The organism is Chroococcidiopsis sp. CCNUC1 (genome assembly GCF_023546805.1).
Taxonomy (GTDB): Bacteria; Cyanobacteriota; Cyanobacteriia; order Cyanobacteriales; family Chroococcidiopsidaceae; genus Chroococcidiopsis; species Chroococcidiopsis thermalis.
In genome coordinates this window covers 2133717-2191387 of record NZ_CP097480.1, presented here as the reverse complement: position 1 = coordinate 2191387, position 57671 = coordinate 2133717, and the positions used below count along the sequence as shown (strand labels likewise).

Here is a 57671-nt window from a genome sequence, read left to right as displayed (position 1 = left end):
AGACGAGGTAGAACAAAGAAAGAAATCGGGCGAACGGGCGAGTACTCCAGAGTTAATCAAATCTGTGGAGTATCAGTTTAGTTATCCCCAAGGCGATCGCCAAGTCACTTTACCGACGAATTATCAAGTCTATCGCCAAGTGGTCAAAGCTTACCCCACGCGCACGCCCTTAAAACTGACTTTGGGAGTCACCGATAAATCAGTAGAAAAAGCAGAACCCGTGAATCAGTGACCAGTTATCAGTGACTAGTGACTAGTGGCTGGTGGCTAGCTATTAGCAAATGACCAATGACCAATTAACAAATTATGTTTTTACCACCTGGATTTGAACAGCGTTCTGTGATGACCTCATTAGGCAGAATGGTTTACTATACTGATGCTGGAGAGCCTTGGCTGAAAGATGGAGCTGATAATGCTGAGAAACCAACTTTAGTCTTTTTACATGGTTTTGGTGGCGGATCTTCAGCTTACGAATGGTCGAAGGTTTATCCAGCTTTTGCTGCGGAGTATCGCATTATCGCGCCCGATTTAATTGGCTGGGGGCGATCGGAGCATCCAGCACGGAACTATCGCGTTGAAGATTATTTAACAACGATCGCGGAATTTTTAGAACAGACTTGTCAGGGTGCGGTAACAGTTATTGCTTCCTCTCTGACAGCAGCGATGGTTGTTAGGGTAGCGATCGCTCGTCCAGAATTATTTCAATCTTTAATCTTGACTACACCTGCCGGACTATCTGATTTTGGCGAAAACTATTCCCGTAGTTTCTTTGCTCAAATCGTCAGCGTTCCCATTCTCGATCGCTTGCTCTACAGCACGGGGGTTGCTACGAGTAACGGGATTCGTAGTTTCTTAGAACAGCGGCAGTTTGCCCAACCCAACCGTATTTATGAAGAAATAGTTGCTGCTTACCTCGAATCTGCGACTCAACCAAACGCTGAGTACGCCGCCTTATCTTTTGTCCGTGGCGACTTGTGCTTCGACTTATCTCTCTATATTCCCCAACTGACCGTTCCTACAGCTATCATTTGGGGACAAAAATCTGAATTCACTTCCCCAGAAATCGGACAGCGATTTGCCCAGATCAATCCTCAAGCCATTAAGATTTTTCAAAAATTACCAGAAGTCGGCTTGACACCACAGCTAGAACTTCCAGCCGTGACAATCGGACTGATTCGGCAATTTTTACCTTCCTTAACTAGCTCTGTAGCTGCTGTTGTATAAACTCTTTACGGAGGCAAATTCTTGCGTCTCCACTCTCAATTCCGAATTCCGAATTCCGTAGCTTGCTTCCCCGCAGGGGTATTCCGAATTCTCATTCATCCTTTTTCTGGAAATCTTAGAGCGATGACACCACCAGTAAAATCATAGTTAAAGCCTTCTAGCTGAGCAGGAATGCCAATTTTAAGTTTGCTGTTACCAATAACTGGACCATTTTTGGTTAATTGAGCGTTGCCTTCTAAAGTGACGACCATATCCATAATGTATTGATTTTCGCGTGGATCGGGCAAAACTTTCACGGAGCCATCAGGTTGAGGTACGAGGGTGGTTCTCGGTAGTTGTTTAACAGCTTTCACGCCTACCTGACCGTAAGGCTGATTGCGGATAATGATGTTGGTTTTTCCACCTGGCTTTAGTCCCTGCTCAAATAGCTGTTGCGGATCGCGCACGCTCAAACCCCGCACGATCACGTCAATTTCTACAGGTTTGGTAGTCACGCCAATTTGCGCTCCAGAAGTGCCAGGGAAGAAAAAGATCCCCACCACTACCAAGAAGATGACTAAGGCTGCTCCGATGTCGAGGAGACTGACTTTACCAAATAAACGCCCTTGGGAATCTAAAATTTTCATACTTAAGGGAAGAGACGAGGGAACAAGGGAAACAAGTCAAAAGTCAAAAGTCAAAAGTCAAAATTAACTGGTTGCTGGTCGCTAGTCAATGAAAGGGTAGCACGATTCTACTGCGATGAGAGATATTTTACGATTTGAATAGACAAGAATCGGGGAGACTATATTTCTTCCCCTTATCCCCCTTGTCCCCCTTGTCCCCCTTGTCCCCCTTGTCCCCCTTATCGCCTTTCTCATTCCCCTATATGGCAACCAAAAGCTTTTTTGCCCGTCTATCACTACAGCAAGTTTAAAAATTTTTCAGTCTTTCAAACAACAATTCCCGGCGATGTTCAACCTATTCTTTTCGTTCTCTCGTCGCATCCAGCGTCGCTGGCTTTATCCGCTCATATCACTATCAGTAGTCATCGGCTTACTGATTGGTTCGGCTGGGTTGGCAAAAGCCATTTCCTGGTTCGATCTCATTCAACAGGGAGCGCAAATCATCCAACTGTCTGATGTTTCTGAGGAAGAGGAAGTCGAGTTAGGCAAGCAAATTAACCAACAGATGGTTGGGAAAGAATTCCGCCTCTATCGCAATCCGAGCGTCAATCGTTATGTTGAACGGGTAGGAGAACGGGTAGCGGCTGAAAGCGATCGCCCTAATCTTCCTTACCAGTTTCAAATTGTAGACAATAACAGCGTCAATGCCTTTGCTACGGCTGGGGGTTTTGTCTATGTCACTACTGAATTGCTGCGTACTGCCGATAACGAAGCAGAATTAGCTAGCGTACTAGGTCACGAAATCGGTCACATTACTAATCGTCACTTAATTAAGCAAATGCGTAGCACGGCGATCGCGGGAGGACTGGCAACTGCGGCTGGCTTAAACCGTAACCGAGCTGTGGCGATTGGTGTCGATCTGGCTTTACGCCGTCCTAACAGTCGTAAAGATGAGTACGAAGCAGATACGACAGGGTTAGAAATGTTAGGACAAGCTGGCTACGATCGAGAAGCAATGGTTTCGTTTATGGAGAAATTATTAAAGAAAGGTGGTTCCACACCTGCTGTTTTGAGTACTCATCCAGCCACTCAGAGCCGTATTGCCAGATTAAGAGAAGCGATCGACTCTCAAGCAGCAGATGAGGGCGATGGGTTAGATAGCGCCGCTTACAGAGCTAGAATTCGCCCGCTTTTACGTTAATTTTTATTTGTAGAGACGTTCGGTAGAGTGTCTCTACAATCGCGCTAACACCTGGGCAGGATTAATGCGAATCGCGGCTTCTGACAGAGGCAATGTCCGAACTAGCTTATCGTAGACATCGACTTGATAAACAATCTGATTATTGATATCAACTGCTGTGAGCCAACCGCTTCTGGGATGATAAGCACCAGTATCGATATCCAACCAACCTTGTCCTTGGGCAAGTTCTCCAGGGCGTACTCCTGGTAGGGTAAACGTGATTGTATGACCGACAATAATGAGTTTGTTTTCAAAGAAGGGCTGCTTCATGCTGTGGAATTCCTGCCGCACCCAACAAAATTGCTCGACTGACTGCTCTTCCAAGGGAAGCCTGGGATCGAGTCCAGCATGAGCTAACCAAATATCGCCTAAGTCGAGGTGAGTAGGCAAGGTTTGCAGCCATTCGATATGATCGCGAGGAATAGTGGCTGTTTTGTAACTGCTTAAAGTCTCATATCCGCCGCTATAAAGCCAAGCTTGGCGAATTTGATTGGAAGCGCGTTTAGTTAACACATCTAGCAGCATTTGTTCGTGATTGCCAAGCAAGCAATAGTAAGGACTTTGCTTGACAAAATCAACGACTTGTGCACTTTGCGGTCCGCGATCGATTAAGTCTCCCAAGAAATAAACTTCATCGGCTGCGCCAGGGGCGATCGCCTCAAGCAAAATCATCAGTCCGTCATAGTGACCGTGCACATCACCGATAATAATGCGACGTTGGTGCGCTGCGCTCATAGAAGTTTTGGGTTAACAATAATACCGCTTGTTGATTCCAGCCTATCTGTACTCAAGGAGATATTGGTTAAAGAATGGATGAAGAATGTTTGGAAGATATTAATCTTTCATTTTAATTATGGCTTAAGCCAAAAAAATCAGCTCTAGTGAAATTGAGTAAGTATGAATGTAGCCGATTTAACAGTTGCCAAAATTAACGCTCTAGTCGTCCCAACCACCGAGGAGTGGGTAGAACAAGCAATCGCTAACTTGGATACCATCTTATTGGATCATTCCCAATGCGAACGCAAAGCAGCTGGGGTAGCTCTAAATTTAATATTTCGTTACCCTTCGAGCCAAAAATTAGTCCGATCGCTAACAGCGATCGCTCGGGAAGAACTGGAACACTTCGAGCAGGTGAACCAATGGTTGGAACGGCGAGGAATTCCTCTAGCACCCTTAGCACCACCTCCTTACGGCGCGGGGTTAAAGGCGCAAATTCGTGCCAAAGAGCCAGAACGGATGTTGGATTCTTTGCTCGTCTCTGGTTTGATTGAAGCTCGCAGTCACGAACGGTTAGGACTTTTAGCCACGCATTGCCCAGAACCAGAGCTAGCTAAATTTTATCGCGGTTTGATGGCTTCGGAAGCGAGGCACTTTGGAACTTATTGGGTTTTAGCTGATACTTATTTCGATCGCGCTGCGTTTACCCAAAGGCTAGAAGAATTAGCAGTGGTAGAAAGTCAGTTATTATCAACATTACATCCTCAACCGAGGATTCATAGTTAGTTGGTCATTGGTCATTGGTCACGAGTAAGTAGCGAGTAGTGAGTAGTGTTTTGACTTTCGACTTTTGAATTTTGACTTTCCCATTACCCATTACCAGTTATGCAAGCTATTTACAAAGATTTTCTCATTCGAGATTGGAGCCAAAGCGATCGCAATCTGGTGGCAGCGGTTATTGGTTCTGTGTTGGCAGAATATAGTTTGGATTGGGAACCTCTAGGTGCTGACCGAGATGTGTTGGAGGTCGAAAATTATTATTTAGCCACCGGTGGAGAGTTTTGGGTAGTAGAATCCCAGGGTCAAGTAGTGGGAACGGCTGGTTACTATCCTTTCCATCGTGGCGAGACAGCTGTAGAAATTAGAAAAATGTATCTTCTATCCCAAGCTAGAAAGTTGGGTTTGGGGAGATTTTTATTACAAGAGTTAGAAAAAGCGATCGCAGCGAAGGGATTTCAGCAAATTTGGATTGAAACTGCCAGCGTTCTTGTAGAAGCGATTAAATTATACGAAAGCAGCGGCTATCAACCTGCAACAGGGGTAGAAACAGCACGCTGCGATCGCATTTATGTCAAAAATTTGTAGAGACGTTACACGTAACGTCTCTACAAAAACTAAATCAGCGGTCGATGTTCATTCTGGTCACTGGTCACTGGTCACTGGTCACTGTTAAAAAGCATCCTGCAATTCGTAGAAGTCGGGGGAGACGTAATCTTTACGTAAGGGAAAACCAACCCAATCTTCAGGCATGAGCAGCCGTTTCAAATTTGGATGTCCTTCATAGACGATGCCAAACATATCGTACGATTCTCGTTCTTGCCAGTCTACGGCTTTCCAAATCCAGTAAACCGAAGGTATGCGGGGGTCTTCTCTAGGCAGAAAAACTTTAATCCGCACTTCCTCTGGTCTGTCAGCATTATCGCTCAGCTTGATTAAATGATACATGCTGACTAAATCTTGTCCTGGACCAGAATCGTAGCCGCACTGACACTGGAGATAGTTAAAACCGTAAGCATATAGTGCTGTGGCGATCGGCAAGAGAAAATTGCGATCGACTTTAATAATCTCCACTCCCAAGTGGTCTGGCTCCATAACTTCGTGATCGAAGCCGTTTTCCTTCAACCACTTGGAAGTCTTTCCCGCTTCGACAATTTTTGTTTCTTCGGCAGGTACGGGTTTAGTCTCTTCTTTTGTTTCTTCTTCAGCCACGGTTCACTTCCTCTTTTTTGGCAACAGATTGCAGGGCTGGTGGTATGGGCATACCAATTGCCTCTGTCAGCTCCTTCGGTGGCGCTTGCCGTGTAGCAACCTGTAGATATTTACCATCGCTGATAGGTGGTACAACCTTCATGCTATGGGTCGTGCTGTAGTAGCGGTGAGTTTGCTTGATTGGAGTCCGCTCCTGCATCGACTCGTTCGCAATTTTCTTGCGTAACTTGATGATGGCATCGATGATAGCTTCGGGACGAGGAGGGCAACCAGGTAAGTAAACATCGACGGGAATCAATTTATCGACACCCCGCACGGCGGTTGGCGAATCCACGCTGAACATACCACCAGTGATAGTGCAAGCTCCCATAGCAATGACGTACTTGGGGTTTGGCATTTGTTCGTAGAGCCGCACCAACTGCGGAGCCATCTTCATCGTGATCGTGCCAGCTGTGATGATTAAGTCAGCTTGACGGGGGCTAGAACGGGGGATGAGTCCGAAGCGATCGAAGTCAAATCGCGAGCCAATTAAAGCAGCAAATTCGATAAAGCAGCACGCCGTACCAAACAATAGAGGCCACAAACTAGAGAGTCTAGACCAGTTATAGAGATCGTCAACCGTGGTGAGAATGACGTTTTCAGATAGTTCTTGAGTAACTGAAGGGCGCTCGATTGGGTTAATGATGCGTTCTTTTTGTCCGGCTGGATCGATATTTAAGACCATTCCAAAGCTCCTTTACGCCATGCATATACAAGGGCAACAACTAAGATTGCAATGAAAATGAGGGCTTCAATAAAAGCCAACAGACCGAGGCTGTGGAATGCAACTGCCCAAGGATAGAGAAATACTGTTTCTACATCAAAGACCACGAAGACCAGTGCAAACATATAGTAGCGGATATTGAACTGAATCCAGGCTCCGCCTATGGGTTCCATGCCTGATTCGTATGTCGTCCGGCGTTCTGGGCTGCGTCCGCTCGGTCGGAGGAGCTTAGATGCAGAAAGGGCAAGCGCTGGAACTAAACTACAGATTAAGAGGAAGCCTAGTAAATACTCGTAGCCGCTAAGAACAAACACGATGGATAATTACCGTTGCTAGAGTCAATAATTTTGTTATCTGTCTTTACATATTATATATATTTGGGTTTCACGCACTAGCAAAACCTAACCCTTGGCATCATTCGATTCAGTTCTGCTTCTGATTGAGAAAATCTATGCATGAGTTAGGGATGAGGAGCGAGGAGCGAGGAGTGAGGAAAATTCGGAATTTGTTAAGAGAGAGTGGTGCATGTTAATCAGTCACTGGTCACTGGTCACTGGTCACTGATAACTGCTCCCTTACCCCTTGTAGAAGAAGTCATTTCGCGTCATAATTTTTAACATGATTTTAAGTTTTGCGCCTCTACTTTCTCATTTGCCTTACTATGAGCGAACCAGCTATTGATACCCAAGCGCTAGACCGATATGAATGTCGGGCTTGCGGCTATGTGTACGAACCCGATCGCGGCGATGATAAGCACGATATTGCCCCTGGCATACCATTTGCAGAACTATCTTCTACTTGGCGATGTCCAGTTTGTGGAGCGCGTAAAAACGCATTTGCCAACATTGGTCCAGTGGGACAAGCCTCTGGCTTTAAGGAAAATCTCGGCTACGGGCTTGGCGTAAATCAGCTCACTCCAGGTCAGAAGAACATTTTGATCTTTGGTGCTTTAGCATTAGCCGTCTTGTTTTTTCTCAGCCTATATGGGTTACAGTGAACCTGCTGTCAGGCAAGCTTGGTGCAGACGGCGATCGCCTAACCATATATCTGTATGCTGACAAGTAGATAGGCTTTCATTCGACCTATCGGCATACTGAAATATTCTTACAATACATTCAATTTGTTTAAGTAGAGCACGTAAAATCAGCATGTTTTCACCGTTAAAATTTTGGCAAAAGATTGTTGTCCTCGTAGCAGTCGTCTTGCTGTGCGTCGGCTGTAGTAGCGTTCCCTCTACTAGTTACAATCCTTGGGAGGTAGTTACTTTACCAACGGATGTTAACTTGCAAGATGTTGGCTTTACGGACGATACCCAACATGGCTGGTTAGTGGGGAATAAATCTGCTTTATTTGAAACTAAGGATGGTGGCAAAACCTGGCAGCAGAAGAGTTTGGATTTAGGTGACAAAAACTTTATTCTGTCTTCCGTGAGTTTTTCCGGTCAAGAAGGATGGATTGTTGGCGAACCATCTTTACTGCTACATACAAATGATGGTGGCGAAACTTGGTCGCGGATTCTCTTAAGTGAAAAGCTACCAGGCAACCCAAACACAATCGTGGCGCTGGGGCAACAGTCAGCGGAGATGACTACAGATGTAGGCGCAATTTACCGCACTACTGACGGTGGTAAAAACTGGAAAGCAATGGTACAGGAAGCCGTAGGCGTGCTGCGAAACGTGGCGCGTTCTGAAGATGGTAAGTACATTGCTGTTTCTGCTAAGGGGAATTTCTATTCAACCTGGGAACCAGGTCAAACGGCATGGCAAGGTCATAACCGGAATAGTTCCCGTCGCCTGCAAAATATGGGATTTGGTAAAGACGGGCGTGTATGGATGCTGGCACGAGGCGGTCAGGTGCAATTTACTAAGGCAGATAATACAGAAGAATGGGAAGAAGTACAAAATCCAGAGTTATCTACTAGTTGGGGATTGTTAGATTTGGCTTACCGGACACCTGAAGAAATTTGGGTGACTGGTGGTAGCGGTAATCTACTTTGCAGTCCAGATGGCGGAAAAACTTGGCAAAAAGACCGAGGCGTAGAATCAGTCCCCTCGAATCTTTACAAGATCGTCTTTCTCTCTCCAGAGAAAGGATTTATTATCGGTCAGCGCGGAATTTTGCTGCGTTATCAAGGTCAAGCAGAATCAGCTTAATGAATTTGGGGAGTCGGGAAGAAAGAGACAAGGGAGACAAGAGAGACAAGGGAGACAAGGAAGAAACTCTAGCCACTAGCGCCTAGCTACTGATAGCTGTCTACTGTCAACCAATTATCAAATGTTCGCAGCCATTCTTGACTCCCGACTAATCGCTAACTACTGGTCAAGGTTTCGTATGATAATGAGTAAGAAAGTAATGGTTCTTAATGGAGGAAGGTAAATGTCAGGAACGACAGGCGAGCGTCCGTTTTCGGATATTATTACCAGCGTGCGTTACTGGGTGATTCACAGTATTACGATTCCAGCTTTGTTTATCGCTGGCTGGTTATTTGTTAGTACTGGTCTTGCCTATGATGTATTTGGAACACCCCGACCAAACGAATACTATCCCCAAGAACGGCAAGAGTTGCCAATCGTGAGCGATCGCTTTGAAAGCAGAAAACAGATCGAGGAATTTATAGGAAAGTAGTTTGAAATGAATACCAATCAAGTCAATCAACCAATTCAATATCCAATTTTTACCGTCCGCTGGCTAGCCGTTCACACCTTAGCTGTACCGACAGTATTTTTCTTAGGTGCGATCGCTTCTATGCAGTTTATTCAGCGATAGGAGAAGTTTATGCCATTAGAGAGATCGAAAAACCCTAATAACCAGCCTGTAGAATTAAACCGGACTTCCCTATACTTGGGTTTGCTGCTAATATTCGTGCTGGGCATTTTGTTTTCTAGTTATTTCTTCAACTAACTAGATTCAAGGCTGTTGTCTTTAATTTATCTAACCGTGTAATTTAGGTAGGAGAAAAAGCTGTGTCTGGAAGTGGAAGAATACCCCTTTGGGTTGTAGCAACTATTGCTGGTTTGGGCGTGATTGTTGTTGTTGGAACATTCTTTTACGGTTCTTACACTCATTTAGGTTCCTCGTTGTAAGAACTTTTGCAAAAGTCAAAAGGCAAAAGCCAAAAGTCAAAAATTATGACGTTCCTATTGGAGACTTTTGACAGACCTTGAACGATCGCCCTAATTCTGCAATGCTGTACTAGCTAGCTGAAGTTCTTGGGATCGAGTATATCGTTATCGACAATAATGCTAAAAAAACCGCTTATCCAGTTTAGGTAAGCGGTTTTTAATTAGGGATTAGGAAACAGGGCTGAGTTAACAGAGTTATAGCGTGGAAAGATGAGGACATGAAAGCAGCTTGTCTTCTTTACATGAAAGGTATTTTCCTTCTGCCCTCAGCATAACTGCCTTCTGCCATAGTCCCGAACTCTCTAGATCCCTGAGGGGTCTTCACGCTCGATGTAGAGAAACAACAAAGCCATTGCTACGGAAGGAAATACTAGAACCGTCAGCGGAACTAGGATTGATGGTAAAAACGATGCTGAAAACATATTGCTAGATTCCTTATGAATATAAGACTACAACCAAAAACGAATTTACTGCAATTTGCGATCGCTGCGGCATTTTCTAAAAATTTTTAACAATAGTGAAGTAGGATTAAGCGCCTCTCAGCAAAGTACTAGAGGTCGCGATCGCCACAATTTCCTCATTTCAGTATTTCAGAATACTTTTATTCTGGCATTTTTATTGTATACAGTATACTTAAATAAATTTAATTGGATGGCGCGATCGCATTGGTCAAGCACTTTTATGCAGCCCAGTGGCTGACTCGTCTAAGATCGATCGCGAAGTCACTTTTTAACTATATGGATTTAGAAAGTGCAGCAATTATCACCAGAACGCTTAATTTTAACCATCAATGGCGAAACAGTCCGCCTAAAAGATGTCTCACCTACGATAACGCTGTTAGAGTACTTGCGGCAAAGCGGACGCATCGGGACGAAAGAAGGCTGTGGGGATGGCGACTGTGGAGCATGTACTGTTGCCATTGTAGGTGAAGGCGCGGATGGAAAACCCCACTATCAAGCAGTGAATAGCTGCCTCATACCCTTGGGTGCAGTAGCGGGAAGAGAAATTATTACTGTAGAAGGGGTTGCTAACGGACAGTTACACCCAGTTCAAGCCGCAATGGTAGAAACAGGTGGTTCCCAGTGTGGCTACTGTACCCCTGGCTTTATTATGAGTATGTTCGCTGCCTACTACGATCGCCAAGTAGACGATATGGCAATAGAAGGAAACTTGTGCCGTTGTACGGGATATTTGCCAATTCGCCGTGCTGCCCAACAAGTGATGCAAATGCAGCCGCCAAGCGATTGTTTCAGCCAGAAGGTAGCACAAGCAACAACTGAAGTCAGTCAAATTAGCTACAGTTGTGAAAACCAAAAGTTTTATCGCCCGACGCAACTACAGACAGTTTTAGAATTACTGCAACAGCATCCTGGCGCTAGCTTAGTCGCAGGGGCAACAGACTTAGGACTGGAAATGAGCCATCATAGCAAAAGCTTTCCGGTGCTGATTTCCTTAGAAGCGGTAGCAGAGTTGAAAACGCTGACAAATATACCAGAATTGGTGGAAATTGGGGCAGCAGTACCACTAAGTCATATTGAAGAAAACCTACGCGGTGTCTTTCCAGCAATGGATGAGATGCTGCACTGGTTTGCGGCGCGTCAAATCAGAAATCGAGCCACATTAGGCGGTAATATCGGTACAGCTTCACCAATTGGCGACTTGCCTCCAGTATTACTCGCTTTAGATGCCCAACTGCGTATAGCTGGAATTGGGGGTAAAAGAATTCTTTCCTTGGCAGATTTCTTCAAAGGATATAGAAAAACAGATTTGCAGCCAGGAGAAGTCATCGTCTCCGTTCAAATTCCCAAAAACATTACACCTGGCGCGACTCGCCGCTTGAGTCAATCTTATAAAGTAGGCAAACGCGGCACGGACGATATTAGTATTGTCGCAGCCGCATTTACGATCGATTTAGGCGATCGCGATCGAATCGAACACGCCAGACTCGCATATGGCGGAGTTGCCGCAACACCAGCCAGGGCAGTAGCAGTAGAATCGAAGCTAATTGGCAAACCCTGGAATGCTGAAACAGTAAAACAAGCCAAGCAAGAATTGAAACAAGCCTTCACACCACTTACCGACTTGCGAGGTAGCGCCGAGTATCGCAAGATGCTAGTTGCGAATTTGTTTGAGAAGTTTTTTGTGGAAATGGGTAATGGGTAGTTGGTAGTTGGTAGTTGTTAGTGATTTTGACTTTTAACTTTTAGCTTTTGACTTCCTTATCTTTGCGCCTCTGCGTCTTTGCGCGACCAAAATCACATAACCTTGAGGGGGACGAGATGACAGTAGGGAAAACAAGAAGCCACGAAAGCGCCGCCGGACACGTCAGCGGTAAAGCAATTTATACTGACGACCAACGCTTACCAGCAGGGATGCTTTCCCTCTACCCCGTACTCTCTCCCCACGCAAAAGCGCGAATTACAAAAATCGATCCTGCTGGCGCATATGAAATTGATGGTGTCGTCACAGTCATCACCGCCGCAGACGTACCAGGCGTAAACGATACTGGAACGATTGTCTACGATGAAATCCTGCTTCCCGACAAGGAAATTAGTTACTACGGACAAGCAGTAGTTTGGGTAGCAGGGGAAACCGATGAAGTTGCAAGACTGGGTGCAGAAAAAGTTGTCGTCGAATACGAACCACTAGAACCAATTCTGACGATAAAAGACGCGATCGCAGCAGGTAGCTTTCATCTTAAACCGAGAGTGATTAAACGAGGCGATCCAACAACAGCTTTACAGCAGGTAGATTGCTATGTTGAAGGTGAAATGGCAATGAACGGTCAGGATCATTTCTACCTGGAAACCCATGCGAGTTGGGTCATACCAGACGGAGAAGGTAATTACCAAGTCTATGCTTCTACCCAGCATCCCACAGAAACACAAATTGTCGTTTCCCGCGTGTTGGGAATTAATAAGAATCAAGTTGTCGTCACTTGTATCAGAATGGGTGGCGGATTTGGCGGAAAAGAATCGCAAGCAAATCCTTTTGCAGGTGTAGCCGCGATCGCAGCATGTAAAACAGGTCGTCCGGTGCGGGTAAAATTAAAACGTCACCACGATATGATTTTGACGGGCAAGCGTCACGGCTTTTTAGGACAATATAAAGTCGGTTTTACTAATGATGGCAAAATCGTTGCTTTGGATGTAGATTTATATGCCGATGGTGGCTGGAGTTTGGATTTATCTCCTCCCGTACTTTTGCGGGCAATGTTACATGTAGATAATGCTTATTACATTCCCCATTTAGAAGTCAGAGGACAAATTGCCAAAACTAACAAAGTCTCGAATACAGCATTTCGAGGTTTTGGCGGTCCTCAAGGCATGGTAGTTATTGAAGATATTATGGATCGAGTAGCACGGTATTTGGGTTTACCGCCAGAAGTGGTGCGAGAACGCAACTTTTACCACGGGGAAGGAGAAACGAATACGACTCATTACGACCAAGAAATTTTTGATAACCGCATTACTAAAGTTTGGCAACAGGTAAAAGATAGCTCGAATTTTACCGCACGTAGAGAGGCGATCGCGCAGTACAACCAAGCTAGCACTTACAAAAAACGCGGTTTGGCAATTACTCCGGTTAAATTCGGGATTTCATTTAATAAAACTCAATACAACCAAGCAGGCGCATTAGTCCTCATCTACACCGACGGTAGCATTCAACTGAATCACGGCGGTACGGAAATGGGACAGGGGTTGCATACCAAAATGTTGCAAGTCGCCGCCCAAACGCTAGGGGTAAAGATCGAACGCCTGCGGATCATGCCTACGAGTACGGAAAAAGTACCGAATACCTCTGCAACTGCTGCTTCTAGCGGTGCAGACTTAAACGGACAAGCGGTGAAAGATGCTTGCGAAACGCTGAAATCTCGGCTGGCTGTGGTGGCGGCTGGGTTATTAAAGTTGGATACACCCGAAGAGATGGTATTTGCTGACGATTGGATTTACTGTCGCACTTACCCTTCAGCGCGAATTCATTTTGAAGAGGTGACGAAACAGGCGTATGGCGATCGCATTAGTCTTGCTGCTACAGGGTATTATCGCACTCCTAATATTTATTGGGATGATGCGACGGGTAAAGGCAGACCGTTTTACTATTATGCTTACGGGGCGGCGGTGAGTGAAGTTGAGGTAGACGGCTTTACAGGTAACTTTAAGTTACGACAAGTTGACATCGTGCATGATGTGGGAGAATCTTTAAATCCCTTAGTCGATCGCGGGCAAATTGAAGGTGGTTTCGTACAAGGGATGGGTTGGCTGACGATGGAAGAGTTGGTGTGGGATGAGAAAGGACGCATTCGCACTTATGCCCCTAGTACGTATAAAATTCCTACAATTGGGGAAATACCGGAAAGTTTCAATTTACATTTGTTAGAACGGGCGGCTCAAGATGGGGTAATTTATGGTAGTAAAGCTGTCGGCGAACCCCCGTTGATGTTGGCGCTTTCGGTACGGGAGGCTATTCGGGCAGCAGTGGCGGCGTTTGGGGATACAGATTACGTTCCTTTAGCTTCTCCTGCAACTCCTGAAGCTATTTTATGGGCAGTTGAATACGTCCGCGATCGCGCTACTGAAGCTGTGGAAGCAGTGGGGGAACCGCAGCCTGTTTCGGGTTAGGATCGAATTATAATAGACTCTTTGGGGGGTTGGGAGTCTCCAAGATATACGATTCAATTTCGAGTCTTAGCCCCCTTTTTAAGGGGTTGGGGGATCTCCAAGATCTTCGATTTTGCAGATTGAAATGTGTTGAAATGAACCCAGTTGAAGATTGGTTTTTATAGTATATCTATTAACCAATAACTTTTTGACTACGGCAGAAAGATCCCCCAACCCCCCTTAAAAAGGGGGGCTATAGAAATCTCCCTTAATAAGGAAGGCTATAGAAGATTGTCTTTAACATATTATTTTGATTTTTGGCTTTTAACTTTTGACTTTCAATTATGGTGTTACTCAACGATTTAACTCAACGCCTGCAAGCTGACGATCCAGAAGAGAAACGGATTGTTACTGGAGTGAGTTGGCAGCATTACGAAGCCTTAGTTGCCGATTTAGGCGATAATTCTGGCTATCGGGTTGCTTATTTGGATGGAGTTTTAGAAATTGTGTCGCCAAGTCGCCGTCATGAAAAGGGAAAAACTCGTATTGGTGGATTATTAGAACTTTTCTTTTTAGAAACAGATACAGAGTACTTTCCTACAGGTTCTACGACTTTTCGCAAGGAAGAAAGCCAAGCAGGGGCAGAACCAGATGAAAGCTATTGTATTGGCACTGAAAAAGATTTTTCCGATTTAGCTATTGAAGTAGTAGTAACTGGCGGTGGAATTAATAAATTAGAACTCTATCAGCGATTGAATGTACGAGAAGTTTGGTTTTGGCAAAATGAGAATTTCTCTCTTTATCATTTGCGTGAAGAAACGCCTTCTCAGTTTCAGCAAACTTTTGGCTATGAGAGAATAGATCGAAGCGAAATATTACCGAGTTTAGATATTAATTTACTGGCTGAATGCCTCACTAACTCCAACCCCTTAGCAGCTGCAAAAGATTTTCGCCAAAGACTGCGATCGCAATTTAGTAAAAATTCAATTTAATTTAATTATGAGGGCATTACTCATTCTATACTTAAATCTCACTATAAATACCTATTATTTTGACTTTTAACTCTTGCCTTTTGACTATTGACTGGCGCGATCGCACCAGTTAACCATACAAGATGCAGTTTTCCTCGCTGCACCTTAAACTGAGTATAGGTATGTCAGCAATTCTGCCCCAAAAGATTATTTACTCAGCATGGTTTCTACTTCCTTAAATCCTCTCACAGTCGATCGTTCTCGCATTCGCCCAGATATCCAAGCGTTGCAAGCGCAATTGGTAGAATGGCGGCGGCGGCTGCATCAACGTCCAGAACTAGGGTTTAAGGAACTTATTACATCTGAATTTATTACCCAAAAGCTACAAGAATGGGGCATCGAACACCAAACAGGAATTGCCAAAACAGGAATCGTAACCACAATCAAAGGCAAAAAATCTGTAGGGACGCACAGCTGTGCGCCCGTTCTAGCCATTCGCGCCGATATGGATGCGTTACCCATCCAAGAACAAAATGACGTGCCTTATAAGTCGCAGCATGATGGTGTAATGCACGCTTGCGGACACGACGGACATACCGCGATCGCACTAGGGACAGCATACTATCTATCTCAGCACCAAGAAGATTTTGCAGGTACTGTAAAAATTATCTTTCAACCAGCAGAAGAAGGACCAGGCGGCGCAAAACCCATGATTGAAGCGGGAGTGTTAAAAAATCCCGATGTGGATGCAATTATCGGTTTGCATTTGTGGAATAACTTACCTTTGGGTACGGTTGGAGTGCGTAGCGGCGCGTTAATGGCTGCGGTAGAACTATTCGACCTCAAAATTAAGGGGAAAGGCGGACATGGTGCAATGCCGCATCAAACAGTAGATGCAATTCTCGTCGCCAGTCAAGTTGTGAATGCTTTACAAACAATTGTGGCGCGAAATGTCGATCCAATTGATTCTGCTGTCGTCACAGTAGGAGAATTTCATGCTGGTTCTGCCCATAACGTCATTGCAGATTCAGCCCATCTGGGCGGTACAGTCCGCTATTTTAATCCGAAATATGACGGCTATTTCGGTCAACGATTTGAACAAATTGTTGCAGGTGTTTGTCAGAGTCAAGGTGCGAGTTACGAGTTAGAATACTGGCAATTGTACCCACCTGTAATTAATAATGCAGAAATAGCAGATCTGGTGCGATCGCAAGCTGAAAAAGTTGTAGAAACGCCCATTGGTATCGTGCCGGAATGTCAAACAATGGGTGGTGAAGATATGTCATTTTTCTTACAAGAAGTCCCAGGATGCTACTTCTTTTTAGGCTCTGCTAATCTCAGCAAAAACTTAGCTTATCCTCACCATCATCCTCGATTTGATTTTGATGAAACTGCTTTGGGTATGGGAGTAGAAATTTTTGTACGTTGCGTGGAAAAGTTTTGCAGTTGAAAGCTGTCTTTTCACCTTAAATGAGTTTGGACTGATTCTGGTTGTACAAGCCTTTGAGGAGAACTCCAATCGGGGCGTAAACTCTTTGCTTTGCGTAAATAAGGATGCCAAACCTGGACTTGATTAGCAGGAAGATTTGCGTGGATTAAGCAGCGGATGCAACGTTCTAAACTACCTTCTACATGCATCTGCTGTACGTCAAGCATGGCTACACAGTCCCAGAAAGGACGCTTACGGGCGATCGCAGCGGGAAAAATGGCATCGAGATCGCGAGTGACAGTAAAAGTGACGCTCACAATTTGAGTCGGATCTAGCTGATTCTTCATCTCCAACTCATCTAACATTTCTGTCACGGCTTCGTCAATTGCCTGCACCGTATTTTCTGTAACGGTTGTTGCCCCACGAATTGCTTTTAATCGCCACTCCACGCTCAATTCCTCCTTAAATTAAATTAACCGAATAGTTGTTTGTGTTGATGAGTGGCTAGTGGTTGGTGGCTAGATTCTTATTCCGATCCAGTCACTAGTCGCTAGCCACTAGGATCTAGAATCAGCCAAAATCATCTCAATTACGGACGATATAGCCACAAAGGTAAGCCGCTGGTAGATAGCTCAAACTCTAACCAATCTACCCCAGTTAATAAACCAGATGCTACCGTAGACTCCCTAGAAAGTAATCGCTGCAATGGGGGTTTGCGTTCTTCTAGAGTGAAACACTTGGTTTTTTCTGGATCGAGTCCGACTAATTCTGCTGCCCAACGACGGGCATCTTCTTCAGTTCCCAACCGATCCACAACGCCTAACTCTAAAGCTTGCTGTCCGGTGAAAATGCGTCCGTCTGCAAAGCTTCTCACAGCTTCCTCTGTCAGATTTCGCCCTTCAGCCACAGATTGAACGAATTGCCGATAGCTGGTATCGATCAATTCTTGCAAAATATGTTGTTCTGGTTCTGTCAATTCGCGATCGAAAGCCAGGATATCTTTATAGGGTCCAGATTTGATTGTTTTGAACGAAACACCAATTTTATCTAGCAAGCGTTCTAGGTTGTTGCCCCGCAGAATTACCCCAATACTACCTGTAATCGTACCTGGGTTTGCCACAATATGACTGGCTCCCATGCCAATATAGACACCGCCAGAAGCAGAGATATTACCAAAACTGGCAACAATTTTGATTTTTTCTCGCAGTCGTTTTAAAGCACTATAGATTTCCTGAGAGTCTCCTACCGTACCGCCAGGGCTATCAATGCGGAGTAGTAAGGCGGGAAAGCGTCTTTCTTCTACAGTTTTGAGGGCTTCTAGAACTCTTTTGCGCGTCGCACTCGCGATCGCCCCAGTAATTTCTAGCCGTGCAATTTGTTTGCGAAAAGGGGTTTTAAACAGCCGTAGCATGTACAGTTATATACCAGACGTAACTCAATTTAGACTTTAAGCATAGAACATTTTTTCTCTGTAGATTTCTGTTACAGTACATAGCGATCGCTTCACAAAAATACATAATCGATTAAGATCGGAGAAATGTTATCTTCTCATCCCAGCCGTCAGCCATCCCATGCATCTGAAACTGACTGAATCAAGATTACCCTTTGCCTCCGTGCTACTAATCGCACCCTTTTTCCTCTGGGGAACAGCAATGGTAGCGATGAAAGGCGTTATTCCCCATACAACACCTTTATTCATGGCAGGAGTCAGACTGTTGCCTGCTGGCATATTAGTATTAGGTGCAGCAATGGCGATGGGTAGACCTCAGCCTAAAGGATGGGCGGCGTGGTTGTGGATTAGTCTATTTGCCTTAATTGATGGATCGCTGTTTCAAGGCTTTTTGGCAGAAGGTTTAGTGAGAACTGGGGCGGGTTTAGGATCGGTTATGATTGACTCCCAGCCTCTAGCTGTGGCTTTAATGTCGAGTTGGTTATTTGGCGAACGAATCGGTTTATGGGGATGGCTGGGATTGATGTTTGGCGTACTGGGGATTAGTTTAATTGGCTTACCAGACGATTTAATTCTCAACCTATTTTCTGGTATTACCCCTGTGCGGGCGAGTTTACCAGATATGTCAGTGTTGCAACAAATATTTCAGAACCCGCCCCTACAATCCTTATTCGCCAGCGGCGAATGGTTGATGTTACTCGCAGCCCTATCAATGGCTGTCGGTACGGTAGCTATTCGTTATGTTTGTCGTCACGCCGATCCGGTGTCAGCAACGGGATGGCATATGATTATTGGTGGAATTCCCTTATTTGCTCTTTCTGCGGGGTTAGAGGCTGGGCAATGGGCAGATATTAGTTTATCTGGGTGGATATCGCTAAGTTATGCCACGATTTTTGGTAGTGCGATCGCCTATGGGTTATTCTTCTACTTTGCCTCTAGCGGTAACCTTACCAGTCTTAGCGCCCTTACCTTTCTCACACCTGTATTTGCCCTCTTATTTGGTAGCTTAATTCTCTCCGAAGTTCTCAGCCCCATCCAGTGGACGGGCGTTTCTCTCACCTTAGTTAGTATTTATCTCGTCAATCAGCGAGAGAAATTAGAACAATTGTTTCAGAAATCTACAGCCAAAGAGTCACATCTATCCGAATCGGAAAAAGTTTTGGAAACAGCAAAGTCCGTACCTGTTCCTATGAAAGAATCAGAGTTATGAAAGTCAAAAGCTAAAAGTCAAAAGTTAAAACTGAGGAGTCAGGAGTCAGAAGGATGTAGAGACAATCTCTGCCATGCGCTATTCACTCATGACCAACTACCAACTACCAACTACCATTGAAACTATTATTTATCTCTACTTCCGTGGGACCCCTCGGCACAGGATTGGGGGGTGGAGTAGAATTAAGCCTGTACAATATTGCTCAAGAAATGATAAAGCGGGGGCATACGCTGCAAATTCTTGCCCCTCAAGGGTCGAAACTTGAGTCAATGCCAATTGTAGAAATTCCTGGTAATTTACAAATTATTGCCCAGAACCAGGAAAGAAATGCACCCATTACTATGCCGGAAAATTCTGTGCTGGCGAATCTGTGTGAATATGCAAGACAAGTACAGAATGAGTACGATTTAATTGTCAATTTTGCTTACGATTGGTTGCCATTTTATCTCACCCCATTTTTTAAAACTCCTATTGCCCATTTTGTGAGCATGGGTTCAATTTATGCTGCGATGGATGAAATTGTGGCACAAGTTGCAGAGCAATTTCCAAGGACGATTGGTTTCTACACTCCCTCCCAAGGAGCAACATTTTCTTTTGTAGAAACTAGTGATAGGTCTATATATTATCTTAGTAGTGGCATAGATTTATCCTTATATGAGTTCTGTTCTCATCCTCAAAACAAATTAGCTTGGTTAGCAAGGATTGCTCCTGAAAAAGGCTTAGAAGATGCGATCGCTGCAGCTCAAATTGCTAAAATTCCCTTAAAAGTTATGGGAAAAATTCAAGATGAAGACTACTGGCAGCAAATTTGCCAGACTTATGCTAACGCACCTTTTGAGTATTTAGGGTTTCTTTCAACCACAAAAATGCAACAAGAATTGCGTCAGTGTCGGGCAATGTTAATGACTCCCCGTTGGGTAGAAGCATTCGGCAATGTAGCAATTGAAGCCTTAGCTTGTGGCGTACCAGTTATATCATATCGCCGTGGGGGACCCGCCGAAATTATTCAAGATGGAAAGACGGGATTTTTAGTCGAACCAGATAGTGTAGAGGGATTGGTAAATGCGATCGCGCGTTTAGATGAAATCAATCGTTATACTTGTCGTCAACAAGCCGAAGCTGAATTTTCTTTAGAGGCGTTAGGCGATCGGTTTGAGGCGTGGTTTAGGGATATTTTGCAGTTATAATTCTTCCCATTAAATCTGTATTAGCTATTTGCATAATCGTATACCTCCCAGGTATATTTTACGCTAACTACAGTTTCGTTATATGCAGCAATGCCTATTTGCCAACCGCCACCGCCACTAAAACCAGGAGATTTATTAAAAGTAATTGCCCCTAGCGGCGCTTTGCGAGAAATGGCAGCATTTGAACAGGGGATCGAAATATGGCGATCGCGTGGTTATCAAGTTAAAGTTAGTCCTACAATCGGCGACAGTTTTGGATATTTAGCCGGAACCGATGCGAGTCGTCGCCAACAACTCCTCGATGCGTGGCAAGATCCCGACTGTCGCGGTATTCTCTGCGCTAGGGGTGGCTATGGTGGGATGAGAATTCTGGAAGATTGGACGTGGATGGCTGCTAAGGGCGCACAGCTGTGCGCCCCCACATCCTTTCCCAAATGGCTTATCGGTTTTTCCGACATTACCGCCTTACTCTGGAGTCTATGTAAAGAAGGAATTTCAGGCGTTCACGCGCCTGTACTGACGACGCTAGCAGGGGAACCAGATTGGTCTAGACAAAGATTATTCGATTGGGTGGAAGGTCGTCCCCTATCTCCTCTCCAGGGGAAGGGTTGGGGTGGTGGCGTGGTGACGGGCGTGCTGCTACCAGCAAATCTGACTGTTGCGACTCATCTCCTGGGTACGTCGATTCAACCGAATTTTGATGATGTTATTCTTGCCTTAGAAGATGTTACCGAAGCACCGTATCGGATCGATCGCCTTTTGACACAATGGCGTTTGAGCGGTGCATTTACTAAGGTTAAAGGTATTGCTTTAGGACGTTTTAGCCGTTGCGAACCACCGCCAAATATTTCTAGTTTGACCATAGAAGAAGTATTATGCGATCGCTTAGGGGATTTAAATCTTCCCATAGTTTCAGATTTGCCTTTCGGTCACGATGGTTGCAACGCCGCATTACCAGTTGGTATCTCTGCAACTCTAGATGCAGATAAGGGTCAGTTGACAGTAGAGAGTGATGCATGAAAATACCTCTCGCCAACTACCAATTACCAACTACCGATTACCAATTTTAAATTTGTTATCTTTCTTCTGTCACCTTAGCGGGAGTAAAATAGATGGTAAAACTTTCTCTTTCACTGCTAGAGTATGGTTGAGCCACGTCCTGCCGTTACTACTGTTGGCTTCGTCGATTTCTGTTGCCAAGCAATACATTGGTAACTTGGGTAAAACTGATAATGGAATCGTGTCAGTCAACGCTGATGCAGTCGTAGATCACATCACGTACCCATTGCGATTGAAGATATTCAAACCACACTCACGACTGCAACCGGGTGATGTATATAGCAGTTCTAAATGATTTGTAAAGTAGGCTTCTAGCCTGCCGCAGGCTTCAAGCCTGCTCCACGTTCATGAATCAAATAGGATTGCTATATAAAATGCGCGCCCCAATTAGCGGTGGAAATTTTACAAGCACTTGAGGAATGGAAATTCCGCTCTTGTGCTAGTACTAGCAGACAGCTGATATGGAGAAAGTGGAGATGTGATTCACGAATTTCTTCGCTTAAAACTTCCTTTTCTGGTTGCAATTCGTAGTCCTCATGGTGTGCTACTAGTCGTAGCAGGTCAGAAAGTCCATTACAACCGAGCCGCGTGCATCCGTTCAAGCTCTCTCTCATCGACCAGATGAAACTTGCTAGAGAGCGCGAAATTGTCTTTAGCAAAGCCCATCCAATCCGCTACTACAAAATCAGTAAAACAAACAGCCCAACTACAAATCCACTTGAGACTTGGTTTGTGATGACTAATCTACCTAAATCTTGGCAGTTACAATTGGGGAAACGCTATAGCCTTCGCGGTTGGATTGAGTATGGATTTAAACAGGTGAAAAATGAACAGGGGAAGGGCAGATTTTCGAGTCACTGACTATACCAGTATTGAGCGGTGGTGGGAAATAGTGTTGATCCCTCTTCTGTCAAACTGGGGTGAAACCTTGATTTTTCGTAGGCTAAAACCACGTAGATTCGTTGAATTTGCCTAAAGTGACAGAAGAGGGATCGGGAGTGAGATGAAATACAAGATCTGTAGGGGCGCACGGCTATGCGCCCCTACAAATGCGCCTCACAACGAGAATTGCGATATATAGATATCCTTACCAGGAATTGAATTTGTCGATAATAAAATTATGAGTTTAAAAAGATGATTGTAAAAATCTGAGTGGCAGAAGTAAAGAGTGAAGAATCTACTTAAACCTCTTCGCGACTCACGATTCACGACTCACGACTCACGACTTACTTCAAAGAATGATAACCAAAACAATTGAACCTATTCTCGATCGCGCCTTATCTGGAGACGATATCTCTCCAGCCGAAGGAGTAGAGTTATTACAACAAACTGCACCGGAAGCAATTGCTCTCATCCGCGATACTGCCGATAAACTTCGCCATCAACAAGCGGGCGATACCGTTACTTATGTCATTAACCGCAATATCAACTTTACCAATATTTGCGAACAACACTGTAGTTTCTGCGCCTTTCGTCGCGATGCGGGCGAAGCAGGTTCCTACTGGTTGGAATGGGGACAAATCTTAGAAAAAGCTACCGATGCCGTACAAAGAGGGGCAACAGAAATTTGTATGCAGGGGGGGCTTCACCCTACAGCAAAAATAGATGGCAAATCGCTGTCATACTATTTACACTTAGTCAAAACTATTAAAGCTGAATTTCCCCAATTGCATTTACATGCCTTTTCTCCCCAAGAAGTGCAATTTATTGCTAGGGAAGACGGTTTGAGCTACGCCACCGTTATTGCTGCTTTGCGGGATGCTGGTGTTGGTTCAATGCCAGGAACAGCAGCAGAAGTATTGGATGATGATGTTAGGCGAATTCTTTGTCCAGAAAAGATTAATACAGCGACATGGTTAGAAATTGTAAGTACGGCACATAAGCTTGGCTTGCCGACAACAAGTACCATGCTATCTGGACATATTGAAACACCCCAACAGCAAATTCGTCACCTAGAACACTTGCGATCGCTTCAACAAATTGCGATCGAGCGGCAGTATCCTACAAAAATTACAGAGTTTATTTTACTGCCTTTCGTCGGACAAGAAGCACCTAAGCCGTTAAGAAAGCGGGTGGGAAGAGATCAACCAGTTTTAGCAGATGCTTTGCTACTCACAGCAGTGGCGCGAATTTATCTAGGAAAATGGATTCCCAACCATCAACCGAGTTGGGTCAAACTCGGACTCGCAGGCGCAACAACAGCTTTAGAATGGGGTTGCAACGATATTGGCGGCACGCTGATGGAAGAACACATTACCACAATGGCAGGCGCAGTTGGCGGTACTTGCATGGAAGTAGACACACTACAAACAGCGATCGCTTCCCTCAATCGTCCCTACCGTCAAAGAGATACCTTGTATGGCAATCTCATTTAAGTTATGAAATCTTCTTGACGCTACTACAAATTATTTAATAAACCTGGGGAACGAAAAACTGTTCGTTTAGAGGTGGACGATTATAGCCAGTTCCAGGTTTTCTAGGTGGTAAATCGAATGCATCTGGAGTCATATCTTGATAGGGAATCTTGCTTAAAATGTGTTGAATTAAGTTAAGTCGCGCCCGTTTTTTATCGTCGGCTTCCACCGTAAACCAAGGAGCCTCTGGAATATTAGTATGAGCTAGCATGACATCCTTAGCTTTAGAATATTCCTCCCAGCGATCGCGGGCTTCAATATCCATCGGACTGAGTTTCCAGCGTTTAGCCGGATCTTTTACCCGCGCTTGAAAACGGCGTTCCTGTTCCTCATCGCTGACAGAAAACCAGTACTTCAACAAAATAATCCCCGATCGCACCAACATCCGCTCGAATTCAGGGCAAGATTGCATAAACTCTTGATATTGAGCCTCAGTACAAAAACCCATCACCCGTTCTACCCCCCACGATTGTACCAACTGCGATCGAACAGCACAATTTCCCCCGCCGCAGGTAGATGGGCAACATAACGCTGAAAGTACCACTGCGTCTTTTCCACATCTGAAGGCGTACCCAAAGCCACCACACGACAACCACGCGGATTGAGGTATTCCGTCACGCAACCAATTGCGCCTCCCTTTCCGGCTGCATCACGTCCTTCAAAAATCAGCGCTACTTTTAAACCTTGATGTTTAACCCAGTACTGCAATTTCACCAACTCTGTTTGCAGTCGTGCCAATTCTTTTTCGTATAACTTACCGTTCAGCTTTTTCTTCGATTTGTTCTCTTTGGTGCTTTCAGCAGACTTGACTGCTGCATGAGTCCCATTTCGATCTATAGCTGACATGGGTTTTTCTCCTAAACGAATTTTTTTTAAAAAAGTTAACCTGTTCTTTCCTTGTCAATATAGTTCGCTTGTACTAACATGCAGTTAAAATTTGAGCGGCGATCTCCAATCGAGAAATAGTATGACAAAACTCAAATCAAACTTAGTCCAATTTCCCATCCAGCAGCATCTAGGGCGTTCTAGAGTCGTAACATTACCAGTATCTCCCGAACGCCATCGATCGTGTGTAACGGCGATCGCAATCCCAAAGCGAGAACATCAGGCAATACCACCCTTGCAGCCTCAAATCCCATCAGAATTGTCTCACAGCAATCGCCGCGAATGGCAGCACTTGGCAGCACAAGCAGACAAAATTAATCAATTAGCCGCAGAACTAGAAGCAGCAATCTTTGGATTAAAAGCGATCGCCAACCAAATAAACTATACTCAACAGCTATCTGGAAGTGCTTGCGAGTACCGCTCAGTAGTTGTACCCCAAGTCAAGCGCCGCAATACAAGTGAATTCATTTTGACAACTAAAGTCATCGATTTATTTCAAGCTGAAAGAGAAGCACAACAGCTAGCGCAAACATTGAGACAAAAGACAAAAACCAAGCAAAAATTCCCTCTACTGAATTGGTTGTTATAGATTAGGGAGTAAGAGGGTTGTTGGTTGTTGGTTAACGGCGTACTGGCTAGTGGCTGGACTCCTTTCTAGTCACTAGCCACCAGTCACTAGTCACCGATAACTGATAACTGACAACTGACAGCTGACAAGAGGTAAAGCACAGGTGGGAGTAGCACTCTGGATTCTTGCTTTAGGACTAATGCCATCATTGCTATCGCTGTGGCTACTGCGCCGAAGAGAGGCGCAAATACAAGCGAGATTTAGGCAAGCGATCGACTTTACCTCCATCAGGACACAGAGAAGCGAAGCTACACCACTTCATAGCGATCGCTACTATTTGGAAGGAGTAGGATATCTAGTTGGTGACATCAGCTGTCGCTACAATGCTCGTTCCGGGTATATTAGGTGTGCGGTCAATCCTGAAGGACCCTGTGAGGGTTGTCGCTACTACGAACCGCGATAGCTGCTTGATTAATTTATTGGTGTAATTTATTTGGTGTAAGGGGTGTGAGGGTTGGTGAATTTTGCCCAGAGAAGTTGGCTTCAGTGGCTGATACTTTTTGGCTGGATTGCGATCGGCACGATTATTAGATTTATTAATTTGGATGCGAAGCCACCTTGGTCGGATGAATTTGCCACCTTAGTATTTAGTTTAGGTAATAGTTTTCGCACTGTCCCTTTAGATCGAGCGATCGCCCTAGACACCCTACTACAACCACTACAGCCTCGTCCATCTGCCAGTTTTGGTGATGTTTTTCACAATTTAATGACAGAGAGTACCCATCCTCCTGTCTATTTCCTCCTCAATCACCTATGGTTACAGCTATTTCCCCCAGATGAGGGACTAGTCTCATTATGGGCAGCAAGAGCCTTCAGTGCCATTCTGGGAGTGGCTGCAATTCCTGCTATTTTTGGTCTGTGCTGGCTAGCTTTTCGTTCCCGCCTGGTAGGACAAATCGCCGCCGCAATGATGGCAGTCTCACCCTATGGCATCTACCAAGCCCAAGAACCGCGCCACTATACCCTAGCAATTTTAGTTATTATTGCGTCTCTAGCTTGCTTAGTTGTTGCTACACGCTGTCTAGAGAACCGAAAACCGATCCCAATTTGGTTAGTCTTCACTTGGGTGGGAATTAACACTTTAGGAATCGCCGTTCATTACTTTTTCACCCTCACCCTCTGCGCCGAGGCAATAGTTTTGCTTGCTGTAGTGTGGAAACAATTCAAAATTCAAAATTCAAAATTTCCCAACTCCCCTGTACGGGGGGTTTCCAAACCCGCCCCTACCGACTCATTGCCGTTGCAGCTGGAACCACAGCAGGGGGTTTAATCTGGTTGCCTTTCTTGCAAAGTATTCCAGATAACCAAATGACAGATTGGATTTATCGTGGTAATCCTTTCGGCAGTATTTTAGAAAGCACGGCGAGGTTTTTAGCATGGATGATTTCAATGCTGTGGCTGCTACCCGTTGAGGGCGTGAGTCAACCAATTGCCCTGGTTTGCGGTGTAATTATCGTCGCTTTTCTATTTTGGACGTTGCCCATACTCATTAGCGGTTGGAAAATTCAGTTATGGCGATCGCGATCTCGCAGTGGAACTCAAGTTGTAGGTGGATTTGTTTTGGTAGCGATCGCGCTATTTTCGATTGTTACCTACGCCTTGGGTGCAGATTTGAGTATTGCCTCGCGCTATCACTTTGTTTACTTTCCAGCCTTGATTGCGATCGTCAGCGCGGCATTAGCAATTTGTTGGGATAGCAATCGATTAGTTCAACATACAGAGTTAAACTGGACTCCTCGTCAGCAGTTACGACTCAAGTTTCTGCAAACAAGAGGTAAAGTTGCAGTCGTGCTAATTTGGCTACTCGGTTTGCTCGGTGCTTTAACTGTCGTTTTTAACTTTGGTTATCAAAAGATTGAAAGACCCGATCGCCTCGTACCAATTATGCAACAAGGATCGCAAAATCCAATTTTAATCGCTACAGCTCACTATACTCGCGCACAGGTGAGAGAACTCATGACACTGGGTTGGCAGTTTAAACATCTGTATGGTTCTCAAGTAAATTCTCCTTTGTTTCTTTTAGCTCAGCACGACCGTAGCTCGAATCGCTCAGTAGAAACTCTTTACAAAACAATTGCTGAACTACCAAAACCCCTAGATTTATGGGTTGTCAACTTTACTAGCGCCAGACACGACTTAGAGGAAGGAAATAATCAAATTTGTGTCCCAGATTCACAACGCCGAGCTAAAGTCAATGGCTACCGAGCCAAACTTTTCCACTGTCAATAAGGGACAATTCCCAAATTCTATACAACCATATTCGCAAAATTGTCTGAATTACCGGTAACAAATTAATTTCTGAAAAAACGACAAACGGTTACAACTGAGGTTGTGGTAAAGATGGAAGTAGTCAAAAATGGCTAGATAAAATCTTGATGGCAGTGAGGTAAATATTGCGCCATTACTCTGCTGGAGAATAAATTGTGCTAGAAGGCTTAGAAGTAATTAATTGGCACGAACTCGAACACGCTTACGGTATGGCTGATGATGTACCCGAGCTGCTCAGAAGTTTAGCCTCCGCTGATGCCCCGTCTCGTCAAGATGCTTTGTCTAAATTGTACAGTAATATTTATCATCAAGGTACTGTTTTTGAAGCTACAGTATACGCAATACCATTTTTACTAGAACTGAGTCAAACTGAAGCAGTACAAGATAGAGATAAAATTTTAATTTATTTGGCACACCTAGCACGCAGTCATTCTTATTTAGAAGAACATCAAAATTTATTGTTTTATAACGATGAATTAGATAAGCCTGAGTTTCAAGTGCAAATACAACACGAAATGATCTGGATAAGACGTGTTAATCGTGCTGTTCATAGTGGGATAAATGTTTATCTGAGTTTGCTAAAACATAATGATTCAAAACTCAGAATTGCTGCACCTTACATCCTCGCTTATTGCCAACGGCAAGCGTCGGAATTTATTCCTTATCTAAAGCACTGTTTAGCGCAAGAACGAAGCTCTCAAGTCAGAGCCAGTTTAATATTAAGCCTGGGTTTTTTGGAGCCGCCGCAATTAGCAAACATAGAACTATTTATGCAATTTCTGAGTTCTGAGGAAAGCGATCTCGTGCGCTTAGCGGCTGCAATGACACTTGTAAGGCTAGCAAAAGATAAAACTCCACTGGAAGCCATAGCAATACCGATCGAAATTATCGAACATCCGATATCTGTGAAAGAAGCGTATGCTCGATTACCTTGGGCTAATAGCGATGTTATTAGCGATGCTTGCGCTTGCTTATGCTATCTAGGGGCAACAGGAAATGTTGTCATTCCAGCCTTAATAAATGCTCTGAAAACTGTAGATGGTTATAGTGCTTTAAGTGTAGTACGAACGCTACTATATCTAGCTTTTAACGGACACAAATTAGCAGACACGATCGAATACAAGAATACATCTGTACAAAAATCTGTCATAGAAGCGATCGCCTCGTATGATAACGTTTGGCAGTTCAATAGTAATATGGCGCATCTGCTCAGATCGTTTGGTTTACCACAAGAGCGAAATCAGTTGCAAGCATTTCTATAAAATAAGTAAATTAAATATTATTCAATCTACGAGCGAATACAAATTTATCGCTTTTGAACTATTTATTGATAGACATTTTGTGGATTCAGGTATTGTTTTTTATACATAGTTTTTTGCTCGAAGCATTATTAAGTGCTAAAGCCAAAAATCACTAAATAGTTATTTGTCAAATAATAGAAAAAGGCTCTATAACTTGAAAATCAACGATTTCAGTTACACATCAAAATTGAATAAAGAAAATTTTGCTTTTAGCAATTGTTTTTGACACAAATTAATGTTAATATGCACGGCTATGGATAGCGAATGTTAAAAAATGTGTGTAGAAATAGAAGCTTTCCAGTAGTATTAGTCACGCCCAACAATAGACAAAATGCTCAAAAAACTCCCAACCTCACTTAGATTTTGGCTCCGATCTCTAGAACACAAATTTGCTGGGTTTTTCACAACGCTGTACAAATATAAGCCATATAAAAAGGGAGTATCTTCTTACGTCATCCCCAAATCATCTCTTACAGATCGGCAAGCCGATAACGTAGAATTAGCAGTACCTCCACAAGAATTTTGGTTAGGATATGGCAAGACAAGGGAAGAATACTTGTCGTCTGGAGCAGAAGACACGCAGAAGATGTTGGAATTAGCCAAATCTTCAGGACTTACACTAACCGCAGGCGATCGCGTTTTAGATTTTGGTTGCGGTGCATGTAGAATGACTCGTCATTTGCAAAAATACGCGCAGTCATGCGAGATCTGGGGAGTAGACATTGATGCTGACATGATTTATTGGTGCAAAGAACACTTAGAGCCACTCTTCAATTTTGCAGTCACAACGACAATTCCTCACTTACCATTTGAAGATCGATATTTCGATTTGATCTATGCTGGTTCGCTATTTACCCACGTTGACGATTTGACTGAAGCTTGGTTGTTAGAACTTCGGCGAATTCTTTCTCCAAAAGGAAGGCTTTACCTGACAATTCACGACAATCAAACTATCAAATTACTGCATACTGATTTCCAGAACATTTTCCTGTCTAAAAAACTCCGAGCTTCAGATTTGTACAATCAAACTAAAAATGATATGGCTGTTCTGACAATCGGTCGCGATACGGGTTCGCAAGTTTTTTACGACATCGATTATTTCTGTAAAAAACTGAGCAAGCTCTACAAAATACATTCGGTAACGACAGAAGCTTACAATTATCAAACAGCAGTCTTAGTTGGTAGGAAATAAACCAAAATAGTCAGGTGGGCGTTGCCCACCTACAGCAAAAGTAGTTCGTGCTACTGGCAAACTTGTTGCAGAGTTGGGATGAAATCTGGATAAGAAATTGCTGCGGCTTCGGCTCGACTTATAGTTGTCGTACCGCTGGCATTCAAAGCCGCGATCGCCAAACTCATAGCAATGCGATGATCGGTGTAACTATCTACCTCCGTACCCTTTAAAGCCGTCCCACCAGTAATTTCTAAACCATCGGGTAATTCCGTGACTTTCGCACCCATACGATTTAACTCGGTTGCCATAGCTGCAAGGCGATCGCTTTCTTTAACCCTTAATTCTGCTGCATCCCGAATTATCGTCGTACCGCTAGCAAACACTGCTGCTACTGCTAAAATCGGAATTTCGTCAATTAGACGCGGAATTAAGTCACCTGCGATCGTACACGCTTTTAAACCGCCAGAACGCACCAGTAGATCGGCGACTGGTTCCCCTGCGACAACTCGCTGATTTTCTAGTTGAATATCTGCCCCCATCATTTCCAAAGCTGCTAAAATCCCAGTGCGCGTAGGGTTAACGCCAACATTTTCAATGACCAATTCTGAATCTGGGACGATCGCCCCAGCCACCAACCAAAAAGCAGCCGAACTAATATCACCAGGAACGACTACCTGCTGTCCTTGCAGTTGCGCTGGTCCGGTTACCGTGACACTATGGGTTTGGGGATCGACGCTCAATTGCGCCCCAAAAGCTTGCAACATCCGTTCGCTGTGGTCGCGGGATAAAGCTGGTTCTGTTACCGTTGTTTTTCCCTCAGTCATCAACCCAGCTAGCAGAATACACGATTTCACCTGTGCCGAAGCGATGGGAGATTGATAGTGGATTGGTTTGAGGTTTTGCCCTTGAATTGCCAAAGGTGCGAGAGAATTACCCTTACGTCCCCAAATTTGCGCTTCCATTTGTTGCAAAGGTTTGACGACGCGAGACATGGGACGCGATCGCAACGAACTATCTCCCGTCACTGTAAAAAATCTTTCTGGATGAGAAGCTAAAATTCCCAACATCAACCGGATCGTCGTCCCAGAATTTCCTGCATCCAATACGTCTGCTGGTTCCTGCAACTGACCCAAACCGATCCCTTTCACCCGCACCAAATCTGTATTGAGTTCTGAAATTTCCGCCCCCATTGCTCGAAAACAGCTCGCCGTACTCCTGGGGTCTTCCCCCAACAGCAGCCCTTGAATTTGGGTTTCCCCATTTGCCAGCGCCCCTAACATCAAAGCCCGATGGGAAATTGATTTATCGCCAGGAATCCGAATGCGACCGCGCAAGCAAAACCCTGTCTGGGGTCTAGTGACAATCAGATTTTGCTGGCGATCGATAGTTTCAACTGCGAACGGAGAAGCCAACATGGGGATAAATTAACAGATTGAGTGCGCTTGTTAGTTTATCTTGTTTGCCGACTCTGCGATCGCCTAGTCGCAATTTATAGAAAGAAAAGTCATTCCCTACTCGATACATCTCGTTTAACGACGAAAAGATCTTGGAGATCCCCCAACCCCCTTAAAAAAGGGGCTTTGTTCCCCCTTTTTAAGGGGAGTTAGGGGGGATCTAGTCTTAACCGAAAAGTCTCAATCCCTTATTCCCTGATCCCTTCTAGCTGTTGATAAGCCTCCAGCAATCCCTTAACTTCACTGGGAGAAAGAGACTCGATTCGTTCCAACAATTCAACTGCCATTTTCTCCGGTGTTTGTCCCGAAGTATTGCTCAGATCGGGTCGGCTAGAGCGGCTAGAGTCAATATAACCTCCTAGCGTGGAGTGAATCAGGATATGGGTGTCCTTGAGCTTAAACCAGGGACGAATCCGTTCAAAAGCAATACTACCAACTTGACACATCCCAATTCCGTAACTTGGAGCCGAAACCTCTAGCTGATGTGCCATAATTCCCGATTCCAAGGTAACGAAGTGAATTCCTCGCTCGCCATAGCCAGGTCCAATCGCATCTAAATCGGCAATGAAGAAGATGGAGAAGGCACATTCATCAAACATTGGTGTATTAATGAATGGAATATGGACTCCTCTGTCAATATCGACATTAGATGTCAAAACAACGAGTTGATGTTCCTCTGGATGATAGTAGTAAACACCAGCTGGCACATTTTCAATGCGTCCGGGTTTGACATGCAAGTAAACTTGAGTTGGATTCAAACCGCCAGGGGAGGCATAGAGAAACTTAGATTGACCGTCTAGGATAATTTGAGATAAACAGCTTAAAAATAGGCTGAAATTCTCAAATGGAATTGATTTTAACAAGAACTTACGATAACTGCTGCGATCGCGATATTTTTTCTGTAACTCCTCATCAACAACAGGTCTTTCTAATTGAATTGCAGGTGTCTCTTTCAGATCTCGCCGGACTCCTGGGCGCGATTTCTTAAATTTCTCCCGCTCCACAGGATCGAGAATAATCCTGTAGGAAGACAGTAGCTTATTTCCTAACAGACTGTCATCTGTATTGCTAGAAACCGATTTACTTTCTTGCTGCTCGTAATAATCAACTAATGCTTGAATTGACTGCAAGCGGAACAATTCATCAATCCGGGGACGATTCTTAAATTCCTTTTCTAGTTGGTTGCCAATTCTCACCATATCGAGCGAATTCGCCCCTACACTCAATAAATTCGCGTCCAAATCGACATTTTCTAACTGCAATACTTTACACACAATTCGACTGACTTTTGCCTGAATCCCTGAAGACTGCTTTTGAGTTGTACTTTTAGCAGGGGTAGCATCTGCTGCAAAAGGTGCGGGTAGCGCTTTGCGATCGACTTTGCCATTACGAGTCAAAGGAAACTGTTCTAGCATTACGAAAGCAGCAGGAACCATATGTTCTGGTAACTTACCGCGTAAAAACAAGCGCAGTTCGTCAGTATTTAGCTCTGACTCTTTCGCCAGAATGACGTATGCTACTAAAAGCTTTTTGCCTTTCTGGTCGTAAGTCGTCGCGATCGCCGAATTAACACCTGCGTGTTGTTGTAAAGTTGACTCGATTTCCCCTAGCTCGATCCGCTGACCGTTGATTTTAACTTGAAAATCGACCCGTCCCATGAACTCGATCGTCCCATCGGGGCGGAAGCGTCCCATATCTCCAGTTCGATAAATTCGTTCGCCAGTACGGGGATGCAAAATAAATTTGGCGTTGGTTTTCTCTGGATCGTGCCAGTAACCTTTGGCAACTCCCACGCCAGCAACGCACATCTCCCCCGACACCCAAGCGGGACATTCCACCAAAGCATCGTTGAGAATGTAGTAGCGAGTATTGGAAATTGGTCGTCCGTAGGGAATGCTTTTCCAGTTCGGGTCAAACTCCTCAATCGGATACCAAATATTCCACAGCGTTGTTTCTGTAGGACCGCCGACGCTGACTACTTTCGCTCCTTCTACCAGCGCCTCAAGACGTTTGGGAATCGTTAACGGAATCCAATCTCCACCTAGAAATGCCAGCCGCAATGTCGATGGAATGACATCCGCGCGTGAAGCGAAGCTTGCGCCACGCGCATCGCCTGCATACTCTAAGAACATATCCATCATTGCCGGAACCGAGTTCCAGAGCGTAATCTGATGCTTCATGCACAGATCCGACCAATGGGACGGGTCGCGTCGTCCGCTGGCATCGGGAATAATTAAGGTTCCTCCAGCACCCAACACGCCAAATATGTCAAAAATTGACATATCGTGATGTAAAGCTGTCAATCCTAAAATGCGATCGCCAGAATTAATCTCAAATTGCTTTTGAGTGCTGACAACCGCATTCACTAACCCACGATGGCGAATCATCACTCCTTTTGGCAAGCCAGTAGAACCCGATGTATAAAGTACAAACGCTAAATCGTCAGGTGTTTGAATCGGTTCTAAGGGGCGATCGTCAATATTTTCCAAGTTTTCGCGATCGACGCAGAGGCGCTGCACGCGATCGCTCCATTCCAGGCGATCGTCTAACCAAGATTGAGTCAGGACGATTTCAGCTTTACCATTCTCCAGCAGGTAGTCAAGCCGTTCTTTTCCGACTGTGGCATCAATCGGAAGGTAAGCAGCACCAGCGTGTAATATGCCCAGAGCAGCTACCACTTGCTCCCAACCCTTTTCCATCACAATTGCGATCGGTTGGTTTGGTTGCGCTCCTAAATTCCGCAAATGCCGCCCCCAAAGGTTTGCCAAGGAATACAATTCTTGGTAAGTTAGAGTTTTCTGAGTAGTAACGACCGCCGCTTGGTCTAGACGCTGAGGCACTTGAGCCGCAATCAGATCGTGAAGCAAGATTTCCGGCATTGGCTGCTCGTCCCCGGCAGCTACCAACTGCTGACCTGTTGCCACCATCACCCGCCGCATGACTTCCGACCAACTCTGCTGCCAGAGATTTTCATCAGTACCTAGCAGATGGAGCAATTGGATAAAAGCATCTAAGAGATTTTGGGATAGTCCTTCAGGAAAAAGTTCTTCCACGGTATCCCAGTGGCAATAAAGCGCACCATTATGCTCAAAAACGTGGTTGTCTAACCACACTTGAGAAGTTTGGTTAATTGCAAATACCACCTCACCCAGAGCCTCTGCTTGCACTGTAGCATAGGTACTTTGTCCGGTTTCATCTGCTGGAATTGCAGTAAATACAACTGGCATCAGCGAACCAGAGAGTCGATTTTGAGCAACGGCAAGTTCCCGCAGGACTTCGACCCCGTTAAAGAAACGATGGTCTATGTCGCTCCAAAGTTGCGCCTGTAGGCGTTGCGATCGCTCGGCAAAGGAAGCATCTCCCGTATTGTCAACTTCCAGCACGGTAAATGAGGCAGATTCTCCAATCAAGCGATTCACCTGCGAGTGTAGTGGCAGGCGATTGAAACTTGGCACATTGATACAGAAATGTCGTTCTTTATTCCATAACGTCAGAACTTCGGCGTAGGCTGCTGCCAAAATTCCTGGTGCGGTGATGCCTAATTGAGTCGCCCGCGCCTTAACTCGCTGCCAAATAGAAGCTTCTACTACCCCTTCTCGACGCACAAACCTGCCACTCGTGAGAGCAGACGGCTGTTTGGCGAGGGGCAGATCTGGTCCCAAAGGTAAAGAGTCAATTCGTTTGCGCCAGTAATCTTGCGATCGCCGATACTCGTCGGAATTCGACAGCGATCGCTCTGCCAAGACATAATCGCGGAAGCTAATTTCTAAAGACTCTAGTTGAGTTTCAGGATTGTGGTAAAGCGCCGCCCATTCTTTATAAGTAATTGCAATACTCCAGCCATCAAAGATCAAAGCATCCAAACTAACGTGAATCCGAGTCCGTCCATCGTCTAGTAAAGTTGCTTGAATATCAAATAAGGGATACTTATGGCTGGGAAGAATTTGATGCGACATCCGATCGCGCACGTCTTTTAGCTGAGCGTTGACTGTTTCCGCATCCCGTCCCCGCAAATCGAGCATCCGAAACTGATAGGAAGGCACATTTTCCAAGACCTGTTGAGTTCCATCCGGCAGAACGATCGCCCGCATCATGTCATGACGATCTATTAGTCGTTGCCAAGCTTGAGTCAAGCGTTCCAGATCGAAGTTGCCTTCCAATTCTACATAGCTGTGGCTGGCAACCTGTCCCATTTCTACTTCACCACTGCGCCCAACCCAATAAGCTTGTTGCAATCCAGTCAATGGAAAGGGCTGAAATCGTTCGTCAGGGGCAGCAGTAATCGTTGGTAGGTTAAATACTGCTCGCTGCGGTTGCCGCTCTTGTTTTACACCTACCTTTTTCTCGCGAATTAACTGAGCTAGCAAAGCTTTTCGTTCGGGTGAAAGAGATTGGAGTTTGTCAACGTGCGCTTGGGAATTTAACTTTTGGCTTATAATTTCAGTCATTGGCTTGATTTATACCAACAGAATAGATTTGGAAAAATTTATGCAGGGGTTTTAAGTGGCTAGTTGGCGATCGCTCTTTGAGAGGGCGATCGCCAGCATTGTTATTTCAGCAGCGCCATCACTTCTTCATCAGACAATTGCGCCAAATACGCGATCGTGTCTTCCATGTCATCTAGATTGACTTGCATAGCTTGAGCTTGTTCGATCTGTCGAGCCATACCACCGACAGTCGGAAATTGAAATAAATTAATTAGCGGTAAGTCAACGCTAAACGTCGAGCGGATCGTTCCCATCAATGACACGGCGATCAAGGAGTTTCCTCCCAAACTGAAGAAGTTATCTCCCGTACCAATTTCAGACACCTGAAGTAAGTTTTGCCAAATCGCCATTAGGGTTTGCTCGACCTGGTTTTGAGATGCTGTCTGCTCGATCGCCCTATCCAACTGCACCGTCGTCGGCACAGGCAGTGCCTTGCGATCGACCTTATTGTTTGGCGTGAGGGGAAAAGCCTCTAGCACGACAAAGTTGGAGGGAACCATGTATTCGGGCAATCGAGCGAGTAAGTATTCTCGCAACTGTGAGTTAGCAGGCTGTTGTCCTGGCTGTGGTAACACGTAGGCAACTAGGCGCTTGTCACCCGGTACATCTTCGCGAACCACGATCGCTGCTTCTCGAACTGCCTCGTGACGACTTAAAATTGTCTCAATTTCGCCTAATTCGATGCGATAGCCCCGCACTTTCACTTGAAAGTCGATCCGACCGAGGAATTCTACATTGCCATCTCTGCGGTAGCGTACCAAATCTCCTGTGCGGTAGAGACGGTCTGCCGGATTTTGGCTCAAAGGATGGGGAATAAACCGCTCTTGAGTTAACTCCGGTCGATTCAGATAACCGCGAGTCACACCTTCGCCCCCAATCAGCAGTTCGCCTGCAACTCCCACGGGAACGGGTTGTCCGTTCCGATCTAAAATATACAGCTCAGTGTTAGCGATCGGACGACCGACGGGAACGATTCCATTTACTTGCGTCAGCGTATGAGTTGCCGACCAAATGGCAGTTTCTGTAGGACCGTACATATTGTGAACTTGTCCCGCCACGATCTGCTGGAGTTGGAGCGCCAAGGCTTCGGTCAAAGCTTCGCCGCCAACCATCATCTGACGTAACTGTTTCATAGCGGCGCGGGTAGCGGTATCGGCAATCAACAAACCTGCCATTGATGGAGTGCATTGCAGGTGTGTCACTTGATGACACTCGATCAGTCCTGCCACAGAATTATTCTGTGTTGCAACTTCAGTCATAGGCAGATTGGACTGCGCCTTGACGCGAGCGAGTAGTGGCAGTTGGGACAAGACTAGATCGGTGTCGATGCCGTAGTCAATCAAACAAGCAATTTCATCCACATCAATGCCTTTGATGCGATCGACTATCTGCAAACAAGTTTCTACAGTCCCGAACAAACCACTGGTTTCAAAGTAGCGTTCAAAGGAAAAATCCAGCACCTCATCCATATCTCGCTCGGATAAGTGGGATATAGCAAATTGTCCTTTGTCGTTCGTGGTTTTCTGCTTGAAAGTGGGAAAAGCCCATGCAGCTTGCTTGATTAAATCGAGAGAAGTGGCGAGATATTGCCGCATCGGTTGACGCACAATTTCGCGGACGGCATCATCGCTCTGACCTACAAAGGTATGGAGCATCAAGGTTACAGTCCCCTGACCGGAATGTCCGTTTTCTACCCACGCTTGTCGGTAAAGGGCAATTTTTTCTGCTAATTCTTCTAGGCTCTGCCCCAATAAGTGAGTCAGAAGGTGAAAACCTTTAGCACCTGCCATGCGAAATGTTTCTGGATTGCCTGCGGCAGTAATCCAGACTGGAAGTTCGGGTTGAATCGGGCGTGGCAACGTTTGAACGGCTACGGCTTCACCTTTTCCATTCGGATAAGTTACAGATTCCCCACGCCAGAGCGATCGCACCTCCTCAATCTGCTGGAACATAATGTCCTTACGATTCTCAAAGGTTTCCGGGCGCAGGACAAAATCATTTGGTTGCCAGCCAGCAGCGAAGGAAATCCCCACCCGACCGCCTGACAAATTATCCACAATAGACCAATCTTCGGCAATTCGTACCGAGCTATGCAGTGGAGAAACACAGCTACCCGCCCGAATCTGAATCTGTTTCGTCGTTGCCGCGATCGCTGCACTGGTAACGGCAGGGTTGGGAAATAGCCCCCCGAAGGCATGGAAGTGCCGTTCTGGAGTCCAGACTGCTTTAAATCCGTTCGTATCGCCAAACTTAGCGCCTTCAGTCAATAGACGGTATTTAGCGGCAGTATCCCCACCATTTTCGTAGCTAGAGAAATAAAACAGACTGAAATCGATCGCCTTGTTTGTATTCTGGAGCGATGACGGCTTGGCAGCGGTACGCTCTTTCTTGGCATTGTAAATGACGACCTTAAACCCCCGTGCCAACGTCCAAAATAGCTCTAACACGGAAATATCAAAGGACAAACTCGTGACCGCTAACCAGACTCCAGGAGGATTATGCTCGATAACTCCATCCATCCCCGTAAAGAAATTGACTGCGTTACGGTGTTCTACCATCACACCCTTGGGCTTACCAGTAGAACCAGATGTATAGATAACGTAGCTCAGGTTTTCCGGCTTGACTCCACTATTAGGATTGGCGATCGCCTGTTGCTCGATCTCGTCCCACATCGTATCGATGGGGATAACACTGACACCAGGCTCGACAACCAAATTGCTCATTAATTGTTGCTGGGTGACAATAACCGGAGCTTGAGAGTCTTGCAACATGAAGCCGAGCCGATCCCGTGGAAAATCTGGATCGAGAGGAACGTAAGCACCGCCTGCCTTGTGAATTCCCAGCAACGCTACCATCATTAAGAGCGATCGCTCTACGTGCAACCCTACTAAAACGTCGGGACCTACGCCTTGTTGTTGTAAATAACGAGCTAGTTGATTGGCTTTGGCATTCAACTCTCCGTAGGTTAACTGTTGCTCCTCAAAAGCAACGGCGATCGCGTCGGGATGGAGGGTGACTTGCTGCTCGAACAACTGATGGATGCAGCAATCTCTAGAGTATGGTTTTACTGTTTGGTTCCACTCCACCACAATTTGGTGTAGTTCTGTAGCGGAGAGTAAGGGGAGTTGGTGCAGTAATTGTTCGGGATGTTCGACACAGGCATCGATCAGACTCCGAAGTTGCTGGGCGATCGCCGCACTATTTACTTCATCGATCGCTCCAGCGTGAATCAATTCCGGCAAGCTGCCATCTTCATAGGCAACCAGGGCAATTGTTGCTCCTAAATCAGCCCATTCCAGTCGATTGGGGTTCTCCACAAGAACAATTGTTACTTGGAGGGCATCTTGGGAAAGCTGCTGTAATTCTGAATGGCGGGCAAAGATATCTAAGGTGTAACTACCTAGACGAGACGCACGATCTAATTCTGCTTCAAAGCGTTTCTGAAAATCGGTAAATGGTTCCTCAGCAACAGACTGAACGCGAATCGGCACTTGTTGAGCAAAAATTTCTGGGGCAATACTGCGCTGTGCTGCGGTTTGCAGCCCCAAGTCAAACTCTGACTCTGTTGCCAATCGCGTGCAATAAGCTGCGAACATGGTTAGTAGCGATCGCGGTTCTACCCGTTTGGCTGGCAGCAAAATCGGGTATCGGCGCAAACGATCGGACGACGTATTCAGCGCTCCAACCTGTAAATAGGGATGTTGAAACGGAGTCATTTGTGCCAGTTGCTTGACCCACGACCGTTCGTGACGAGCGATCGCCGCATTACGCTGACCGATCGCATCTCTCAGTTCGGCATTGAGTCCGGGCAAAATAACGCCAACACGCACGCCGTAAGATTGCTGCAAGTTTTCTAACGTGAGGGGTTTTCCCTCAAGCGATGTCAGACGGCTCAGCCGTACTGCACCATCCCTAGTGGCAATGCAAATTCCATCTGTATCGAGTTCTAACACCTGCCCCACACTTGCGTGGGAGGTTACTACTGCATCAACAACTCCTACAGCAACGACTCCATCTGGTAAACAGAGTTTGGGTAAGCCTAGTGGATTGCGGATTGGACCAAAATCTAATGCCCGCACTAAATTACAAAGCTCTTTACTGCTCGTGTCAAACGCCAAAATGCAAGCTGCTGCTGGGCGATCGCTGGAACCAAAATAACTCTGTTGCGATCGATCCTGTGGCAATGGCTTTAACCGATCGGTTGCCAGTTCCTCTATGAATTCGTTAAAGGTTGCGATCGCGGCATCCAAGCAGCGAGCATTGAGATCGAATGCTGTATCAGTGGGTTCAATAGGTACTATTTGCTGTTTGAGAATGCGTCCAGCGTCAATGTCAGAGATAACTTCATGCCAGGTGATACCGTGTTGCCGTTCTCCATGAAGCAACGCCCAAGATGTTGCATATAACCCCGCATACTTTGGTAAAAGTGAATCGTGAAAGTTGATTGTTGCCTTTCGTGCCTGGGTAATGACGTTTGGTGGTACGATCCACCAGACGTTGTTAATACTAAAAAGGTAGTCGTACTCAGTACTAAGTAGCCGATCTTCAAAGGTAGGTAGAGAAGGAGCATGAGGAATGCCAAGTTCCTCTGCAAACTTAACTAGCGAGTTATCTGCTGAATAAACTCCAAGGACTTTATGTTCTGTTTTTAATAAAATTTCTAAGCACTTTACTGCAAGGACACCATTACCTACAACAAAACAAGAGAAACTAGACATAATTATTTCCTAATATACGCGATCGACTGAATCATCTAAGTTACTGTACTCACTGAGTTATTACTCATACGAGCCGCCAAGCCACATACCCTGTTGCCTGAAGATTGCCAACAACACTTTGTAAGCAATTTCACAGTTTTTAAAAACTGTTATTTTGTTTAGAATACGATTGAATATAGTTTTAGTATTCATCCACACTTTACACTTTGGAAGCGCAAAACAACTCAGTGAAAATTCCAATCGAACATTCACTTAGTAGGAATCATCAAAAACGAACGGCAATAACCAGTGTTAATAACATCAGTATTTCTACAGAGAGCTTTATCAATTACTACCAATTTCAGAAATGGTTTAATATGACTTGACTCTCTATCAATTAATAAGCCAGAATCTTTAAAGTATAATCCACAATCAATAAATAACTTATAAAAACTAATATTTTATGAAGCTAAAACACAAGATTGAATGATTTGCGTTAAATTTTAATAAAGTGGCTTTTTCTTTATACCATTTTTGACCATTCGCTGAGTATTATTTGCTTGCAATATACTGGATATTCCATAAGTATTTGTAGTTTCAACTACAATCAATTCAGCCTTTCTCCCTGAAATATATCTACTATTATTTGAAGCATTAGTAAAGTTAGCCTACCACTGGCGATCGAGCTTTAAGCAATCGCTACCTTACGTTACAAATTTGGTTTTTAGTCAAGAAAATTATGTCCTATAAATTTCCTAACCTCAAGCATAAGAGGCGCAGTATTCTGCAACTGACTGGACTAGCAGTTGGAGCAGCAATATTTCCTCCTACTTTTTATGCCGTCAAAACTTCGTTAAAAGCTACTAAAGCCAAGTATGCAGATGCGAAGAAAGTTGCACCGTTATCACTATCAAATGAAATTGGTAAAGTCGTACTCGTATATAGCGAAGATCGAGTCAACGGAACACGCCGCGCTCTCGATCTGTTGCAACCAGATGGTATAAAAGGAAAGCGCATTTTCCTCAAACCCAACTACAACACTGCCGATCCCGCTCCAGCCGCAACAGATACCAAAATGCTAGAAGCTCTAATACAAGAATTACAAAATGCTGGAGCAGGACAAATTAGTATCGGCGATCGCTCTGGTATGGCGCAGACGCGGCAAGCGATGGAAGCTAAGGGAGTGTTTAAATTAGCAGATCGCTACGGACTTAATGCAATTGTCTTAGACGAGTTGAGTATTAAAGATTGGCAGTATTTCTCTGCTGAGGGAACTCACTGGCAACAAGGTTTTGCCTTTGCTCGTCCGATTTTGGATGCAGAAGCAGTTGTGAATATGTGTTGTCTGAAAACTCACGGTGGCGCTCGCTATACTCTTTCGCTTAAAAATACTGTGGGTATGGTAGCAAAGTACGTTCCTGGCGATCGCTTCAACTATATGAACGATTTGCATACATCAAAGTATATGCAGTTGATGATTGCAGAAATTAACTCTGTTTACCAACCAAGTCTTGTCTTAATGGATGGAGTCGAAGCCTTTGTCAAAGGTGGACCTGAAGCTGGCGATAAAGTCGCTGCAAATGTGATTTTAGCTGGCACAGATCGGGTTGCAGTTGATGTCGTTGCTTTAGGAATATTGCGATCGCTCGGTACAACACCAGAAGTAGCTCAAGGCTCAATTTGGAATTTAGAACAAATTCGTAGAGCTATAGAATTAGGCTTAGGAGCTGCTAATTCAGAGCAGATTGAATTAATTACAGCCGACGCAGCTAGTCAAAAAATCGCTGATGGAATTCGTCCATATATTATGACTTAAAAATATTCAAATCTCAGCGTCGAGCAGGCAACGCTCACCCCACGACAACAGTTTAAATTAGGTAAAACAATGGCAACATTCATTACAGAACGTAATATTTTTCAAAGTTTAGTCGAATTATCAACAGAACAACGTCAGTTATTGGAACTACTACTAAAAAAACAAGGTGAAGATTTGGCTCAGTTTGCCATCCCAAAACGAATGGGATCGGAGCTAATTCCACTGTCCTATTCTCAAGAAAGAATTTGGACTATTGCTCAGTTGTCTCCAGATACATTTGTTGATAACGTACCTGTAGCTTTTCAGATTTCTGGAAATCTTAACTTACAAGTTTTTGAAAAAAGCGTACATCTTCTGATCGAGCGCAATGAGATTTTCCGAACTACGTGTACGGTACGCGATCGCCAACCAGTTCAAACAGTGATGACTACCTTCAAACCTTGGGTGGAGATAATCGATCTCAGTCATTTTTCTCAAGAAGAAAGGTTAGAACGTGCTACAAGTCAGGCGGAAGCAATCGCACGACAACCATTTGACTTATCACAAGATGTACTTTTTCGAGCTATAGTATTTTGCCTTGGAGAACAAGAGTTTTTAGCATTGTTGGTGACGCACCAGTTTGCTACCGATGGATTGTCCTTCAGATTCTTACTACAAGAGTTAGCGACTTTATACAAAGCAATTTTAGTTGGCGATCGCTCTTCTCTTCTAGAACCAAATATCCAATATCCTGACTTTGCAGTTTGGCAACGACAATGGTTTTCTGATGCAATATTTGAACCGCAAACTACTTACTGGAAACAGCAACTCAGCGGCGCACCTACACAATTAAAATTGCCCATTTATCAAAGTCGCCAATTTGCAACACTTGATGCAGGATGTGAAAAATTTGAGTTTTTCTCAACTTTATCCGATAAATTAAGAGAGTTATGTCGTCAGCAAGGCGTTACATCTTTCATGGCGTTTGTGGCTTTATTTCAGCTCATTTTACATCGCTGTACGTTAGAAAACGACATTAGCATCGGCACGCTTATGTCAAATCGCAACCGTAGAGAAGTCGAGAAACTAGTGGGAAATTTTTCTAACAATCTACTTCTACGAACGAATTTTTCCAGCGATTTGAGCTTTAGTGAAGTTTTAACAAAAGTTCGAGAAACAACGCTTGATGCCTATAGCTATCAAGATTTACCCTTCCAGCGCTTATCTGCATCTCTAGCAAGTATTCCTCAATTTCAAATCTTGCTGCTGCTAAGAGATAGTACTACGGCTCAAAATCTCGATCTACCCGATCTTCAGGTGCGAGATTTCCCAGTGGAACTAGGTTTGACTCGAATGGAGCTGAGCTTAGATATCACAGATAGCGGCAAGGATGCTATTTTTGGAAAGCTGGAGTACAAATCAGCATTATTTGAAACATCTACCATCAAACAAATTATTCAAAATCTGCAAGCGCTGCTAGAAAGCGTAACTGAAAACCAAGAGCTGAAAATTGCCGATATCGTACTTCCTGAAACAATCGATTGTACTCAATTTCATGAGAATTTAAAAGACGAATTAGCTGCGACACAGAATTCCAACAGACAATTTGTAGCTCCTACCACAGAGATAGAAAAGAAACTGATCGCAGTATGGTCAGAAATTCTTAATCATCCGCAAATTGGCATTTACGACAACTTTTTTGAGTTAGGCGGTCATTCTCTCTTAGCCGTGAAACTGTTTGCTGAAATGGAAAAGCAATTTGGGAAAAACTTACCGCTATCCGTTCTATTTCAAGCACCAACTATTTGCCAATTAGCTGATGTTGTTCAACGTGCTGAAGAAACTGTTTCTTGGTCTCCTCTAGTTACTATTCAAGCTGGCGACTTTAAGAAACTACCGCTTTTTTGCGTACATGGTGCTGGTTTCAATGTGTTGATTTATCGTGATGTCGCACGAAATTTAGGAGCCGACCAACCTGTATATGGACTGCAAGCGAGGGGTTTAGATGGAAATCGACCCGTACACTTGAGTTTTGAGAGTATTGCTGCTGACTACATTCGTGAAATTCAAACCGTTCAACCCGAAGGACCCTATATGCTAGGAGGATTGTCCAATGGTGGCAATATTGCACTTGAAATGGCGCAACAGCTGCGCCAACAGGGACAAGAAGTAATTTTGCTAGCTTTGTTTGACACTTATGGTCCAGATGCAATTACATTACTTCCTCCTTTACCGCGATTCCTATCTTCTGTTGATTATCTTCGGCAGCATATGCTGCCTGCTTACTTGCTTAAAACGCGATCGCAACCTAAGATTTTATTGAGCGAGCTTCAGACAGTTTTAGGGGCAGTTGGAAAAGTTCTGCTTCAATCTAAAGCTAGAGCAGAGACATTAGATCGAGAGAAGAAGCTTGCCTTTTTCTCAGAAGTCCATATGCAGAAATCAGATCCTATTTTTTCAGATCCGGGACATTTTTCAGCCCCTAGCTTTTTGGAACAGAAGTTAGCTCAAATCAGTAAGTATATTCTACAGCGTTCTTCCTGGGCATTCCTTACGCCATCAACTCAGCTTGAGGAAATGGATGATGTTATATCAACAAATCTGAGAAGTTTAGAGGAGATTTATAGCAAAGTCCAAAAGACTTACAATGCTCAGCCATATGCAGGAAAAATTACTGTGTTTAAAGCTGGAGAAACTCCCCAGGACATCGAGTAGATGCCAGGTTAGGTTGGAGTAGCATTGCCAGAGATGGAGTTGAAGTTTTTAATATTCCAGGGAATCATACTTCTATCATGGCATCTAAACTTTTGGCAGAGAAGTTGAAAATTTGCATTGAGAAAGCTGTGGGCAACTGAGTTTAAATCGTTGTTTGTTGCCGATAACCAGAACAAAAATTATTGAGAATTGACTGAAGCGATCGCGTTCGTAGGTAATGCGATCGCTTCTCTATCTTTAGGTGTAGAAATAGAGAATGCACACAATTAGCATTTAGCTGCTTAAATTTAGACATTTTTTCCATCTTATAAAAATAATCTAAAGCTTGATTTGTATGCCCCCCTATAGGATTGAAATTTTTATACAAAATCGTTTTGATTAAAAGGCTGATTAAGATTATGTCTGCTGAATAAAGCATAAAGCTATGCCAATCGTTCCATTGATGCAAGCTCTTTCTTCTGGTTGGCTGTATCATTCAATACAGCCATATCTAGCGCTGCATATCCCAGATGGCTTTTTAAACCTACCCGTAATTGCTGTTACCTGGATACTGGCGATCGCCCTGATCGCTATATCTCTAAATCGCGTGCAAGCAGACTACCAGGAAAAGGCAGTGCCTCTAATGGGCGTTTGCGCTGCATTTATCTTCGCCGCACAGATGATCAACTTTCCCATTCCAGGAGGTACATCCGGTCATTTGCTGGGAGGTACTCTAGCAGGAGCGCTTTTAGGTCCTTGGGCGGGAACGCTAGTGATGACAGTCGTATTCATCGTCCAAGCGGTGGTGTTTCAAGATGGAGGCTTGACAGTATTAGGAGCCAACATCTTCAATATGGGTCTGATCGGTACGTTTGCCGGTTACTACCTTTACAAAGCAATTCGCTTTGCCATTGGTAGAAATAAATTATCAGGGATGGCTGTAGGAGCAGCAATCGCGGCTTGGGCAAGTGTCATGATTGCCGCGATTATTTGCGCGATTCAACTTGCTATCTCTGGAACCGTTCCCTTAGCAGTCGCAATCGGAGCTATGGCAACATGGCACGTCCTCATTGGGATTGGTGAAGCCGCAATTACAGTTGTAGCACTTGTCTTCATCTGGCGAACTCGCCCCGATATGTTTTACGATCCACCCCGTCGGGCTGTATCGCCAAGAAACAGAATAGGAGTTGGGAGCTAGGGAAAAAGTCAAAAGTCAAAAGTCGAAAGTCAAAAGCAGACATTTATCTCGTGTCCCTCTCGATTTTGAAAAGCTTTGGAACTGATTTTAGCGAGACTACCGTATGAGTAATAATTTGACGCGATCGCGTAACCGTGCTTTTGCGATCGCTGGATTGGGAATTGCCCTCATCGTTGCCGTTTTCCTCTCTCCCTTTGCCAGCCAAGATCCCGACGGCTTAGACAGAGTTTCCCAAGACCTTAAATTTGAAGACAAAGCCGCAGAGGATGCCCCAGCTAGCAAGTTACCTTTTTACTCCATTTTCGATGAATATGCCCTGCGAGGAGTTCCTGAAGGAATAGCAACCCCCATAGCTGGTTTAGTCGGTACGCTAGCTACTTTCGGCTTAGCCTGGGGAATCGGGAAAATAGTTGTCCGTGGTGAGTCTAGCTCCTCCGAGGAAGGCGATCGGTAAGCAGTTGTCAGCTATCAGTGACTAGTGGCTGGTGGAACCAGTGGCTGGTGGCTAGAAAAGAGTCCAGCTACTCACAAATGACAATGACCAATGACCAATGACTAATAACCAATGACCAATGACGCTATTACATATTGGGGCATTTCAGCTAGATATTGATAGCCACAAAAGTACTGTTTGGCACGCCCTTGCACCACGCACTCGCATTTTGTGTGTTTTACTGATGGTTTTTGCCATTGTCTTGACTCCCAACGGACACTGGTGGACGTGGGGAATTTACGGCATAGCCGTTATTAGCTTATTATTTCTCACTCGCATTACTTTACCCGTACTGCTCAAACGCATAGCCGTGGAATTGTCCTTTGTAAGTGTAGTTTTACTCGGGACTTTGTTCCGGGATGGAGGCGAAGTTATTTGGACATGGGGATTTTTACGAATCACCACCACAGGATTAACCGTATTGGGTAGCGTCACGCTGAAGGCGTTGCTATCGCTCATGATGTTAAATTTACTGACTTTAACGACATCAGTGCCAGCTTTGTTAAATGGGTTATTAGAGTTGCGTACTCCACCTTTACTCGTCGCAACTATTGCTTCTATGTATCGCTATTTAGGTGTATTGATAGGTGAATTCAACGCGATGCGACGAGCAGCAGCCTGTCGTAACTTAATGACTAATAGATACTGGCAGCGATTAGTTATTGGAAATACGATTGGTTCTCTATTCATTCGTACTTACGATCGCGGCGAACGAATTCATCATGCTATGTTATCGCGCGGTTATCGAGGAGCATTTCCAGTTGAAAAAATCCCCTCAGCAGGAAGACGCGACATTGTCGCTTTAGCGCTAACTTTAATTGTGATGCTAGCAGGACAAAGTGTTTATTTATTTAGAAAGTGACTGGCGATCGGTTATCAGTTATCAGTGACTTACGAATTACGACTTACGAATTACGACTTGGTAACTGCGTTGCAACTCTCTCTTCTCGGCTCTAGTTAAAATGCATCACAACCCGATCCTTGTAGAAAATCTCAGTTATGCCTACCCTGATGGTACGCAGGCACTCAGGAAAGTGAATTTGGCGATCGCATCTGGCGAGCGAGTTGCCTTAATTGGGGCGAATGGTTCGGGAAAATCGACATTACAGTTACACTTAAACGGAATTATTCTGCCTCAAGAAGGGAGGGTGATGGTAGGAGAGTGGGTTGTGCAGCCTGAAAATTTACAATTAATTCGGAATTTTGTCGGGCTAGTATTTCAAAATCCTGACGATCAAATATTTATGCCCACAGTTTGGGAAGATATAGCTTTTGGTCCGATGAATTTGGGTTTGCGGGGAGAAGAATTGCATAAACGAGTTTTGCAAGCGATGGCACATGTAAACATCGATCCAGAATGGTACGGACATCGCAGTACGGAGAACCTCTCAGGAGGAGAGAAAAAAAGAATTGCGATCGCGGGTGTTTTGGCTATGCAACCCCAGATTTTAGTGCTAGACGAACCCTCAGCTCAACTCGATCCTCGTTCTCGCCGCCGATCGATCGAATTGCTCAAATCTCTGCCGATTACTCAACTCGTTGCCACCCACGACTTAGACTTAGCTTTAGATTTATGCGATCGCACCGTGGTTTTGAGTCAGGGTCAAGTGGTTTACGACGGTACAACCGAACGAGTCATGGGTGATGCCAAATTCTTACTAGAACACGCCCTCGAACCACCACTTAGCTACAGTCGTCCCTACTGTAATTTGGAAGATGCTCCCTTTCTTCACTGATAACTGACTTTCCTTACTCTACAAAAAGTCAGTATACATCTATCTCAAGTATCAAAAATTTTCACTATTTTATTGACAGTAATTTTCTCTAAAACTATACTAGAGGGTCAGAAAATTATCTGCGAATATTTGTCAAAAGATTCCGCCGCTACGCTGGCGATATCATGCCGAACAAATTTTTTCTGAGCAAATCAAAAACTTGGAACCGCCGCCAATTGTTGAAATGGGGTTTAGCAAGTGCAGGAACTGCCGGTGCTGCTGCTGTAGGGCTACACTTGGCATCTCGAAGTCATTCCGCCGCGCGCGTGCCACCCATACCACCTAGCGATCCATCAGACGAGCGCGGTTTGCAACCCATGACCGTTCTCAGAGATTTCGACTACGGCACGCTGAAACGAGAAAACGGCAGAAATATTCGCGAATTTCGGATTACAGCTCAAAACACGACGATTCAACTCAATCGCGCTGTTGTTTTTAACACCTGGAATTTTAACAATCGCATCCCAGGACCAACTTTACGCGCCAAACAAGGTGATTTCATCCGTGTTGTCTTTCTCAATCAAGGCGGGCATTCTCATTCAATGCACTTTCACGGCATTCATCCTACAGAAGAAGATGGCGTGCGTCCGATTCGGCATGGTGCGGCAACAGTTTACGAATTTGAGGCAAAGCCATATGGCATTCACCTCTACCACTGTCACGCCGAGCCTGTGACCCGTCACATCGGTAAGGGATTGTACGGTATGTTTATCATCGATCCGCCTCAAGGACGATCGCCAGCGGATGAAATGGTTTTAGTTATGGGTGGCTTTGATGTGGATGAAGATAAGCACAACGAGCTGTATGCCTTTAATGGGTTGCCGGATTACTACCACATGCATCCGATACCTGTTTACCAAAATCAGCTCATTCGGCTTTATTTGCTGAACATGATCGAATTAGATCCGGCGGTGACATTTCACATTCACGCTAACTTCTTCAAGGTTTATCCCACGGGCATGACTCTCAACCCCAGCCACGAATCAGATGTCATCACGATGGGGACAGCCGAACGTCACATTTTAGAATTTGCTTACCCCTATACGGGCAAGTATATGTTTCACCCCCATCAAGACGCGATCGCCGAAGCAGGATGCATGGGCTATTTTGACGTAATTAGCCAAGCATAACTACTAAATTTTGTCAAACCAGTTGACAATAATTTTCACCGAAACTCACTTTTCAATAAGGAAGGCTGAAAATGCTGCGGAAATTACCAAACGGGCGGAGAGTGGCACAAGAAAAAGATTCTTGGTTTCTAGGCTTCGATCGCAGAATTAGGGCGATCGCGCGGTTCTTGTTACTCAGTATCAGCGCCGCAATGTTGGCGATCGTTGTTAGTTGCACTCAACAAACACCAGATACCAGTAATAACTCCTCTCCAGCCCCTGCAACGAATACAAGCGCCTCTGCACCCAACCATCAACAACACGGTGGAAAAGAGCAAATTAACATCAACACTGCCATCCTTTCAGAATTAGATAAATTTGAAGCCATGTTGGGCGTACCTGCCTTGTCTAATAAAATTCAAGCCAGTCGCCCCTACGCTAATCCCGAAGAACTCGTCTCTAAAAACGTCGTTACCCAAGAGCAATTCGACAAAATTAAGGACATGGTGACAGTAGAAGATGTGGTGCTGACTGGGGAAGCTAAAGATGTAGACTACATGTCCAAACTCGGCTTGATGAAAGGACACTTAATCGTAGCAAAAGAATTACTCGACAAACAGCTACCGAAGCAAGCAGAACCCCACATCGGACACCCAGTAGAAGAAATCTACGTGGATGTGGAAGATCAGCTCAACGAACGCAACGTCAAAGAATTTAAGACAACTTTGATTGGCTTGCAAGATTTGATTAAAGCTCAGCCCAAGTCCGATAAAGTGCAAGCCGACTTCTCAGCTTCTATGCAAGCGGTAGACGGCGCGATCGCGGCATTACCAGAAAACGAGCGTTCCTCTGCCGCATTTAACCTTCAAGTCATCAACGAATTACTCGATGCTGCTAACTCCGAATATGGAGCGGCGATCGCCAATGGTAAAATTTCAGCTGCAATTGAGTACCAAGACTCCCGTGGTTTTGTCATCTATGCCAACAACCTTTATCAAAAGATAGCCGACCAAATGGCAAAGGAAAACCCCGAAGCACACAAGACAATAGAAACGAGTTTCAAAGACCTTGCCAAAGCTTGGCCCTCTGCCGTTCCCCCAGCTAAACCTGTCAATACTCCCGAGGAAGTATCTCAGTTAGTCAAAGCGATCGAGCAAAACTCGCAGCAAGTTATTAGCAAATCTAATCCCTCCGCCTAAACCCAGATTTGTTACAGTTATAGATCGTCTGTCGTCAGTAGGTAATAACGAAATGCTACAACCTACTGACCAATGACCAATGACCAATAACAAATGATAAATAACAATGCGCGAACTCGACCAAAAAAAGACAATCGAACTGCTAAACTCCATCATGGAGTTTGAACTGGCGGGGGTGGTACGCTATACCCACTACTCTCTCATGGTGACTGGTCCCAACCGGATTCCAATTGTCGAGTTTTTCAAACTGCAAGCTACCGAGTCGCTCACACATGCCCAACAAGTAGGAGAAATTTTAACTGGTTTAGAAGGACATCCCAGCCTGAGAATTGCTCCGATGGAGGAAACCCACCAGCATACGGTACGGGATATTTTGGAAGAAAGTCTTTCTCACGAACGGAAAGCGCTAGATTTATATAAAAAGCTGCTCGACACTGTAGAAGATGCCAGCGTTTATCTAGAGGAATTTGCCCGTACCATGATTGGAACGGAAGAACTGCACAACATCGAAATTAAAAAGATGCTACGCGACTTTAGTGGTAGTACTGTGTAGTGTTGATGGTCAATCGTTGATGGTTTGTAGTTGCAAACAATTAACCATTGACTATTAACAATCAGTGATTTTGTGAAATTATCTGGATAAAATTACTTAGAAAATCCAATGAATTTTAGTGCCGCTCTACCTACTTTTGTCATTACTCTGCGGGAGGGAGTAGAAGCAGCCCTCGTCGTGGGGATAGTTTTGGCTTTGCTCAAGAAAGCCAAACAGAGCAAACTCAACTCCTGGGTTTATGCTGGTGTTGGAGTTGGAATCGCTGCGAGTGCGTTGGTGGGTTTGTTATTCAGTGCCATCATTCAAGCTGTAGGTTCAATAAATCCTGAATATACTCCAGTGGTAGAGCCACTGATGGAAGGAGTCTTCAGCGTTATCGCGATCGCTATGCTTAGTTGGATGCTGATTTGGATGACTCGTCAGGCGCGGTTTTTGAAGGCGGAAGTGGAAGGGACGGTGACGGCGGCGCTCAAACAGAACAATGGTGCGGGTTGGGGCGTTTTTAGCTTAATTTTCATTGCCGTACTGCGAGAAGGGTTTGAAACCGTCTTATTTATTGCTGCCAATTTTCAACAAGGTTTTTTTCCGGCGATTGGGGCAATTGGTGGTTTAGTGAGTGCGATCGCGATCGGATTTTTGTTATTTAAGTGGGGCATAAAAATTAACATTCGCCTATTTTTTCAAATCATGGGCGTTCTATTATTGCTAATCGTGGCGGGGTTAGTTGTTTCTGCACTGGCACATTTTGATACTGCTATTGCTACTCTTGCCAAATTGAATCGACAGTCAGAAAGTCTGTGTTTTTATTACGAACGCTTCACCCGCAATCCCTCGTGTATTTTGGGACCAAGAGTATGGAATACCTCGAAAATTTTACCAGACGAGCAATTTCCTGGCGTAATCTTAAAAGCTTTATTTGGCTATCGAGACGACCTATTTTTAGTCCAGGCAATATCTTATGTAGCGTTTTTAGTGACTGTAGGTGGGATTTATTTTCGCAGTTTAGGCATGGGTGTAAGTAAGCCAAAATCAGAGTCTGCTACAACTCATCAGTCTATTAGTTCTGGTAGCAAGGAAACTTAACTAATAGAGTGCGTTAAATAACGCACCCTACAATTATGAAATCTTACACGTACTGAAAAATTACCTTGGCATATTCCTCGGCAGTATTTTGCTCGGCAAACTGTTTCATGCTATTGCGATCGCCTAAACTTGTAGCGTCAGTCAAAAATCGAGTTAATCCTTGAGCAATTTCACTTGGTATCGCGGAGTCTACACCTAACCCTAGCTGATAGCGTTTAACCATTTCTCCCATTAAACCGTAGTTGGAACTGAGAACTGGTTTTTGGACTGCGGCAGCTAGTAGTAAAATGCCACTCATACCAATATGATGTTGATATGGGGCTAATACGACATCAGCAAGTTGAAAATATGCTTGTACGGTATCTTCAGAAATATATTCAAACCGTGTCAGAATTTGTACGGGGTGTGACTGCTGAACTCGCTCAATTTGTGACTGGATGGCTGCTTGCTCTGGCGGATATGCATTGCCGACAATTAAAAGACAGATCTGTGCGCTAAGATTTGATGGCAACTGCGATATCGCTTCCAGCGTTTGATACACTCCTTTACGTTCGGCTTCAAACGAACCAAACAGAAGAAATATTTGCCGATTAGCATCAATACTTAATTTTGTTTTGAGAAGGTCTGGCTGTATGATTTCAGAAACATGGCGATCGACTTGGACTGGATCTGGTAAATGTACGGCTGCTACATGAGAATTCAATCGATCCAAATGTTTGATGACGAAGGGATCGAGACAGAAGAGAGTCTTCAATTGGGGATGCTTTAGCATCCGTGCTATGACAGTTTTTTCCCAATGTTGTTGCAGAAAACTTTTTCTATAAGGTACGTAGCTACTAAAGTCGCTATAGTGAAAAGTTGGCTTGAAATATATTCCAGATAATTTGCAAGGTGACTTGAATCCTAGAGCTAGTGGAATTTGACAAGTATCTAAATACATAATCAGACACTCACTAGCGTTTAAAGATTTAGCATATCGACAAAGTATTTGCCATTCTTGAAAGTTGCGCCAAGCACGCTTTAACTTGGAATTTCGAGATTTGAGCGCAGCGTCTTCTGCGGCGGAGATCGCTACTATTTGAATATTATTTTGATTATATTCGTTAACGAGACCGACAACATCAGCGTGTTTTTCAAGAAACATTGGTGATACAACTACGTCGAGTCTATCTGCTAACTGGCGATCGCCCCAATATTGTATGAGATATTTAATGTATGCTGCATGATGACCAAAAATAGAAAGGTCGAATAGCATCAAATTGCGTTTTTTTATCATAGTTTTGTATATTTTTCATGTTTCATGACTATTTCAGTTTGCCCATTTTCAGCTTCTAGGCAAACTTTATATTTAATTCAATCTAATAAATTGCTCTATCTCTATAGCAAATATTTCACTAATATGGCATTAGTGAAACTACTGAGCGATATATAGCAATTCCAATTCTAATGCATTACATTTGTAGGGGCGCACAGCTGTGCGCCCCTACAGATCTGTGTACCTCATGTGACTGAAAACTGCTATAAAAAGTCAAGGAATTACGTGTTTAAAGTTAGAAATATCGATCCCCCCTACCCCCCTTAAAAAGGGGGGAATAGATAGCTCTTTTTTAAGTTATTTGAAGAACACAACTTTTTCAATGGGGAATAAATGCCTCTTTTTAAAGGGGTTGGGGGATCGCAATTGTGTATCGGCTAAAATAATAGAAACTACTTTACAAAGCATTTCTAGCGAGTTTTTCTGGTTGCCATCCCACTAAAGTATTTGGTCTATTTACAGGAAGGGAAAATATTTTTTGAAATCCCAACTGACGTTTTTTTGGAGATTCTTTGGCTAAATTCCATAAAGTTTCATAGAAAAAGAAAGAAACTCCTGCAAAGTTATGTCTGCGAGCAACTTGAACTTGATTTTGAATTTGCCCCCACGGAACGTATTTACCTTTTAAACCTGATAAAATTCCAATTCCTACTGGAATGTGTTTTCGTGCTGCTTGCACTTCTGGGTATTGTAATTCGCTTAGAAATACTTTGAGATCGTTGCGATAGACTTGTAAAACTAATTCTTCAACCAATCCCTGTCTGTCCCAATCTGCCCAATCTGCAAGAAAAAGGTCGTAGGAAACTCTTTGAGGATTGGGCGCAATTGAAATTATGCAATTCAGTTTCTGTTGCTTGACTGCTTGAAATACCTGTTTCAAAAAAGTCGTAATCTTATCAGCACGCCAGCGCAGCCATTCGGAATCTTGGGAATCGATAGGTGGCTTTTTTCCCTGATGTTCTTGTTGATATAAATTCACGGTAAATGGATCGTAGCCAAATTCTGAAGGTAAACCGAAATGATCGTCAAATTGAATTCCGTCTATATCGTATTTCGTCACAACTTCTAAAATTAAACTTTGAATAAACTGCTGTACTTCAGGATGAAAAGGATTGAGCCAGACTCGTTTGTGTTTACCTTCTAACCAAATTTCCTGATTATTTCGCCTACGAGTTAGCCACTGAGGATGGCGTTTTGCCAACTGGGAATCAGCAGGAGCCATAAACCCAAATTCAAACCAGGGAATGACTCCCATGCGTTGTCGATCGCCCTGAAAAGCATTTTGTTGATGTCCTTGCTGGATAATTTCTTGTAAGATATCTCGTCCTTGTAATCCAGGCGTGGGATCGAGCGATCGCCCGATGGTGTTTGCAGCAACTGAGCTAGGATACAACGTGTATCCCCAGTTCCAAATCGTCGGATAGATAGTATTAAAATTTAGTTGATGTAAGGTTTGGATGGCTTGACTGAGGCGATCGCGTTTAAATAACACGTCACTATCAATATTCGTCAGCCATACTCCCCTAATTTCGGCAGAGTTTGAATTGGGTTTGGGAGGAGTTGGCGAGGCTATGAGAGTTACAGAAGAGAAGCATAGGATCGCCGCTATGCTGAACAGGGCGATCGCTAGGGGAGCAAAAAATTTCCGGCGCATCTTGATTAAGTGAACCTACTGACGGCAAATTCTACAGTATGGGGAAAGCTATCTGTCAGAACTCTTAAAGGAATTTTGCTGATTCTATTGGTTTATGCAAGTTATAGTTCTGCTAGCCTTACTCCTGGGGATACTTGTAGCAACATTCGTATTTGGCATTGTGACGAAAAATTTTCTGCTATCCCTCGTTGCATTTCCATCGATCTATTTCTATATAGCGGCTGTACTAAAAGAATGGCGATATATTCCTTTACGAGAGCGCAGCTTTTATCTATGTAAATTAAAACGCTATCAAGAAGCGATCGCGGCTTGCGATCGCTTTCTCGGACGTTTGCCAGGATACGGTTTTACTTGGTTTAACCGAGGTTTATTATTATTTGAGTTAAAACGCTATCGAGAGGCGATCGCGAGTTACGATAAAGCTTTAGATTGTGCTAGAGATTACTACAAAGGATTTCCCTATCGAGTCTGGTATCATCGAGGTTTGGCATTACATCACTTAGGGCGTTATAAACAAGCGATCGCCAATTACGACGAATCGCTCAAATATACAAAAACATATCATCGCAATTTACGCTATCAGGTTTGGTATCATCGAGGTCTGGCGTTGCAAGAATTGGGATTGTACAGAGAAGCAATTTTTAGCTACGACCGAGCAATGCAGTATATGCACCGATACAATCGGGGTTGGCAACAAAACGGAGCAAATGAGGTAGAGATTGCCGAGCCGCAAGACTTCTGGTATTCTCTGGATAATTTATGGTGTGACTGTTTGGATCGGTTACAGTCCGTCCGCCTACGCTACGAAAAGGCGATCGCCAGCCATAATCCAGGTTCTAAATACAAGCCTGACTTCGGCGATGCTTTCTACAATCGTGCTTGCTGTTTTGCAGCCGCAGGAGATACCGATTTGGCTTTGGCAAATTTACAACAAGCGATCTATCTCAATCCAAGAGAGTATAGAGAAAAAGCAATGGCTGATGCGGGATGGGATGAGTTGCGGCGCGATCGACAGTTTCAAAGATTGGTTGTTGGTTGATCTCATAGCAATTCTCGATTGTGTGGATGACATTTGTAGGGGCGTTTTCTCTGTGCGCCCCTACCAGACGTGTATTGCATCCAATTGAAAACCGCGATCAAATCTTGTACAGGGGCGACCGTAAGTCGCGACTACACAGGCAAAACCCGCCTGCGAGGGTTAAGAATAAGGTTAATAGTTATATATTTGATAACTTAGTATATGGGCGCATGGTTGTGCGCCTTTACAGTTATCTCCTTGCCGATCTATGCACGTTACAGGTGTCCATCACGTTGCAATTATTTGTTCTGACTACGAGCGATCGAAGAAATTCTATACAGAAATTTTAGGATTTTCGATTATTGAAGAAACATTTAGGGCGGCGAGAAATTCTTATAAATTAGATTTAAGAGTCAGCGATACAGTTCAAATTGAATTATTTTCTTTTCCCACGCCGCCGTCTAGACCGAGTAAACCGGAAGCTTGTGGATTGAGGCATTTAGCTTTTGCTGTTGAGGATCTCGATCGCGCTGTCATTGAGCTAACTGCTCAGAGAGTGCAGGTAGAAGATATTAGAATAGACGAAATTACCGGTAAACGTTTTACTTTTTTTCAAGACCCAGATAATTTACCACTAGAACTGTATGAAAATTAATATGTTTGTTCCTCTGAAAGAAGATCTAACGAATATGGGACGAATAAAATTGGCGGCTACACAAACGAAGTCCGCACATGCGGACTATAGGACAATTGATTGTTTTAAATTTTGTCTATCAACAAGGAGTTTTTTAACTCTGGTTTTGACTTGTAGTTTATTTTTGTGTTTTAGCGTTAATTTTATTTCTAGTGCTGTAGCTGCACCGAGTCAGATTGCTGAAAATGTAGACGCGAACAGTCAAAGCGATCGCGT

The 57671-nt window shown here is 44.3% G+C and carries 54 protein-coding genes and 1 pseudogene (2 of these 55 cut by a window edge); 39 read left to right on the top strand and 16 right to left on the bottom strand.

Annotation, left to right across the window (positions count from 1 at the left end):
• On the top strand, positions 1-232 hold the 3' end of the coding sequence (locus M5J74_RS10270) for a hypothetical protein (protein WP_106168633.1). The gene continues 281 nt to the left of window position 1, outside the view; only the last 232 of its 513 coding nucleotides appear in the window; its start codon lies beyond the left edge, outside the window; its stop codon occupies positions 230-232.
• A 74-nt stretch (positions 233-306) separates the two neighbouring features.
• A complete protein-coding gene (locus M5J74_RS10265; protein WP_106168632.1) occupies positions 307-1224 on the top strand; it encodes an alpha/beta fold hydrolase in 918 nt (305 codons plus the stop codon).
• A gap of 95 nt (positions 1225-1319) precedes the next feature.
• Here the strand turns inward: M5J74_RS10265 and M5J74_RS10260 are convergent, their stop codons facing one another.
• On the bottom strand, positions 1320-1850 hold the full coding sequence (locus tag M5J74_RS10260) for a DUF4330 domain-containing protein (protein ID WP_015154017.1): 531 nt from the start codon (positions 1848-1850) through the stop codon (positions 1320-1322).
• 81 nt (positions 1851-1931) lie between these two features.
• Positions 1932-2084, bottom strand: a complete 153-nt coding sequence (locus M5J74_RS10255; RefSeq protein ID WP_181824302.1) for a hypothetical protein — start codon at positions 2082-2084, stop codon at positions 1932-1934.
• Between the two features lie 91 nt (positions 2085-2175).
• Here M5J74_RS10255 and M5J74_RS10250 point away from each other — a divergent pair, with 91 nt between their 5' ends.
• Entirely contained in the window at positions 2176-3030 is an 855-nt protein-coding gene (locus M5J74_RS10250; RefSeq protein WP_015154016.1) for a M48 family metallopeptidase, read from the top strand.
• A 33-nt stretch (positions 3031-3063) separates the two neighbouring features.
• On the opposite strand, the gene M5J74_RS10245 is transcribed toward M5J74_RS10250, so the two are convergent.
• Positions 3064-3804, bottom strand: coding sequence for a metallophosphoesterase family protein (locus M5J74_RS10245; protein ID WP_015154015.1), 741 nt, complete (start codon positions 3802-3804; stop codon positions 3064-3066).
• Between the two features lie 162 nt (positions 3805-3966).
• Between M5J74_RS10245 and M5J74_RS10240 the strand changes: the two genes are divergently transcribed.
• Both M5J74_RS10240 and M5J74_RS10235 read left to right on the top strand, forming a co-directional pair.
• Positions 3967-4572: a tRNA-(ms[2]io[6]A)-hydroxylase gene (locus tag M5J74_RS10240; protein ID WP_106169439.1), complete on the top strand. Its 606-nt coding sequence runs from the start codon at positions 3967-3969 to the stop codon at positions 4570-4572.
• 99 nt (positions 4573-4671) lie between these two features.
• Complete coding sequence (locus M5J74_RS10235) at positions 4672-5151, top strand: GNAT family N-acetyltransferase (protein ID WP_015154013.1); 480 nt, start codon at positions 4672-4674, stop codon at positions 5149-5151.
• A gap of 84 nt (positions 5152-5235) precedes the next feature.
• On the opposite strand, the gene M5J74_RS10230 is transcribed toward M5J74_RS10235, so the two are convergent.
• The 3 genes from M5J74_RS10230 to ndhC are packed head-to-tail and all read right to left on the bottom strand — an operon-like array spanning position 5236 to position 6852.
• Positions 5236-5775 (bottom strand): NAD(P)H-quinone oxidoreductase subunit J, encoded by a 540-nt coding sequence (locus M5J74_RS10230; RefSeq protein ID WP_015154012.1) that lies wholly within the window; start codon positions 5773-5775, stop codon positions 5236-5238.
• Positions 5768-6499 (bottom strand): photosynthetic/respiratory NAD(P)H-quinone oxidoreductase subunit K, encoded by a 732-nt coding sequence (ndhK, locus tag M5J74_RS10225; protein ID WP_015154011.1) that lies wholly within the window; start codon positions 6497-6499, stop codon positions 5768-5770. Before ndhK ends, M5J74_RS10230 begins: the two co-directional genes overlap by 8 nt.
• On the bottom strand, positions 6490-6852 hold the full coding sequence (gene ndhC, locus M5J74_RS10220; protein WP_015154010.1) for a photosynthetic/respiratory NAD(P)H-quinone oxidoreductase subunit C: 363 nt from the start codon (positions 6850-6852) through the stop codon (positions 6490-6492). Before ndhC ends, ndhK begins: the two co-directional genes overlap by 10 nt.
• Positions 6853-7199: 347 nt before the next feature.
• Between ndhC and M5J74_RS10215 the strand changes: the two genes are divergently transcribed.
• A complete protein-coding gene (locus M5J74_RS10215; RefSeq protein ID WP_015154009.1) occupies positions 7200-7535 on the top strand; it encodes a rubredoxin in 336 nt (111 codons plus the stop codon).
• Here M5J74_RS10215 and M5J74_RS10210 read toward each other — a convergent pair.
• Entirely contained in the window at positions 7527-7688 is a 162-nt protein-coding gene (locus M5J74_RS10210) for a hypothetical protein (protein WP_158266018.1), read from the bottom strand. The genes M5J74_RS10215 and M5J74_RS10210 overlap by 9 nt on opposite strands.
• Between M5J74_RS10210 and M5J74_RS10205 the strand changes: the two genes are divergently transcribed.
• The 5 genes from M5J74_RS10205 to M5J74_RS10185 all read left to right on the top strand — a co-directional run bounded on the left by M5J74_RS10205 (position 7687) and on the right by M5J74_RS10185 (position 9621).
• Entirely contained in the window at positions 7687-8691 is a 1005-nt protein-coding gene (locus tag M5J74_RS10205) for a photosynthesis system II assembly factor Ycf48 (protein WP_015154008.1), read from the top strand. The genes M5J74_RS10210 and M5J74_RS10205 overlap by 2 nt on opposite strands.
• A 223-nt stretch (positions 8692-8914) precedes the next feature.
• Positions 8915-9163: a cytochrome b559 subunit alpha gene (gene psbE / locus M5J74_RS10200; protein WP_015154007.1), complete on the top strand. Its 249-nt coding sequence runs from the start codon at positions 8915-8917 to the stop codon at positions 9161-9163.
• 6 nt (positions 9164-9169) lie between these two features.
• The gene (psbF, locus tag M5J74_RS10195; RefSeq protein ID WP_015154006.1) at positions 9170-9304 is read left to right on the top strand and encodes a cytochrome b559 subunit beta; all 135 of its coding nucleotides are present in this window, start codon (positions 9170-9172) and stop codon (positions 9302-9304) included.
• A 9-nt stretch (positions 9305-9313) separates the two neighbouring features.
• The gene (locus M5J74_RS10190) at positions 9314-9439 is read left to right on the top strand and encodes a photosystem II reaction center protein L (RefSeq protein WP_015154005.1); all 126 of its coding nucleotides are present in this window, start codon (positions 9314-9316) and stop codon (positions 9437-9439) included.
• Between the two features lie 62 nt (positions 9440-9501).
• Positions 9502-9621, top strand: coding sequence for a photosystem II reaction center protein J (locus M5J74_RS10185; RefSeq protein WP_015154004.1), 120 nt, complete (start codon positions 9502-9504; stop codon positions 9619-9621).
• A 341-nt stretch (positions 9622-9962) separates the two neighbouring features.
• Here the strand turns inward: M5J74_RS10185 and psaI are convergent, their stop codons facing one another.
• Positions 9963-10082, bottom strand: coding sequence for a photosystem I reaction center subunit VIII (psaI, locus tag M5J74_RS10180; protein ID WP_015154003.1), 120 nt, complete (start codon positions 10080-10082; stop codon positions 9963-9965).
• 328 nt (positions 10083-10410) lie between these two features.
• On the opposite strand from psaI, the gene xdhA reads away from it, so the two are divergent.
• The 4 genes from xdhA to M5J74_RS10160 all read left to right on the top strand — a co-directional run bounded on the left by xdhA (position 10411) and on the right by M5J74_RS10160 (position 16682).
• Positions 10411-11823 carry a xanthine dehydrogenase small subunit gene (xdhA, locus tag M5J74_RS10175; protein WP_106166610.1) on the top strand — a complete coding sequence of 471 codons (1413 nt, stop codon included), beginning with the start codon at positions 10411-10413 and terminating at the stop codon, positions 11821-11823.
• A gap of 116 nt (positions 11824-11939) precedes the next feature.
• Positions 11940-14282: a xanthine dehydrogenase molybdopterin binding subunit gene (gene xdhB / locus M5J74_RS10170; RefSeq protein ID WP_106218432.1), complete on the top strand. Its 2343-nt coding sequence runs from the start codon at positions 11940-11942 to the stop codon at positions 14280-14282.
• Positions 14283-14605: 323 nt separating this feature from the next.
• Complete coding sequence (locus M5J74_RS10165; RefSeq protein ID WP_250016524.1) at positions 14606-15253, top strand: Uma2 family endonuclease; 648 nt, start codon at positions 14606-14608, stop codon at positions 15251-15253.
• A 199-nt stretch (positions 15254-15452) separates the two neighbouring features.
• Entirely contained in the window at positions 15453-16682 is a 1230-nt protein-coding gene (locus M5J74_RS10160; RefSeq protein WP_250016522.1) for a M20 family metallopeptidase, read from the top strand.
• Between the two features lie 11 nt (positions 16683-16693).
• Here M5J74_RS10160 and aroH read toward each other — a convergent pair whose 3' ends face one another.
• Positions 16694-17110, bottom strand: coding sequence for a chorismate mutase (gene aroH / locus M5J74_RS10155; RefSeq protein WP_015153998.1), 417 nt, complete (start codon positions 17108-17110; stop codon positions 16694-16696).
• Between the two features lie 140 nt (positions 17111-17250).
• On the bottom strand, positions 17251-18072 hold the full coding sequence (gene sppA / locus M5J74_RS10150; protein ID WP_015153997.1) for a signal peptide peptidase SppA: 822 nt from the start codon (positions 18070-18072) through the stop codon (positions 17251-17253).
• A gap of 160 nt (positions 18073-18232) precedes the next feature.
• Here sppA and M5J74_RS10145 point away from each other — a divergent pair, with 160 nt between their 5' ends.
• The 5 genes from M5J74_RS10145 (at position 18233) to cofH (ending at position 23942) form a co-directional block, all read left to right on the top strand.
• Positions 18233-19321 (top strand): DMT family transporter, encoded by a 1089-nt coding sequence (locus tag M5J74_RS10145; protein ID WP_015153996.1) that lies wholly within the window; start codon positions 18233-18235, stop codon positions 19319-19321.
• A gap of 116 nt (positions 19322-19437) precedes the next feature.
• On the top strand, positions 19438-20508 hold the full coding sequence (locus M5J74_RS10140; protein WP_041462420.1) for a glycosyltransferase family 4 protein: 1071 nt from the start codon (positions 19438-19440) through the stop codon (positions 20506-20508).
• Between the two features lie 90 nt (positions 20509-20598).
• The gene (locus M5J74_RS10135; protein WP_015153994.1) at positions 20599-21528 is read left to right on the top strand and encodes an LD-carboxypeptidase; all 930 of its coding nucleotides are present in this window, start codon (positions 20599-20601) and stop codon (positions 21526-21528) included.
• Entirely contained in the window at positions 21521-21862 is a 342-nt protein-coding gene (locus M5J74_RS33385) for a hypothetical protein (RefSeq protein ID WP_371933995.1), read from the top strand. The genes M5J74_RS10135 and M5J74_RS33385 overlap by 8 nt, the downstream gene beginning before the upstream one ends.
• Positions 21863-22805: 943 nt before the next feature.
• Entirely contained in the window at positions 22806-23942 is a 1137-nt protein-coding gene (gene cofH / locus M5J74_RS10125) for a 7,8-didemethyl-8-hydroxy-5-deazariboflavin synthase subunit CofH (RefSeq protein ID WP_250016519.1), read from the top strand.
• 34 nt (positions 23943-23976) lie between these two features.
• On the opposite strand, the pseudogene ppk2 reads toward cofH, so the two are convergent.
• Positions 23977-24827, bottom strand: a pseudogene (gene ppk2 / locus M5J74_RS10120) (polyphosphate kinase 2).
• 121 nt (positions 24828-24948) lie between these two features.
• On the opposite strand from ppk2, the gene M5J74_RS10115 reads away from it, so the two are divergent.
• The 6 genes from M5J74_RS10115 (at position 24949) to M5J74_RS10090 (ending at position 30255) form a co-directional block, all read left to right on the top strand.
• On the top strand, positions 24949-25455 hold the full coding sequence (locus M5J74_RS10115; RefSeq protein ID WP_250016518.1) for a hypothetical protein: 507 nt from the start codon (positions 24949-24951) through the stop codon (positions 25453-25455).
• 142 nt (positions 25456-25597) lie between these two features.
• On the top strand, positions 25598-25897 hold the full coding sequence (locus tag M5J74_RS10110) for a DUF6464 family protein (protein ID WP_015153989.1): 300 nt from the start codon (positions 25598-25600) through the stop codon (positions 25895-25897).
• Between the two features lie 54 nt (positions 25898-25951).
• Positions 25952-26764 (top strand): glycosyltransferase family 39 protein, encoded by an 813-nt coding sequence (locus M5J74_RS10105; protein WP_250016515.1) that lies wholly within the window; start codon positions 25952-25954, stop codon positions 26762-26764.
• Positions 26647-27723, top strand: coding sequence for a hypothetical protein (locus tag M5J74_RS10100; RefSeq protein WP_250016513.1), 1077 nt, complete (start codon positions 26647-26649; stop codon positions 27721-27723). The genes M5J74_RS10105 and M5J74_RS10100 overlap by 118 nt, the downstream gene beginning before the upstream one ends.
• Before the next feature lie 194 nt (positions 27724-27917).
• Entirely contained in the window at positions 27918-29024 is a 1107-nt protein-coding gene (locus M5J74_RS10095; RefSeq protein WP_250016510.1) for a HEAT repeat domain-containing protein, read from the top strand.
• 370 nt (positions 29025-29394) lie between these two features.
• Positions 29395-30255, top strand: coding sequence for a class I SAM-dependent methyltransferase (locus tag M5J74_RS10090; protein ID WP_015153986.1), 861 nt, complete (start codon positions 29395-29397; stop codon positions 30253-30255).
• 50 nt (positions 30256-30305) lie between these two features.
• On the opposite strand, the gene aroA is transcribed toward M5J74_RS10090, so the two are convergent.
• From aroA to M5J74_RS10075, 3 genes are all read right to left on the bottom strand, one after another.
• The gene (aroA, locus tag M5J74_RS10085; protein ID WP_250016509.1) at positions 30306-31652 is read right to left on the bottom strand and encodes a 3-phosphoshikimate 1-carboxyvinyltransferase; all 1347 of its coding nucleotides are present in this window, start codon (positions 31650-31652) and stop codon (positions 30306-30308) included.
• A 227-nt stretch (positions 31653-31879) separates the two neighbouring features.
• On the bottom strand, positions 31880-36139 hold the full coding sequence (locus M5J74_RS10080; RefSeq protein ID WP_250016508.1) for an amino acid adenylation domain-containing protein: 4260 nt from the start codon (positions 36137-36139) through the stop codon (positions 31880-31882).
• 101 nt (positions 36140-36240) lie between these two features.
• Entirely contained in the window at positions 36241-40896 is a 4656-nt protein-coding gene (locus tag M5J74_RS10075; protein WP_250016506.1) for a MupA/Atu3671 family FMN-dependent luciferase-like monooxygenase, read from the bottom strand.
• Between the two features lie 718 nt (positions 40897-41614).
• On the opposite strand from M5J74_RS10075, the gene M5J74_RS10070 reads away from it, so the two are divergent.
• The 10 genes from M5J74_RS10070 to M5J74_RS10025 all read left to right on the top strand — a co-directional run bounded on the left by M5J74_RS10070 (position 41615) and on the right by M5J74_RS10025 (position 52774).
• Positions 41615-42691, top strand: coding sequence for a DUF362 domain-containing protein (locus M5J74_RS10070; RefSeq protein ID WP_015153982.1), 1077 nt, complete (start codon positions 41615-41617; stop codon positions 42689-42691).
• A gap of 69 nt (positions 42692-42760) precedes the next feature.
• Positions 42761-45385 (top strand): condensation domain-containing protein, encoded by a 2625-nt coding sequence (locus tag M5J74_RS10065; protein WP_250016505.1) that lies wholly within the window; start codon positions 42761-42763, stop codon positions 45383-45385.
• 424 nt (positions 45386-45809) lie between these two features.
• Positions 45810-46562, top strand: a complete 753-nt coding sequence (gene cbiM / locus M5J74_RS10060; protein ID WP_015153980.1) for a cobalt transporter CbiM — start codon at positions 45810-45812, stop codon at positions 46560-46562.
• A 103-nt stretch (positions 46563-46665) separates the two neighbouring features.
• Positions 46666-47016 (top strand): PDGLE domain-containing protein, encoded by a 351-nt coding sequence (locus M5J74_RS10055; RefSeq protein WP_015153979.1) that lies wholly within the window; start codon positions 46666-46668, stop codon positions 47014-47016.
• A 118-nt stretch (positions 47017-47134) separates the two neighbouring features.
• Complete coding sequence (gene cbiQ, locus M5J74_RS10050; protein WP_015153978.1) at positions 47135-47917, top strand: cobalt ECF transporter T component CbiQ; 783 nt, start codon at positions 47135-47137, stop codon at positions 47915-47917.
• Between the two features lie 100 nt (positions 47918-48017).
• A complete protein-coding gene (locus M5J74_RS10045; protein WP_015153977.1) occupies positions 48018-48791 on the top strand; it encodes an energy-coupling factor ABC transporter ATP-binding protein in 774 nt (257 codons plus the stop codon).
• A 164-nt stretch (positions 48792-48955) separates the two neighbouring features.
• Positions 48956-49960, top strand: a complete 1005-nt coding sequence (locus M5J74_RS10040; RefSeq protein ID WP_015153976.1) for a multicopper oxidase domain-containing protein — start codon at positions 48956-48958, stop codon at positions 49958-49960.
• A gap of 71 nt (positions 49961-50031) precedes the next feature.
• The gene (locus M5J74_RS10035) at positions 50032-51138 is read left to right on the top strand and encodes a helix-hairpin-helix domain-containing protein (protein WP_250016503.1); all 1107 of its coding nucleotides are present in this window, start codon (positions 50032-50034) and stop codon (positions 51136-51138) included.
• Between the two features lie 106 nt (positions 51139-51244).
• Positions 51245-51691 (top strand): bacterioferritin, encoded by a 447-nt coding sequence (locus M5J74_RS10030; RefSeq protein WP_015153974.1) that lies wholly within the window; start codon positions 51245-51247, stop codon positions 51689-51691.
• Between the two features lie 108 nt (positions 51692-51799).
• Positions 51800-52774: an FTR1 family protein gene (locus tag M5J74_RS10025; protein WP_250016501.1), complete on the top strand. Its 975-nt coding sequence runs from the start codon at positions 51800-51802 to the stop codon at positions 52772-52774.
• A gap of 43 nt (positions 52775-52817) precedes the next feature.
• On the opposite strand, the gene M5J74_RS10020 is transcribed toward M5J74_RS10025, so the two are convergent.
• Together M5J74_RS10020 and M5J74_RS10015 are read right to left on the bottom strand one after the other, a co-directional pair.
• Positions 52818-54050: a glycosyltransferase gene (locus M5J74_RS10020; protein ID WP_250016499.1), complete on the bottom strand. Its 1233-nt coding sequence runs from the start codon at positions 54048-54050 to the stop codon at positions 52818-52820.
• A gap of 436 nt (positions 54051-54486) precedes the next feature.
• Positions 54487-55743 carry a glycoside hydrolase family 10 protein gene (locus M5J74_RS10015; RefSeq protein WP_250016498.1) on the bottom strand — a complete coding sequence of 419 codons (1257 nt, stop codon included), beginning with the start codon at positions 55741-55743 and terminating at the stop codon, positions 54487-54489.
• 94 nt (positions 55744-55837) lie between these two features.
• Between M5J74_RS10015 and M5J74_RS10010 the strand changes: the two genes are divergently transcribed.
• The 3 genes from M5J74_RS10010 to M5J74_RS10000 all read left to right on the top strand — a co-directional run.
• Complete coding sequence (locus M5J74_RS10010; RefSeq protein WP_015153970.1) at positions 55838-56782, top strand: tetratricopeptide repeat protein; 945 nt, start codon at positions 55838-55840, stop codon at positions 56780-56782.
• Between the two features lie 247 nt (positions 56783-57029).
• Complete coding sequence (locus M5J74_RS10005; RefSeq protein ID WP_015153969.1) at positions 57030-57416, top strand: VOC family protein; 387 nt, start codon at positions 57030-57032, stop codon at positions 57414-57416.
• A gap of 145 nt (positions 57417-57561) precedes the next feature.
• On the top strand, positions 57562-57671 hold the 5' end (the start) of the coding sequence (locus M5J74_RS10000) for a hypothetical protein (RefSeq protein WP_181824301.1). The gene runs 268 nt beyond the window's last position; 110 of the gene's 378 nt are visible here — the first part of the coding sequence; the start codon lies at positions 57562-57564; its stop codon lies beyond the right edge, outside the window.

Excerpts from the sequence above, each read along its gene's own strand:
- M5J74_RS10265 (WP_106168632.1), top strand. The coding sequence starts at position 307 with ATGTTTTTACCACCTGGATTTGAACAGCGTTCTGTGATGACCTCATTA.
- M5J74_RS10260 (WP_015154017.1), bottom strand. The coding sequence starts at position 1,850 with ATGAAAATTTTAGATTCCCAAGGGCGTTTATTTGGTAAAGTCAGTCTC.
- M5J74_RS10255 (WP_181824302.1), bottom strand. The coding sequence starts at position 2,084 with ATGAGAAAGGCGATAAGGGGGACAAGGGGGACAAGGGGGACAAGGGGG.
- M5J74_RS10250 (WP_015154016.1), top strand. The coding sequence starts at position 2,176 with ATGTTCAACCTATTCTTTTCGTTCTCTCGTCGCATCCAGCGTCGCTGG.
- M5J74_RS10245 (WP_015154015.1), bottom strand. The coding sequence starts at position 3,804 with ATGAGCGCAGCGCACCAACGTCGCATTATTATCGGTGATGTGCACGGT.
- M5J74_RS10240 (WP_106169439.1), top strand. The coding sequence starts at position 3,967 with ATGAATGTAGCCGATTTAACAGTTGCCAAAATTAACGCTCTAGTCGTC.
- M5J74_RS10235 (WP_015154013.1), top strand. The coding sequence starts at position 4,672 with ATGCAAGCTATTTACAAAGATTTTCTCATTCGAGATTGGAGCCAAAGC.
- ndhK (WP_015154011.1), bottom strand. The coding sequence starts at position 6,499 with ATGGTCTTAAATATCGATCCAGCCGGACAAAAAGAACGCATCATTAAC.
- M5J74_RS10215 (WP_015154009.1), top strand. The coding sequence starts at position 7,200 with ATGAGCGAACCAGCTATTGATACCCAAGCGCTAGACCGATATGAATGT.
- M5J74_RS10205 (WP_015154008.1), top strand. The coding sequence starts at position 7,687 with ATGTTTTCACCGTTAAAATTTTGGCAAAAGATTGTTGTCCTCGTAGCA.
- M5J74_RS10210 (WP_158266018.1), bottom strand. The coding sequence starts at position 7,688 with ATGCTGATTTTACGTGCTCTACTTAAACAAATTGAATGTATTGTAAGA.
- psbE (WP_015154007.1), top strand. The coding sequence starts at position 8,915 with ATGTCAGGAACGACAGGCGAGCGTCCGTTTTCGGATATTATTACCAGC.
- psbF (WP_015154006.1), top strand. The coding sequence starts at position 9,170 with ATGAATACCAATCAAGTCAATCAACCAATTCAATATCCAATTTTTACC.
- M5J74_RS10190 (WP_015154005.1), top strand. The coding sequence starts at position 9,314 with ATGCCATTAGAGAGATCGAAAAACCCTAATAACCAGCCTGTAGAATTA.
- psaI (WP_015154003.1), bottom strand. The coding sequence starts at position 10,082 with ATGTTTTCAGCATCGTTTTTACCATCAATCCTAGTTCCGCTGACGGTT.
- xdhB (WP_106218432.1), top strand. The coding sequence starts at position 11,940 with ATGACAGTAGGGAAAACAAGAAGCCACGAAAGCGCCGCCGGACACGTC.
- M5J74_RS10165 (WP_250016524.1), top strand. The coding sequence starts at position 14,606 with ATGGTGTTACTCAACGATTTAACTCAACGCCTGCAAGCTGACGATCCA.
- M5J74_RS10160 (WP_250016522.1), top strand. The coding sequence starts at position 15,453 with ATGGTTTCTACTTCCTTAAATCCTCTCACAGTCGATCGTTCTCGCATT.
- sppA (WP_015153997.1), bottom strand. The coding sequence starts at position 18,072 with ATGCTACGGCTGTTTAAAACCCCTTTTCGCAAACAAATTGCACGGCTA.
- M5J74_RS10145 (WP_015153996.1), top strand. The coding sequence starts at position 18,233 with ATGCATCTGAAACTGACTGAATCAAGATTACCCTTTGCCTCCGTGCTA.
- M5J74_RS10135 (WP_015153994.1), top strand. The coding sequence starts at position 20,599 with ATGCCTATTTGCCAACCGCCACCGCCACTAAAACCAGGAGATTTATTA.
- M5J74_RS33385 (WP_371933995.1), top strand. The coding sequence starts at position 21,521 with ATGCATGAAAATACCTCTCGCCAACTACCAATTACCAACTACCGATTA.
- cofH (WP_250016519.1), top strand. The coding sequence starts at position 22,806 with ATGATAACCAAAACAATTGAACCTATTCTCGATCGCGCCTTATCTGGA.
- M5J74_RS10115 (WP_250016518.1), top strand. The coding sequence starts at position 24,949 with ATGACAAAACTCAAATCAAACTTAGTCCAATTTCCCATCCAGCAGCAT.
- M5J74_RS10090 (WP_015153986.1), top strand. The coding sequence starts at position 29,395 with ATGCTCAAAAAACTCCCAACCTCACTTAGATTTTGGCTCCGATCTCTA.
- aroA (WP_250016509.1), bottom strand. The coding sequence starts at position 31,652 with ATGTTGGCTTCTCCGTTCGCAGTTGAAACTATCGATCGCCAGCAAAAT.
- M5J74_RS10080 (WP_250016508.1), bottom strand. The coding sequence starts at position 36,139 with ATGACTGAAATTATAAGCCAAAAGTTAAATTCCCAAGCGCACGTTGAC.
- M5J74_RS10075 (WP_250016506.1), bottom strand. The coding sequence starts at position 40,896 with ATGTCTAGTTTCTCTTGTTTTGTTGTAGGTAATGGTGTCCTTGCAGTA.
- M5J74_RS10070 (WP_015153982.1), top strand. The coding sequence starts at position 41,615 with ATGTCCTATAAATTTCCTAACCTCAAGCATAAGAGGCGCAGTATTCTG.
- M5J74_RS10065 (WP_250016505.1), top strand. The coding sequence starts at position 42,761 with ATGGCAACATTCATTACAGAACGTAATATTTTTCAAAGTTTAGTCGAA.
- cbiM (WP_015153980.1), top strand. The coding sequence starts at position 45,810 with ATGCCAATCGTTCCATTGATGCAAGCTCTTTCTTCTGGTTGGCTGTAT.
- M5J74_RS10055 (WP_015153979.1), top strand. The coding sequence starts at position 46,666 with ATGAGTAATAATTTGACGCGATCGCGTAACCGTGCTTTTGCGATCGCT.
- cbiQ (WP_015153978.1), top strand. The coding sequence starts at position 47,135 with ATGACGCTATTACATATTGGGGCATTTCAGCTAGATATTGATAGCCAC.
- M5J74_RS10045 (WP_015153977.1), top strand. The coding sequence starts at position 48,018 with ATGCATCACAACCCGATCCTTGTAGAAAATCTCAGTTATGCCTACCCT.
- M5J74_RS10040 (WP_015153976.1), top strand. The coding sequence starts at position 48,956 with ATGCCGAACAAATTTTTTCTGAGCAAATCAAAAACTTGGAACCGCCGC.
- M5J74_RS10035 (WP_250016503.1), top strand. The coding sequence starts at position 50,032 with ATGCTGCGGAAATTACCAAACGGGCGGAGAGTGGCACAAGAAAAAGAT.
- M5J74_RS10030 (WP_015153974.1), top strand. The coding sequence starts at position 51,245 with ATGCGCGAACTCGACCAAAAAAAGACAATCGAACTGCTAAACTCCATC.
- M5J74_RS10025 (WP_250016501.1), top strand. The coding sequence starts at position 51,800 with ATGAATTTTAGTGCCGCTCTACCTACTTTTGTCATTACTCTGCGGGAG.
- M5J74_RS10020 (WP_250016499.1), bottom strand. The coding sequence starts at position 54,050 with ATGATAAAAAAACGCAATTTGATGCTATTCGACCTTTCTATTTTTGGT.
- M5J74_RS10015 (WP_250016498.1), bottom strand. The coding sequence starts at position 55,743 with ATGCGCCGGAAATTTTTTGCTCCCCTAGCGATCGCCCTGTTCAGCATA.
- M5J74_RS10010 (WP_015153970.1), top strand. The coding sequence starts at position 55,838 with ATGCAAGTTATAGTTCTGCTAGCCTTACTCCTGGGGATACTTGTAGCA.
- M5J74_RS10005 (WP_015153969.1), top strand. The coding sequence starts at position 57,030 with ATGCACGTTACAGGTGTCCATCACGTTGCAATTATTTGTTCTGACTAC.